Origin of the sequence: Vibrio sp. CDRSL-10 TSBA (genome assembly GCA_039696685.1) — a bacterium.
GTDB lineage: Bacteria > Pseudomonadota > Gammaproteobacteria > Enterobacterales > Vibrionaceae > Vibrio.
Map to the genome: position 1 here is coordinate 922,745 of CP155565.1, position 56,888 is coordinate 979,632.

General features: G+C 48.9%; 62 protein-coding genes, 2 pseudogenes and 1 riboswitch (2 of these 65 running past the window's edge). Of the genes and pseudogenes, 38 read left to right on the top strand and 26 right to left on the bottom strand.

Annotated features, from left to right (window positions below):
• Positions 1–28, bottom strand: partial view of a LysR family transcriptional regulator gene (locus tag ABDK09_04540; protein ID XAW87505.1) — the start only. Its footprint begins 809 nt before the window's first position; only the first 28 of its 837 coding nucleotides appear in the window; its start codon is at positions 26–28; its stop codon lies beyond the left edge, outside the window.
• Between the two features lie 236 nt (positions 29–264).
• Between ABDK09_04540 and ABDK09_04545 the strand changes: the two genes are divergently transcribed.
• Genes ABDK09_04545 through ABDK09_04555 form a run of 3 tightly spaced genes read left to right on the top strand, consistent with a single transcriptional unit; the run spans position 265 to position 1,716 of the window.
• Positions 265–723: a nuclear transport factor 2 family protein gene (locus tag ABDK09_04545; GenBank protein ID XAW87506.1), complete on the top strand. Its 459-nt coding sequence runs from the start codon at positions 265–267 to the stop codon at positions 721–723.
• A gap of 35 nt (positions 724–758) precedes the next feature.
• Positions 759–1,511, top strand: coding sequence for an LLM class flavin-dependent oxidoreductase (locus ABDK09_04550; protein ID XAW87507.1), 753 nt, complete (start codon positions 759–761; stop codon positions 1,509–1,511).
• Positions 1,495–1,716: a hypothetical protein gene (locus ABDK09_04555; GenBank protein ID XAW87508.1), complete on the top strand. Its 222-nt coding sequence runs from the start codon at positions 1,495–1,497 to the stop codon at positions 1,714–1,716. The genes ABDK09_04550 and ABDK09_04555 overlap by 17 nt, the downstream gene beginning before the upstream one ends.
• A gap of 143 nt (positions 1,717–1,859) precedes the next feature.
• On the opposite strand, the gene ABDK09_04560 is transcribed toward ABDK09_04555, so the two are convergent.
• The 3 genes from ABDK09_04560 to ABDK09_04570 all read right to left on the bottom strand — a co-directional run bounded on the left by ABDK09_04560 (position 1,860) and on the right by ABDK09_04570 (position 4,648).
• Complete coding sequence (locus ABDK09_04560; protein ID XAW87509.1) at positions 1,860–2,228, bottom strand: DOPA 4,5-dioxygenase family protein; 369 nt, start codon at positions 2,226–2,228, stop codon at positions 1,860–1,862.
• Between the two features lie 472 nt (positions 2,229–2,700).
• Positions 2,701–3,615, bottom strand: a complete 915-nt coding sequence (locus tag ABDK09_04565) for an EamA family transporter (GenBank protein XAW87510.1) — start codon at positions 3,613–3,615, stop codon at positions 2,701–2,703.
• 157 nt (positions 3,616–3,772) lie between these two features.
• Positions 3,773–4,648 carry a LysR family transcriptional regulator gene (locus tag ABDK09_04570; protein XAW87511.1) on the bottom strand — a complete coding sequence of 292 codons (876 nt, stop codon included), beginning with the start codon at positions 4,646–4,648 and terminating at the stop codon, positions 3,773–3,775.
• 99 nt (positions 4,649–4,747) lie between these two features.
• Between ABDK09_04570 and ABDK09_04575 the strand changes: the two genes are divergently transcribed.
• Genes ABDK09_04575 through ABDK09_04585 form a run of 3 tightly spaced genes read left to right on the top strand, consistent with a single transcriptional unit; the run spans position 4,748 to position 8,527 of the window.
• Positions 4,748–5,122, top strand: coding sequence for a hypothetical protein (locus tag ABDK09_04575; GenBank protein XAW87512.1), 375 nt, complete (start codon positions 4,748–4,750; stop codon positions 5,120–5,122).
• Positions 5,010–6,116 carry a proton-conducting transporter membrane subunit gene (locus ABDK09_04580; GenBank protein XAW87513.1) on the top strand — a complete coding sequence of 369 codons (1,107 nt, stop codon included), beginning with the start codon at positions 5,010–5,012 and terminating at the stop codon, positions 6,114–6,116. Before ABDK09_04575 ends, ABDK09_04580 begins: the two co-directional genes overlap by 113 nt.
• Complete coding sequence (locus ABDK09_04585; GenBank protein XAW87514.1) at positions 6,116–8,527, top strand: DUF2309 domain-containing protein; 2,412 nt, start codon at positions 6,116–6,118, stop codon at positions 8,525–8,527. The genes ABDK09_04580 and ABDK09_04585 overlap by 1 nt, the downstream gene beginning before the upstream one ends.
• A gap of 221 nt (positions 8,528–8,748) precedes the next feature.
• Here ABDK09_04585 and ABDK09_04590 read toward each other — a convergent pair whose 3' ends face one another.
• Positions 8,749–9,951 carry an MFS transporter gene (locus ABDK09_04590; GenBank protein XAW87515.1) on the bottom strand — a complete coding sequence of 401 codons (1,203 nt, stop codon included), beginning with the start codon at positions 9,949–9,951 and terminating at the stop codon, positions 8,749–8,751.
• A 171-nt stretch (positions 9,952–10,122) separates the two neighbouring features.
• Here ABDK09_04590 and ABDK09_04595 point away from each other — a divergent pair, with 171 nt between their 5' ends.
• Positions 10,123–11,001 (top strand): LysR family transcriptional regulator, encoded by an 879-nt coding sequence (locus ABDK09_04595; protein ID XAW87516.1) that lies wholly within the window; start codon positions 10,123–10,125, stop codon positions 10,999–11,001.
• 91 nt (positions 11,002–11,092) lie between these two features.
• On the opposite strand, the gene ABDK09_04600 is transcribed toward ABDK09_04595, so the two are convergent.
• A complete protein-coding gene (locus ABDK09_04600; GenBank protein XAW87517.1) occupies positions 11,093–11,389 on the bottom strand; it encodes a hypothetical protein in 297 nt (98 codons plus the stop codon).
• 7 nt (positions 11,390–11,396) lie between these two features.
• Positions 11,397–11,861, bottom strand: a complete 465-nt coding sequence (locus ABDK09_04605) for a DeoR/GlpR family DNA-binding transcription regulator (GenBank protein ID XAW87518.1) — start codon at positions 11,859–11,861, stop codon at positions 11,397–11,399.
• Positions 11,862–12,114: 253 nt separating this feature from the next.
• Here ABDK09_04605 and pdxA point away from each other — a divergent pair, with 253 nt between their 5' ends.
• From pdxA to ABDK09_04655, 10 genes are all read left to right on the top strand, one after another.
• Complete coding sequence (gene pdxA, locus ABDK09_04610; protein ID XAW87519.1) at positions 12,115–13,134, top strand: 4-hydroxythreonine-4-phosphate dehydrogenase PdxA; 1,020 nt, start codon at positions 12,115–12,117, stop codon at positions 13,132–13,134.
• A 1-nt stretch (position 13,135) separates the two neighbouring features.
• Positions 13,136–13,630, top strand: coding sequence for a four-carbon acid sugar kinase family protein (locus ABDK09_04615; protein XAW87520.1), 495 nt, complete (start codon positions 13,136–13,138; stop codon positions 13,628–13,630).
• 28 nt (positions 13,631–13,658) lie between these two features.
• A complete protein-coding gene (locus tag ABDK09_04620) occupies positions 13,659–14,498 on the top strand; it encodes a nucleotide-binding domain containing protein (protein ID XAW87521.1) in 840 nt (279 codons plus the stop codon).
• Positions 14,495–14,809, top strand: a complete 315-nt coding sequence (locus ABDK09_04625) for a triose-phosphate isomerase (protein ID XAW87522.1) — start codon at positions 14,495–14,497, stop codon at positions 14,807–14,809. The genes ABDK09_04620 and ABDK09_04625 overlap by 4 nt, the downstream gene beginning before the upstream one ends.
• A complete protein-coding gene (locus tag ABDK09_04630; GenBank protein ID XAW87523.1) occupies positions 14,766–15,266 on the top strand; it encodes a triose-phosphate isomerase family protein in 501 nt (166 codons plus the stop codon). Before ABDK09_04625 ends, ABDK09_04630 begins: the two co-directional genes overlap by 44 nt.
• Positions 15,267–15,278: 12 nt before the next feature.
• Positions 15,279–15,725, top strand: coding sequence for a ribose 5-phosphate isomerase B (gene rpiB / locus ABDK09_04635; GenBank protein ID XAW87524.1), 447 nt, complete (start codon positions 15,279–15,281; stop codon positions 15,723–15,725).
• 161 nt (positions 15,726–15,886) lie between these two features.
• Positions 15,887–16,804, top strand: a complete 918-nt coding sequence (locus ABDK09_04640) for a 2-keto-3-deoxygluconate permease (GenBank protein XAW87525.1) — start codon at positions 15,887–15,889, stop codon at positions 16,802–16,804.
• 26 nt (positions 16,805–16,830) lie between these two features.
• Positions 16,831–17,376 carry a fructose-bisphosphatase class II gene (locus ABDK09_04645; protein ID XAW87526.1) on the top strand — a complete coding sequence of 182 codons (546 nt, stop codon included), beginning with the start codon at positions 16,831–16,833 and terminating at the stop codon, positions 17,374–17,376.
• Positions 17,348–17,785 (top strand): fructose-bisphosphatase class II, encoded by a 438-nt coding sequence (locus tag ABDK09_04650; protein ID XAW87527.1) that lies wholly within the window; start codon positions 17,348–17,350, stop codon positions 17,783–17,785. Before ABDK09_04645 ends, ABDK09_04650 begins: the two co-directional genes overlap by 29 nt.
• A 144-nt stretch (positions 17,786–17,929) precedes the next feature.
• Positions 17,930–18,688 carry a metallophosphoesterase gene (locus ABDK09_04655; GenBank protein ID XAW87528.1) on the top strand — a complete coding sequence of 253 codons (759 nt, stop codon included), beginning with the start codon at positions 17,930–17,932 and terminating at the stop codon, positions 18,686–18,688.
• A gap of 28 nt (positions 18,689–18,716) precedes the next feature.
• Here ABDK09_04655 and ABDK09_04660 read toward each other — a convergent pair whose 3' ends face one another.
• On the bottom strand, positions 18,717–19,238 hold the full coding sequence (locus ABDK09_04660) for an AraC family transcriptional regulator (protein XAW87529.1): 522 nt from the start codon (positions 19,236–19,238) through the stop codon (positions 18,717–18,719).
• Between the two features lie 2 nt (positions 19,239–19,240).
• Here ABDK09_04660 and ABDK09_04665 point away from each other — a divergent pair, with 2 nt between their 5' ends.
• From ABDK09_04665 to ABDK09_04690, 6 genes are all read left to right on the top strand, one after another.
• A complete protein-coding gene (locus ABDK09_04665; GenBank protein XAW87530.1) occupies positions 19,241–19,897 on the top strand; it encodes an MFS transporter in 657 nt (218 codons plus the stop codon).
• Positions 19,898–19,922: 25 nt separating this feature from the next.
• A complete protein-coding gene (locus tag ABDK09_04670) occupies positions 19,923–20,462 on the top strand; it encodes an MFS transporter (protein XAW88458.1) in 540 nt (179 codons plus the stop codon).
• 523 nt (positions 20,463–20,985) lie between these two features.
• Entirely contained in the window at positions 20,986–21,468 is a 483-nt protein-coding gene (locus tag ABDK09_04675) for a CSS-motif domain-containing protein (GenBank protein XAW87531.1), read from the top strand.
• A 286-nt stretch (positions 21,469–21,754) separates the two neighbouring features.
• Positions 21,755–22,522 (top strand): EAL domain-containing protein, encoded by a 768-nt coding sequence (locus ABDK09_04680; GenBank protein ID XAW87532.1) that lies wholly within the window; start codon positions 21,755–21,757, stop codon positions 22,520–22,522.
• A gap of 103 nt (positions 22,523–22,625) precedes the next feature.
• Complete coding sequence (locus ABDK09_04685) at positions 22,626–23,213, top strand: AAA family ATPase (GenBank protein XAW87533.1); 588 nt, start codon at positions 22,626–22,628, stop codon at positions 23,211–23,213.
• A 92-nt stretch (positions 23,214–23,305) separates the two neighbouring features.
• Positions 23,306–23,791, top strand: coding sequence for a nucleoside deaminase (locus tag ABDK09_04690; GenBank protein ID XAW87534.1), 486 nt, complete (start codon positions 23,306–23,308; stop codon positions 23,789–23,791).
• Positions 23,792–23,810: 19 nt separating this feature from the next.
• On the opposite strand, the gene amrA is transcribed toward ABDK09_04690, so the two are convergent.
• Genes amrA through amrB (ABDK09_04705) form a run of 3 tightly spaced genes read right to left on the bottom strand, consistent with a single transcriptional unit; the run spans position 23,811 to position 25,195 of the window.
• A complete protein-coding gene (amrA, locus tag ABDK09_04695) occupies positions 23,811–24,401 on the bottom strand; it encodes an AmmeMemoRadiSam system protein A (GenBank protein ID XAW87535.1) in 591 nt (196 codons plus the stop codon).
• On the bottom strand, positions 24,379–24,972 hold the full coding sequence (amrB, locus tag ABDK09_04700; protein ID XAW87536.1) for an AmmeMemoRadiSam system protein B: 594 nt from the start codon (positions 24,970–24,972) through the stop codon (positions 24,379–24,381). Before amrB (ABDK09_04700) ends, amrA begins: the two co-directional genes overlap by 23 nt.
• On the bottom strand, positions 24,914–25,195 hold the full coding sequence (amrB, locus tag ABDK09_04705; GenBank protein XAW87537.1) for an AmmeMemoRadiSam system protein B: 282 nt from the start codon (positions 25,193–25,195) through the stop codon (positions 24,914–24,916). The genes amrB (ABDK09_04700) and amrB (ABDK09_04705) overlap by 59 nt, the downstream gene beginning before the upstream one ends.
• A 64-nt stretch (positions 25,196–25,259) precedes the next feature.
• On the opposite strand from amrB (ABDK09_04705), the gene amrS (ABDK09_04710) reads away from it, so the two are divergent.
• Together amrS (ABDK09_04710) and amrS (ABDK09_04715) are read left to right on the top strand one after the other, a co-directional pair.
• A complete protein-coding gene (gene amrS / locus ABDK09_04710; GenBank protein XAW87538.1) occupies positions 25,260–25,766 on the top strand; it encodes an AmmeMemoRadiSam system radical SAM enzyme in 507 nt (168 codons plus the stop codon).
• A 13-nt stretch (positions 25,767–25,779) separates the two neighbouring features.
• Positions 25,780–26,346 carry an AmmeMemoRadiSam system radical SAM enzyme gene (gene amrS, locus ABDK09_04715; GenBank protein ID XAW88459.1) on the top strand — a complete coding sequence of 189 codons (567 nt, stop codon included), beginning with the start codon at positions 25,780–25,782 and terminating at the stop codon, positions 26,344–26,346.
• Between the two features lie 40 nt (positions 26,347–26,386).
• On the opposite strand, the gene ABDK09_04720 is transcribed toward amrS (ABDK09_04715), so the two are convergent.
• Positions 26,387–27,772: an FAD-binding oxidoreductase gene (locus ABDK09_04720; protein XAW87539.1), complete on the bottom strand. Its 1,386-nt coding sequence runs from the start codon at positions 27,770–27,772 to the stop codon at positions 26,387–26,389.
• Between the two features lie 337 nt (positions 27,773–28,109).
• A riboswitch (cobalamin riboswitch) is annotated at positions 28,110–28,320 on the top strand.
• 99 nt (positions 28,321–28,419) lie between these two features.
• On the opposite strand from ABDK09_04720, the gene ABDK09_04725 reads away from it, so the two are divergent.
• The 7 genes from ABDK09_04725 to ABDK09_04755 all read left to right on the top strand — a co-directional run bounded on the left by ABDK09_04725 (position 28,420) and on the right by ABDK09_04755 (position 35,534).
• Positions 28,420–31,869 (top strand): cobaltochelatase subunit CobN, encoded by a 3,450-nt coding sequence (locus ABDK09_04725; protein ID XAW87540.1) that lies wholly within the window; start codon positions 28,420–28,422, stop codon positions 31,867–31,869.
• Entirely contained in the window at positions 31,751–32,737 is a 987-nt protein-coding gene (locus ABDK09_04730; GenBank protein XAW88460.1) for a cobaltochelatase subunit CobN, read from the top strand. The genes ABDK09_04725 and ABDK09_04730 overlap by 119 nt, the downstream gene beginning before the upstream one ends.
• Positions 32,734–33,204, top strand: coding sequence for a MotA/TolQ/ExbB proton channel family protein (locus ABDK09_04735; protein XAW87541.1), 471 nt, complete (start codon positions 32,734–32,736; stop codon positions 33,202–33,204). Before ABDK09_04730 ends, ABDK09_04735 begins: the two co-directional genes overlap by 4 nt.
• Complete coding sequence (locus ABDK09_04740) at positions 33,191–33,511, top strand: DUF2149 domain-containing protein (protein XAW87542.1); 321 nt, start codon at positions 33,191–33,193, stop codon at positions 33,509–33,511. Before ABDK09_04735 ends, ABDK09_04740 begins: the two co-directional genes overlap by 14 nt.
• A gap of 274 nt (positions 33,512–33,785) precedes the next feature.
• On the top strand, positions 33,786–34,454 hold the full coding sequence (locus tag ABDK09_04745) for a transcriptional regulator (GenBank protein XAW87543.1): 669 nt from the start codon (positions 33,786–33,788) through the stop codon (positions 34,452–34,454).
• A 188-nt stretch (positions 34,455–34,642) separates the two neighbouring features.
• Complete coding sequence (locus ABDK09_04750; GenBank protein XAW87544.1) at positions 34,643–34,837, top strand: LysR family transcriptional regulator; 195 nt, start codon at positions 34,643–34,645, stop codon at positions 34,835–34,837.
• A 7-nt stretch (positions 34,838–34,844) separates the two neighbouring features.
• Complete coding sequence (locus tag ABDK09_04755) at positions 34,845–35,534, top strand: LysR substrate-binding domain-containing protein (GenBank protein XAW87545.1); 690 nt, start codon at positions 34,845–34,847, stop codon at positions 35,532–35,534.
• 84 nt (positions 35,535–35,618) lie between these two features.
• Here the strand turns inward: ABDK09_04755 and ABDK09_04760 are convergent, their stop codons facing one another.
• The 6 genes from ABDK09_04760 to ABDK09_04785 form a co-directional block, all read right to left on the bottom strand.
• Positions 35,619–38,762, bottom strand: coding sequence for a multidrug efflux RND transporter permease subunit (locus tag ABDK09_04760; GenBank protein XAW87546.1), 3,144 nt, complete (start codon positions 38,760–38,762; stop codon positions 35,619–35,621).
• Between the two features lie 15 nt (positions 38,763–38,777).
• Positions 38,778–39,713 carry an efflux RND transporter periplasmic adaptor subunit gene (locus ABDK09_04765; protein ID XAW87547.1) on the bottom strand — a complete coding sequence of 312 codons (936 nt, stop codon included), beginning with the start codon at positions 39,711–39,713 and terminating at the stop codon, positions 38,778–38,780.
• A gap of 7 nt (positions 39,714–39,720) precedes the next feature.
• Positions 39,721–39,948, bottom strand: coding sequence for a hypothetical protein (locus ABDK09_04770; GenBank protein XAW87548.1), 228 nt, complete (start codon positions 39,946–39,948; stop codon positions 39,721–39,723).
• A 416-nt stretch (positions 39,949–40,364) separates the two neighbouring features.
• Complete coding sequence (locus tag ABDK09_04775; protein ID XAW88461.1) at positions 40,365–41,099, bottom strand: transporter substrate-binding domain-containing protein; 735 nt, start codon at positions 41,097–41,099, stop codon at positions 40,365–40,367.
• A gap of 446 nt (positions 41,100–41,545) precedes the next feature.
• The gene (locus ABDK09_04780) at positions 41,546–42,151 is read right to left on the bottom strand and encodes an aldo/keto reductase (protein XAW87549.1); all 606 of its coding nucleotides are present in this window, start codon (positions 42,149–42,151) and stop codon (positions 41,546–41,548) included.
• Positions 42,105–42,416, bottom strand: a complete 312-nt coding sequence (locus ABDK09_04785) for an aldo/keto reductase (GenBank protein XAW87550.1) — start codon at positions 42,414–42,416, stop codon at positions 42,105–42,107. Before ABDK09_04785 ends, ABDK09_04780 begins: the two co-directional genes overlap by 47 nt.
• A 117-nt stretch (positions 42,417–42,533) precedes the next feature.
• On the opposite strand from ABDK09_04785, the gene ABDK09_04790 reads away from it, so the two are divergent.
• The gene (locus ABDK09_04790) at positions 42,534–43,427 is read left to right on the top strand and encodes a LysR family transcriptional regulator (protein ID XAW87551.1); all 894 of its coding nucleotides are present in this window, start codon (positions 42,534–42,536) and stop codon (positions 43,425–43,427) included.
• Positions 43,428–43,528: 101 nt separating this feature from the next.
• Here the strand turns inward: ABDK09_04790 and ABDK09_04795 are convergent.
• Positions 43,529–44,951: pseudogene (locus ABDK09_04795) on the bottom strand (PLP-dependent aminotransferase family protein).
• Between the two features lie 149 nt (positions 44,952–45,100).
• Entirely contained in the window at positions 45,101–46,072 is a 972-nt protein-coding gene (locus tag ABDK09_04800; GenBank protein XAW87552.1) for a LysR family transcriptional regulator, read from the bottom strand.
• Between the two features lie 475 nt (positions 46,073–46,547).
• Here ABDK09_04800 and ABDK09_04805 point away from each other — a divergent pair, with 475 nt between their 5' ends.
• Positions 46,548–48,113, top strand: a complete 1,566-nt coding sequence (locus ABDK09_04805) for an alanine/glycine:cation symporter family protein (GenBank protein ID XAW87553.1) — start codon at positions 46,548–46,550, stop codon at positions 48,111–48,113.
• Between the two features lie 878 nt (positions 48,114–48,991).
• On the opposite strand, the gene ABDK09_04810 is transcribed toward ABDK09_04805, so the two are convergent.
• The 5 genes from ABDK09_04810 to ABDK09_04830 all read right to left on the bottom strand — a co-directional run bounded on the left by ABDK09_04810 (position 48,992) and on the right by ABDK09_04830 (position 52,883).
• Positions 48,992–50,146 carry an FAD-binding oxidoreductase gene (locus ABDK09_04810; GenBank protein ID XAW87554.1) on the bottom strand — a complete coding sequence of 385 codons (1,155 nt, stop codon included), beginning with the start codon at positions 50,144–50,146 and terminating at the stop codon, positions 48,992–48,994.
• Entirely contained in the window at positions 50,097–50,342 is a 246-nt protein-coding gene (locus ABDK09_04815; GenBank protein ID XAW87555.1) for a hypothetical protein, read from the bottom strand. Before ABDK09_04815 ends, ABDK09_04810 begins: the two co-directional genes overlap by 50 nt.
• 114 nt (positions 50,343–50,456) lie before the next feature.
• Positions 50,457–51,959, bottom strand: coding sequence for an aldehyde dehydrogenase (locus ABDK09_04820; protein XAW87556.1), 1,503 nt, complete (start codon positions 51,957–51,959; stop codon positions 50,457–50,459).
• 26 nt (positions 51,960–51,985) lie between these two features.
• Entirely contained in the window at positions 51,986–52,588 is a 603-nt protein-coding gene (locus tag ABDK09_04825; protein XAW87557.1) for a dihydrodipicolinate synthase family protein, read from the bottom strand.
• On the bottom strand, positions 52,509–52,883 hold the full coding sequence (locus ABDK09_04830) for a dihydrodipicolinate synthase family protein (GenBank protein XAW87558.1): 375 nt from the start codon (positions 52,881–52,883) through the stop codon (positions 52,509–52,511). The genes ABDK09_04825 and ABDK09_04830 overlap by 80 nt, the downstream gene beginning before the upstream one ends.
• Positions 52,884–53,311: 428 nt before the next feature.
• On the opposite strand from ABDK09_04830, the gene ABDK09_04835 reads away from it, so the two are divergent.
• The 4 genes and pseudogenes from ABDK09_04835 to ABDK09_04850 all read left to right on the top strand — a co-directional run bounded on the left by ABDK09_04835 (position 53,312) and on the right by ABDK09_04850 (position 55,715).
• Positions 53,312–53,776, top strand: coding sequence for an SMP-30/gluconolactonase/LRE family protein (locus ABDK09_04835; protein XAW87559.1), 465 nt, complete (start codon positions 53,312–53,314; stop codon positions 53,774–53,776).
• Positions 53,757–54,380: an SMP-30/gluconolactonase/LRE family protein gene (locus tag ABDK09_04840; protein ID XAW87560.1), complete on the top strand. Its 624-nt coding sequence runs from the start codon at positions 53,757–53,759 to the stop codon at positions 54,378–54,380. Before ABDK09_04835 ends, ABDK09_04840 begins: the two co-directional genes overlap by 20 nt.
• A gap of 506 nt (positions 54,381–54,886) precedes the next feature.
• On the top strand, positions 54,887–55,138 hold the full coding sequence (locus ABDK09_04845) for a hypothetical protein (GenBank protein XAW87561.1): 252 nt from the start codon (positions 54,887–54,889) through the stop codon (positions 55,136–55,138).
• Between the two features lie 409 nt (positions 55,139–55,547).
• Positions 55,548–55,715 (top strand): annotated as a pseudogene (locus ABDK09_04850) (transcriptional regulator).
• A 143-nt stretch (positions 55,716–55,858) separates the two neighbouring features.
• Here the strand turns inward: ABDK09_04850 and ABDK09_04855 are convergent.
• A protein-coding gene (locus ABDK09_04855; GenBank protein XAW87562.1) for a glycoside hydrolase family 1 protein crosses the window boundary here: on the bottom strand, positions 55,859–56,888 show its 3' portion. Its footprint extends 440 nt past the window's final position; only the last 1,030 of its 1,470 coding nucleotides appear in the window; its start codon lies off the right edge, out of view; its stop codon occupies positions 55,859–55,861.

Consider the following 56,888-nt stretch of genomic DNA (forward strand, 5'->3'; position numbering starts at 1 on the left):
TGCCGACCGCCGAGCCAGTCAGCCCCAACCGTTCACCTGCTGCAGTAAAAGAAACCGGTACGGAGGGTTTCTACATACTCAACCACACCGGAAAATTGAGTCTCATACAATTTCATTATGGAATCCTGGGACGAAATAAATGGAATATAAACTGTATTATCATTTTTAAACAAGTCAATACAATACTCCGTAATCACTCAATTCTCGTGCTGTGGTGAGAACTCGCTTTCACTATAGCGCAGCAAAGTAAGACCGGAGCCCCTTATGACAAACTCAATCGATATGACACGCATTCAAGCCCTGCTGGATCGTGAAGAAATTCGTGCATTGCGCCTGCGTTACAGCCAGCTTTTAGACGGCGGTCAGGCCGAGCGTATGGGTGAAGTATTTACCCAGGATGCAGAAGTTAAAGTGACCGTCGGTTCAATGCAGGGCCTGGATGAAATCAAGCGTAGCCTGGCTGATGCTTACACCCTGTTTGATACCAAGAAACGTGGCCACTTCCCGTTTATTCACGCAGTAACGAATCACGATATCACCCTGATCGACGACAATCATGCCAAGGGCAGCTGTTACTTACTGGATTTCGTTACTGATCGCGACACCGCGCAGCATCCGTTCCTGCTGCTTGGTCACTATGTTGATGACTATGTGCGCGTTAACGGTGAATGGCGTATTGCCCGTTCAGAACTTGATGTTCTGTGGCCTGACGATAATCAGTAAAACGTCCTTTAGAACAAGCCAAAGAGAAGATGATTATGACCGAGAAGCAACAGGCACTGACACCAAGCTTCAACCAGGTGTTCAGCGAAGATAAACTGACGATAGGCTTACTGACACCTCTGGAAGGTTATCCGAGCTTTCCCTTTCCGACTCTGAAAGATCACCAGAATATTGCACGTCAGGCAGAGCAGGCCGGATTTGCCAGCATCTGGCTGCGCGATGTGCCGTTTTACGATCCCAACTTCGGGGATGCGGCGCAAATGCTTGACCCCTTTGTGTATGCCGGCTATCTGGCTGCCGCTACTGAATCGATTACTTTAGGCACAGCAGGCATTGTACTGCCACTGCGTGACCCGATTTCAGTCGCGAAGCAGGCGGTTTCTGTGGATCATCTGACAGGCGGACGCTTTGTGCTTGGCCTTTCAACCGGTGACCGTCCGGTCGAATATCCGGCCTTCGGGGTTGATTTTGACCAGCGCGGTGAACTGTACCGCGAATCGGTTGAGATCATCCGGACCCTGCACAACGAATCATTTCCGCGTTTGCAGACCAATAACTTCGGCAAATTTTCCGGCAATCTTGATATGCATCCGAAACCGGTGCACAACAACCTGCCATTAATGGCGGTCGGCCGCTCACGTCAGCCTATCGATTGGTTGGCACGTAACGTCAATGCCTGGATTTGGTCTGTGGATGATGAACGGGCCATTCAGGAAATCGTTGCATCACTGCGCGTCGCCGCCGGTGAACAAACTGCGCCTCATTACGGCTATGCCACGTTTCTTTGATTTGGATGCGAACCCGGATGCGCCATACCAACGTTTTTATAACGTGGTACGTATTGGCCGCAACGCACTGATTGAGCGTCTGCGTCACCATAAACAGCTGGGCGTACGTCACGTCGCACTTAACCTCAAACCTTCGCGTCGCAAAGCGCAGGATGTGATTGAGGAAATGGGCCGCTTCGTGCTGCCGGTTCTCAATCAAGACTGAGTACCGCCGTAAATAGCCACTGATATACGCATCAGTACCATTAATCATCGTCTAAGGCGGTGGCTGGCAATGACATCAAAAAGAGCCGCAATGCGGCCCTTTATCTTTCTGACTCAGTGGCTTATGGTCCTAAGCGCTTTATATCAATCTTCCACAGAAGAACTGTCAAACACCGACAGGTCCAGCCTCAGGCTGTCACCCAGCCAATAGGCATACAGAGTATGGTCTTCGATTTCATCACCGGAAAGCGCATGAACCAGTACCGACAAACCATTACGATTTTCGTCCAGCCAAGGTACTAAGTGATCGAAATCGTGTGAAGTGAACTTAATCTGGCAACTCCATTTCGGGTGAGGGCCCACCAGTTTTTCGTGCACCCGGCCGATTTTCACCGGGAAACGCTCGCCTGCTTCATGAACCAGCCGCGAGGCAAACTCCAGCGTTTGTGCATCAAAGTACACATGGGCATGGTAAGCCCGATGGGAATTTACCGGTCGTTTAATCTCTTTCATTATTTTTGCTTCCACGTCTTAAAATAGTAAACAATTCATTAGGTTTCGTTATTGATTTGTGGGCAAGGATACTACTTCTGGCCGCAGTGTGACGACTTTTAATTGAAATATCAGTTTACGCTGTTCCACTTAAGCGTAATGCAAAATCAGGGGATTCTCTATTCGGTTCCTGTACGCTGCACGCAAGATCACGTGGCGATAATCGAACATTGGTCGTCAGAGGAACTTCTATCCCAGGGCGGAATGGCACCATTACCTTGTATCGTCAATCCTTGCAGCAATTGCTATCCGTCAGCCTTCAAATAAGCTCAGGCAGGTTAAATCCACTGCTGTCCTGACCTGAGCATGGCGGCTCACTCTGTCTTATTCACAGCGAGCACTGACTAAATAAGTGTCCAGCGTGGATTTGTGCCGGAGAAACGAGCCGCCTCCCCCTTTCTGTACCACGTTATCTCACCCGAATAGCGATGGATTACCTCGCCAGAGAAGAAACCGGCTCAGCTTGGCGGCCAAACCAACGCTGGCCAAAAACGTTAATCACCAGCCCGACCGCAATCACCACCACGCCTGCGATTTGATACAGAGTGAGGCTCTCACCCAGCAACAACCAAGCGCTCAGCAGTCCAAATACCGGAACCAGCAACGAAAGCGGAGCAACCAATGCGGTAGGATAACGGCTCAACAAATAGCTCCAGCCGCCATATCCGACGATCGTGGCAAGCAACGACAGGTAAACAACCGAGAACAGATTGTGCCACTGCATATTAAGCAACGAATCCGTAATGATCTGAGGTCCTTCAATCCAGAGCGAAGCAACAGCAAACGTGAACATCGGCACCAAAGCACTCCACACGATCAAAGACATGGTCGGAACGGCGTAGTTTTGCATGATCACCTTATTGGTGATGTTACCCAATGCCCAACAGGTCGCCGCACCGATAATCAACAGCAAGGTAGCGGCTGTCAGCGATGCCGTTCCCGCGCCTTGCGCCACCGCGAGCAGATAGATCCCCGCTCCCGCTGTGATGACCGCAATCACATTATGGCGACGAATTTTTTCTTTCAGCAGCACACAACCAAACGCCAGGGTAATAAAAGCCTGCGCCTGTAACAGTAACGAGGCTAATCCTGCAGCAAGGCCGATATTCAGCGCCCAGAACAATAAGGCAAACTGACCAAAACTGATGGTCAGTCCGTACGCCACCAGCCATTTGAGCGGCAATGCGGGACGCTTGATAAACAGCAGAGCAGGAAAGGCTACCAAAGCAAACCGCAAACCGGCCAGCAGCAGCGGTGGCATCCCCTGTAATCCGACTTTGATAACCACGAAGTTCACACCCCAGACCAGCACAATCGCCAGGGCGAGGAATCTGTCTCGTAATGACATCTTGTATCCTTACAAACGTCCGACAGTGTCAGGAAAGACGAGAGCAGACACCTGCTCAGCGCTTGCCTTTCAAGGGTAAGTTTGAAATTGAGTGAGAGAAAAAGAGTCCTCAGACTGCCCTATTCCCGTACATAAAACAAGCGCCGGACAGGGCGAGTCATAATAATGGCCTGAACAGGGTATCCAGCTTCGGATGCACCACACGCCGCTTGACCGTGACCGCGTAGAAGTTTTCGAATACGCTTGGCAGCACAAGGTAACTTTTCAGAATGCCGTTATCGAGTTCATCTTTTACTACCACGTCCGGCATTACCGCAAGTGCGCCGGTATCACGGGCCAAAAGACGCAGCATCGCCATGTCATCAGATTCGGCGATAATGTTGGGATGTAGCTGATATTGAGCGGCAAAAGCATCAAAAGCAGCGCGCAGCGGATTTTCTCCATACGGTAATACCCAACGACGGTTGCGATAACTGGCGCCGAGATCTTTGCCCAGATCTAACCCCGGAGGCCCGATGATCGACACCGCCTGACGTGCCAGAACCCGGCTTTGCCAGTTCTGTTTATTCGAACCTCTGACCGGAATGTTAGTTAATGCTATATCAAGCTGGTGTTCCCCCAGAGCGGTCAGCAAACCGGTCTGACTCATCGACTGCAGGGTGTAACGGCAGTCATCCTGATTGATAAGTGGCTGAATAAACTGCTCGATAAAGTTACGCGAGATAGTCGACAGGATACCAATCCGGATGGTCGCGCCAGGTAACGCTTTGCCACTGGTCAATAATTTTTCCAGCTCTTCGCCATTTTTGAAGATTTCTTCGGCATAGCTCAGCGCATGATATCCGCTCTCGGTCAGGGTCAGTGCACGCCCTTTTCTGGTGAACAACTGCACATCCAAAGTTTGCTCTAACTGTTTGATTTGTGAAGAGAGAGCAGACTGAGACACATGCAGTTTCTGCGCAGTCTGAGTCAGGTTACCCTGTTTGGCGACTTGCCAGAAATAGTACAGATGATGGTAGTTTAAACGACTCATAATTCTCTAAAACAGAACGATTTATAAATTATTATATATTTTACTTAACAATCAGACAGTTTCACAATAGCCGCGACTTTTGGAACTGTGAGGATAGTCATGTTTTCTCTGTTTTTAGTGACGCCCCTCAAACTGATGTTACTCGGTTTGGTGGCGATTTTAGGATTCACTATCGTACGTTATAGTTGGGTGGCCTTCAGTGGCGAAGCGGATCGCGCTCGCTTTCTTCGTTCCCTTATCATGACAATTTCAGCCGTCGTTGTAGTGATACTCAGCGACCACCTGCTGCTGTTCTGGGCGGCCTGGGTCAGTGTCAGTCTGTGTCTGCACCAACTGATTCTGTTTTATCCGCAGCGCCCGCGTGCTCAACTGGCTGCGCACAAGAAGTTTCTGCTGGCTCGTTTCAGCGAAACTGCTGCTGGCCGGTGCCTTCTTTGCGCTTTACCATCAGTTCCAGACACCTTATATCAGTGACATCGTCCGCCAGACTTCGTTTGCTCACAGCAGCCTGCACCTCAATATTGCTGCGGTACTTTTGGCATTGGTTGCGATGATCAAATGTGCTCAGCTGCCAGTACATGGCTGGCTGATGCAGGTTGTGGAAGCACCGACCCCGGTCTCAGCGCTGCTGCACGCCGGTATCGTAAACCTGGGCGGTATCCTGCTGCTGTTCTTCGCGCCAGTCTTAGCATCCAGCAGCATCGCTTGCTGGCTCATCATTATCTGTGCCGGTATCAGTACCGTCATTGCCGGCCTGGTCAGCACCACCCGCATCAGTATCAAAGTGAAACTGGCATGGTCAACCAGCTCGCAAATGGGTCTGATGCTGGTTGAAATTGCACTGGGTCTGTATGAGATGGCGCTGCTGCACCTGTTTGCCCACTCGTTTTACAAAGCTTACTCGTTCCTCAACAGTGGCAACACGGTTAACCACTACCTGGCCGCAAAGCTGGCCGGTGAAGTTAAACCTAAGGTGCGTAACTGGTGTGTCGCTTTGATGCTTTCGTCCCTGATGCTGGCCGTTGCTCAATGGCAGTTTGCTGTGATGACCAGCTTTGCCGCCACCATATTGGTGTGGTTCGCACTGAGCGCTTTGATTGTACCGAGCGTAACCGGTTGGGATAAAACCATGCTGCCACGCCTGATGATCACCTTGGCATTCGCGGCCGGCCTGTTGACCCTGTACACCACAGCCAAACATGCCCTGGCCCAAATTACCGGCTTGAACGTCCCGCTCAACCTGGCCGCTGATGGCCTGGTCGCGCTGATGTTTACCCTGCTGTTTGCTCTGTCACTGGCTCTGCAATACAGCCCGCATGTTGGCTGGGTGAAACGTCTGTTTATCTGGCTTAATGCCGGTGCGTATCTGGACGAATGGGCGACCCGCCTGACCCTGAAATGGTGGCCAAGCCAGTCACTGCTTGAACTGCAACAAGCTCAATTGCAAATGGAACCAGAGGCAAAATAATGATCGAACAAAAAAACGCGCTTCCATACGCAAAAATCGCCAAACAAGTTTCCGCTTCTATCGCACCGGCCTGGCCGCTGGATCAGTCCATTGCGGTCAACCCTTGGTGGCAACAACGTCACGACAGCGTTGAAAAGACCTTCGCCGAGCAGGCAGTTCTGACCGGCGAAACCAGCCTGATGGACAAAAGTTACTATCAGCAGCGCTGGAAAACCGAGATTCAGCCACATCATCTGGCTGCAGCAATTGAGCAGCTTGGCGTCGACATGACCATTGCTCAGTTGGAAGAAGATATTCAGCGCCCGCAAGCGCCGCTGACCCGCTGGAAAACCCTCGGCATGTTGATGGATGAAGAAATCCCATCCACTCAGGGCCACAGTTGGGTGCAGGAAATCGTTCAGCAGGTCAGCCAGTTCATTGCGCTGTACCACCAATATCCAGAACGTTTCGATTCTGAAGGTAAAAATGGTGAGCACCTGTACCAGAGCTGGCTTGAAGTCGTCGCACGCGACAAAGGGATCAAAACCCTACTGGGCGTCGATCTTTTGCCCTATTTCCGCACCTTGCCCGGCTCTGTCTATGACCTGCTTGATACCGTCGGACCGCTGTGGCAGGACATCTGGACCGATGAAGACGGCGCTTACGCATCGCTGCGTGCTCTGTTACATCAATTGTCCGGCTGGGCGGGCTGGCAATCGTGGCAAGACTGGCAGGCTAACCTTGCGAATAAGCAAGCCGATCTGCCCCATGCGCTGGGCCTGACCGCTATCCTGCTGGCCTGGAACAGCGTCCTGATGCAATGGCTACAGAAAAATCATCTGGAAACCGCGCTGAAAATCCGCCAGTTACTGCGCCATCAAGCGACCAATGTTCGCCAGATGTACAAGTTAGCTGAACAGCAGCTGGCACCTATCTGGGTATGGCAACGCGCCCTTGAACTGAGTGTACAGAAAGAGTGGATCACTCAAGTGCAGAAGGTCACCACTCAGCAAGATCCGAATCGTCCTGAGCTGCAGGCTATTTTCTGTATTGATGTGCGTTCGGAACGCATGCGTCGTGCGCTGGAAGCGCAAGGCAGCCACATCGAGACACTGGGTTTTGCCGGTTTCTTTGGTATCCCGATCGCCTATCAGACTCAGGACGGCAATATTCATCGTCCTCAGTTACCAGGCCTGCTGGCTCCTACTCTGGTTGCGCAGCAGACCCAACTGCAACCGGATCGCTGGCTACGGGTGACTAAACTGGGCTGGCAGAACAGTCTGGAAAAACCATCCTCCAATCTGGGCATGGTCGAAGCCGGTGGTTTATTGAAATTGGTCAGCCTGTTTAAACGTGTGGTGATGCAGGATGGCACTGAAAACCCGATTAACCGCGATGCACGTAATAACGAAGAGTGGCAACTGAAACGTAACCAGATCACGCTCAGCGTGCGTGAGAAGGCCGAACTTGGCGCCGGGATTCTAAAAGCAATGGGGATCAGCCAGCGCCTGGCGAAAGTTGTGCTATTAACCGGTCACGGTAGTCAGACCTGCAACAACCATACGTCATCAGGTCTCGACTGCGGTGCGTGTGGCGGTCAAACCGGCGAAGTCAACGTGAAAGTCCTGGCGAGTCTGCTTAACGACTCCGCAGTGCGTCTGGTGATGTCGGAGTTCGGTGTCAATATTCCGAAAGACACCCACTTCTTTGCCGCGCTGCACAACACCACGACCGATGAGTATCAGGTATTTGAGGCACCCGGAGCTCCGCTGGCCTGGAAACAGGATCTCAGCGCTGCCAGTGACCTCGCGCGCCGTGAACGCGCCAAACTGTTCGATGGCGCCAAAGCAGACGATAACGCGCATTTAAGCCGCTTCTTTAAGCAGCGTGCTACCAACTGGGCTCAGATGCGTCCGGAATGGGGGTTGTGTAACAACGCCGGCGTGTTTATCGCACCACGTCATCTGACCCGCGGACTCAATTTTGACGGCCGGGCCTTCTTACATGAATACCATGTCAGTCAGGATCCGGAATTCAGCCAACTGGAAAAGATCATGACTGCGCCGCTGCTGGTGATGAACTGGATTAATCTGCAATACTACGCGTCCGTCACAACGCCGGAAAAATACGGCAGTGGTAACAAACTGCTGCATAACGTGGTCGGCGGCCATATTGGCGTGTTTGAAGGTAACGGCGGTGACCTGCGTATCGGGTTATCTCAGCAATCCGTGCACGACGGCAAAGAGTATCGCCACCAACCTGTGCGTCTGAGTGCCTTTATTCAGGCTCCGCAACACGCGATTGAAGCGATTATGGCCCGTCATCAGGATGTCGCGTCTCTGGTGGATAATGGCTGGCTGTTCCTGTATCAGATTGATGACAACAACCAGGTTTGGCAATATCACAACAAACAGTGGGTCGCCGCAGCCTGATTGGTTCAATAGATTGCTTAAACGCAGAAAGCTTGAACGCAGGAAGCTGTTGTTCATCAGAAACTGAAGTTCAACATATGAGGCTTCTCATAATGCCCTGACGAAAAGAGCCGCTGACGCGGCTCTTTTGCTTGCGGAGCACTTCATTGTTCGCCCCGTTCAGTAACCAGGCAGCGACACTTTTGCCGGATACGTTGAGCCGGAAGCCACCAGCACATACATTACGACATGGCGTGAGAATGGTTGTCTTTGTGAGCACTGACACATTGGTAGATGATCACCAACAAGATACACACTGCCAGCGCAATACGTGTCGCCCCCAGAATGCCCTGCCAACCCCAGGCCTGATAAAAAGGCTCAAGGAAAAACACCCCTATGCTGGCACCAGAGTAATAGAACAAACTATACAGTGCCTGAGCGCTGCCTTTTGATTTGGTCACTTTGCGGCCAATCAGAGTGCTGGCCTGCGCGTGACAGAAGAAGAAACCGACCGACACCATCACCATACCAATGACCATGGTATAGATGTTTGCCCAGCTCATCAGGAAGTTGGCCATCAGCATGATGATGGCGCCAAATGCGACGCCCGCGATCTGGCTGTGCTTCTTGGCAAATTTACCGGCCAGCGAAGAGCTGGTCGTTCCGCCCAGCAAAGTCAGGAACATCAGACTGCGCACATCACTTGGCAGGTTATACGGAAACTCACTCAGCACCAGCATCAGGTAATTAGACAGGTTAACGAAAGTGCCGAATGCCAGGCCAATCAACAGATAAAGGATCACTAACTGCGGGTTTTTAAGATGATAGCCATAGGCTTTCAAACATTTACCTACTTTAAGTGGTGCCGGCTTAAAGTGGCGTTGCGCAGGCAAAAGAGAATAGATGATGGCATACAAAACCAGACTGAGACCGGCAATCACATAACCGGCATAGCTCCAGTTACCCAGATATTCGGTACTCAGACCACCCAGTAAGCGGCTGCAAATCCCGCCCAGCGTGTTCGATGCCACGTAAAAGCCAACCGCACCCGCCAGCCAGCTTTTTCTCAGCTCTTCGCCCATCAGTGGCACCGCCAGCGCCGGCGTCACCGCCAGAAACACACCCTGTAAAAAGCGCAGCGCAAGAAACAGCTGGTAGTTGTGCACTAACGGCAAAACCACAGACACCAATAAGCCAATCGCCGTCCCGACCAGCAGCACTTTACAACGGCCTATTGCATCCGACACGCTGGCAAAAATAAGCAGTCCTAATCCCATACCCAGCAAAGGTGCAGACATAGCCAAGTTAGCGGCCAAAGAGCTTACCTCAAATTCTTTCTGAATCACGGGCAACAACGGCTGCAACCAATAGATATTGGCAAAGGTGACTATTGAAAATAGGCAAACACAAATAACGACTCGGCTGTAATGGGCTGTTTTTTTCACTGCTGACGACTTACTCAGGTTACGGAACAAGGGAACGGGTTACAGCGTTAGGGTATCGGGCCATCAGCAATAAAAAAAATATTTTGTGTTTATCTAATCCATAGATAAAATTTATACCCTAAGAAAAAACAATGACATCGGCATTCGGTTCAGGTAAGGGATTAAACACATATGGAACTCAGACAGTTAAAGCACTTTGTCACTGCCGTGGAGCAAGGGTCGATTTCAGCCGCGGCCCGGGTACTCAACCTGGCTCAGCCGGCCATCAGCAGCAGCATCAAAAAGCTCGAACAAGAGCTGAAAACGCCGCTGTTCAACCGCCGTGATCGCGGCATCGCGCTGACCAAAGCGGGCAGCGAATTCGTATTGCATGCACGGCAGATATTACGCCAGGCAGACGACGCGAAACTGGCGATGCAGGCCATGGAAGGGTTGGATCAGGGGCAAGTTGATATTGCCGTACCGAGCATGCTGGGTTCCTATTACTTTCCGCCTCTGCTGATGGCGTTTCGCCATCAATATCCCAATATCGATATGAGCATTCAGGATACCGGGACGCGTAATATCCGCCGTATGCTGCTCGATGGTGAGGTTGAACTCGGTGTGGTGGCAAGTAAAGATCTCACTCCGGAACTGGAAAGCGGCCCGTTAATTCGCGAAGAGATGGTGGTCTGCATGTCGGTCGATCACCCGTTGGCTGAAAAAGAAGTGATCGAATATGCCGACTTTCTCTCCCATGATTTGGTACTGTTCCGCAAAGGCTACTACCACCACATTCTGCTCGACCGTATCTGCCGCAAAGAGAACATCAAGCCACGGGTGGCATTCATCAGTAACCTGTTACCACTGATCAAATCCGTTATTCGCCAGGGCTACGCCATTTCTCCGATGTGGCAGGTTGCCATCCGCGAAGATGACCAGATAGTCACCCGCCCGTTTGCCGAAACCTTTGAAATTGATCTGAGCCTGGCCTGGCGCAAAGACAGTTATCTATCCCGCGCCAACCAAGTGTTTCGTGATTTCATTTTAGCTGAGGTGAATGGGCAGTAGGGCCAGATGCATATGAGATAGTTAATACCAACCACAAATCATGTGTGACTTAGTATCGCCAGAGGAAATACCATCGGCACACGAAGTGCCGCTATACGATATCAACGTTCAGTCCATTATTCTTAAACTGGTTTACTATATCTATATCGGCATCTTTATCAGTGATAAGCAAATCAATATCATTAAAATCGCAAAATGATGCCACCGAGGTATTACCGAGTTTGGAAGAATCAAGCAACGCAATTTTTCTTTTCGCGCGACTAAGCATCAAAGTTTTTAAAGACACTTCATAAATATTGAAATCCGTAGCCCCTTCTTCTGATGAAAAACCATGAGCCGAAAAAAACACAGAATCTGCTGATATCTTCTTAAGCAGTTCTTCCCCCAACAGACCTTCAATAGAAACCAGAGCCTTTAGTGACGACCCCACCAATGAAAATGATATTAATATTAGGCATGTCTTTTAAAACCAGCATATTGTAAATGCCGTTCGTCACTACGGTTAACCGCGAAAAACGATCCAGTTTTTTTGATAGTACCAGAGAAGTTGAGCTTGCATCCAATATGATGCACTGCCCATCTGAAATATGGCTTAGAGCTGCATCAGAGATAACATCCTTTTCATGGTTGTTTACATTTTCACGATTCGAAAAGATAAGATCGTTGATTGACTCATTCTTTTTGACTAGAGCCGCTCCACCATGGAACTTCCTGACTAAATTAAGGCTCTCAAGATAATTCAGATCACTGCGGATAGTCGTTGGTGATGAATTCATTAACTCACTCAACTCTTTCGTCGTCATACGCTCATTTTGTTCAAATAAACGAAGGATATCGTTGTGTCTTTTAGAGGTCAGCACCTACAGGACTCCTATCGTTAGGATCAGGTCAAAGATTTCCGTCAGAACATTATCACAAAAAATCACTCAATCAAGTGATCAATCTTCAAAAAACAAAAATAAACCAATAAACATCAGTAAAAATCAAACAACGAAAGCAAAAAACCAATAAACACCAGTTTATATCGCTTATTTAGGTTAATATTAAATCAAAGTTGCAATGCATAATATTGCACAATAAGTACTAACAAAACGTGAATAAACAGAGGTCAATATGAACAACTTTAAACCAGTAACAGCTGTAACAATGGGCGATCCAGCGGGCGTAGGTCCGGAAATTGTGTTGAAAATGATGATGGAAGAGACACTCTATGAAGAATGTAAACCATTCATTATAGGCAGCGTCCCTATCCTTCAGCGCGCTGAAAAAGTTATCGGCTTGACAGCGCCGGTGGAGTACCACCGAATCAGTGAGCCAAGTGACGCAAAATTTCAACATGGCATCATCGACGTCCTGGAAACCGGGGACTATGACTGCAATGCGATTGAATATGGAAAAATCCAGGAACTTGCTGGCAAGATGAGCATTGACTACGTCATGAAATCCATTGAGTTGGGAATGGCTGGACAAATTGATGCCGTGTCTACAGCACCAATTCATAAGACAGCCATTAAACTGGCCGGTGTTACTCAACCTGGGCATACCGAAATATACGAAGAAGAAACCAATTCTAAATATGCACTGACCATGTTCTCCACTCACAAACTACGTGTGTTCTTTGTTAGCCGCCACAAAGCACTAAAAGAGGCTTGTGATTTTGCATCGAAAGAAGTGGTATTGGACTACATTAAAAATATTGATCGTGAACTCAAACTCATCAACTTTGAAAATCCTCTGATCGCCGTTGCTGCTTTGAACCCTCATGCTGGTGATAACGGACTCTTTGGTCGCGAGGAAATTGAACAGTTAATTCCCGCTTGTGAAGAAGCCAAAACACTGGGGATTAACGTGGTAGGCCCGCTGCCTGCTGATTCCATTTTCTACCAAGGTAAAGATGGACGCTTTGACGCCATCCTATCTCTTTATCATGACCAAGGGCACATCGCCTGTAAGACCTATGACTTTGAAAAGTCTATTACCATCACATTTGGCCTGCCCTTCATGCGCAGTTCAGTCGATCATGGTACAGCATTCGATATAGCAGGAAAAGGTATTGCCCAGTCAATCAGTATGCTGGAATCGACCGTTAAAGTAGCACAGTACTCCCGAATGAAGAAGTTTGGGGGTCAGTAAGATGCCGATCATTGGAGCCGTTGCAGATGATTTGACAGGGGCTACAACCGTCGGAGTGCTTTTGTCAAAATCCGGAGTAAAAACTGCCGCCATATTTAGTAATACAGAATTATGCGATACCGATAATCTTAAGAAATATGATGGCTTAATCATTAGCAGTGATAGCAGAGCATTACCTAAAGAAGCAGCTTACCGACGAGTGCTTAACGCCACTAAAGGACTCAAAGCTATCGGGATAGAGCAATTTTCCAAACGAACGGATACGACATTGCGAGGTAAAATTGGCGTCGAAATTGACGCCATGCTCGATGAGCTGGGACCAGACTATATCGCAATTATGGTTCCAGCTATGCCTAAGTCAAAACGTATTATGGTCGGCGGATTTTCGATTATCGAAGGAGTTCCATTAACAAGAACTCAAGTTTTTTACGATGTAAAAACACCGGTAAAGGAGAATTACATCCCTAAACTTATCCAAGAAACAATCGAGCCATAAGGTTGACTTAATTAAAATCGACACAGTTTTGGAAGGCAAAAGCTCACTAAAGCTCGAACTAGTCAAGTCACGAAAGGAAGGTAACAAGATCATACTCATTGATGCAATTAGCGATGATGATATTGATGTTATCGCTGAAAGTATCATCGAGCTGGATTGGAAAACTTTAGCAGTTGATCCAGGTGCGTTGACCGAGAGACTAGCAGTTTATAAAAAGGATGCCACGGCTCAAAGTCCAACTGACACCGATACTATCAAGCACAGCAGCGCCAAGCATGAGGAAAAGATAGTCATCATTGCTGCGGGTAGTGCAACGGAAGTGACTAAAAAACAAATGGAGCTCCTTTGTGTCGATAAGCAACATCAAAGGATTCATATCAATCCGATGGACTTAATACTGAATGGCGATGATGGAATTAAATGTGCGCTTAGAAATGTATTAGAGCGTATTAAATCTACCCCCAAAATTAAGTCGATCCTGATTGAAACAGCTTTACAGGGTGAAAGACTCGATCTTGCTGAAACAGATAAACAGTATCACTTCCCATTAGGCGAAAGCTCAAAGCGCATAAATAAGTCCCTTGGTATTATTGTGGGCCTATTAATACAGGATCTTGGTAATAATCGTGTGGCCGGACTATATATGACCGGAGGTGAAACCATGGTCAATGTCTGTTCCGTGCTAAATGTGAATAGTATTGAACTGATTGACTATGTTATTCCTCAGACAGATATAGGTCGTTTTATTGATGGTGAATATCGTGATATGCCTTTTATCTGTAAAGGAGGGATGACGGGGCACGATAGAATCGTTAGCGATATTATTGATCGTCTTCTCAACGAATCCAAAAAGGAACTTGTAGGATGAGAAAGAAAATTGTAGGTGCTAGTTGGAAAATGCACATCAATTCTATTTCAGAAGGTATTTCCCTTGCTAAAGAACTTCATAAAGAAGTGGGCAATATCGATAACGTTGATATTTTTATTTTACCCGCATTTCCACTCATAAGTGAAATCGCATCTATTTTCAAAGATGGGAACATTACTTGGGGGGGACAGAACATGTGTTTTGACGCTAAAGGGGCATATACCGGTGAAGTTCCTGGCTTAATGCTGAAAGAACTCGACTGTAAATATGTCGAAACTTGGCCATGCAGAACGAAAAGCACTGTTCAATGAGACCGATCAGCAAGTCAATCAAAAATTACATCTTTGCCAAACTCTAGGTTTAACCCCAGTGCTTTGTATCGGAGAAACCGATGATGACATTCGTAACGGCAGAGAATTAAGAGAAATCCAATCCCAGGTACTCACCATGCTTAACGGGTTAGATAATGAGTTTATTAAGACCGTCATTCTGGCTTATGAACCTGTCTGGGCAATAGGAAAGGAACAGACCGCAACCTTAGATTATATCGAGCATATACATGCATTTATTCGAAACCTAATTGAAAAGCACTTTGGCCACTCTGTCGCTGATATAGTCAGAATAATCTATGGTGGTTCGGTTAATCCCGATACATCTGACGAATTATTTAAATTACCAAACGTTGATGGTGCATTCATTGGTAGGTTTGGACTGAACCCAAAAAACTTCAATCGAATTACACAAAGTGCTACAAACTTAATTAAATAAAAGGAATTGATTATGAATATCGCTATTGGATGTGATGAAGCTGCATTTGAATTGAAAGAAACACTCAAAAACCATCTCATAAATAAAGGCTTTGAAGTTTTCGACTTTGGCACTAAGTCAAAAGATGAAACTGTCTTATATCCCACCGTAGCTTTGGATGTGGCCAACGTCGTTAAAGATGGAAAGTGTCAACGTGGCGTACTTCTGTGTGGGACTGGAATAGGAATGGCAATTACCGCCAATAAAGTTAAAGGAATCAGAGCTGCAGTTTGTCATGATCCATACTCTACCGAAAGATCAAGGAAGAGCAATGACGCCCAAATAATCTCAATGGGAGCTCGAATTATCGCTCCTGAATTAGCTGAGTATTTGTTAGATATCTGGCTAGATTGCGATTTTTCTGGAGCAGGATCTTATGAGAAAGTACAGAAGATTACTGAATATGAATTAAGTCATTAATAAATATTACAGCCTAATCCTATCTATCCAAAATTAATATAAATAAAACACAATAATCATTGGATCATAAGCCTAATTAAATTAGGCTTATAAGGAGCACAACGTGAAAATATTAAATAAATTAGAAAAAATCCCAGGAGGACTCGTTATCGTTTCCCCTGGTGCTTGCTGTCGCCATAAAAAGTATCTTTCCCGATTTTTTCGAAATTGGTGGTTTTACCTCAGGCTTATTTAAAGATGGTCAACCCGCGATGATGGGACTGTTCCTGATATTATGTGGTTCGGCTATTGATGTGAGACAAGTCGGTATGCCGCTGTACAAAGGAACCGTGTTAACAGGAATGAAGTTTGTGTTAGGGGTTTTGTTAGGACTAGCCGTCGCAAAATTCTTCGGGCCATCCGGCTGGATGGGTCTGACGCCAATGGTCATTATTGCAGCTATCACAAACTCCAACAGCTCGCTTTACATTTCTCTTTCGTCTCAGTTTGGTAAGCCTACGGATACAGGTGCAATTTCAATTCTGTCCTTAAATGACGGTCCATTTTTCTCACTGGTCGCGCTCGGAGCAACTGGCTTGGCAACCATTCCTCTACAGTCCTTGGTTGCCACAGTCATTCCACTGATGATCGGATTTGCGTGGGGCAACCTGGATCCCGGATTCAGAGAAACTTGTAAGAAAGCCCAACCGATCGTCACCTTTTTTATGACAATAGCGATTGGTTCAGGAACAGATTTGGGGACTCTGCTCACCGCAGGTGCTTCAGGCATCCTACTAGGCCTTATTTCTGCAGCAACCGGCTTCTTGTTCTTCTATCTATACAACCTGATGTTGAAAAAAGAAGAGAGAAGTGCAATGGGTGCTGCGGTAGGTACAACTGCACTAAATTCAGCGATGACGCCAGCTGCGATTGCAGATGCGGATCCAACTCTGGAACCATTTGTGCCCATGGCCACAGCGCAATGTGCAACAGCGTCAATCATTACTTTATTCTTGTGCCCATTTATCGTGGCCTTCCTTGACCGACGGATGAAACGTAAGCAGTCCAACCAGAGTCAACAAGAAGAAGCTCAAGCATAGCATTCACAGCACAACAAGGAATAACCATGAGAGATGTTATTTTGAATTTTCTCGAGGCGACTGAAAGCGCCGCCATTAATTCAGCTAGCTTCGTCGCCAAAGGAAACAAAAATCAACTCGATGCCGTTGCGGTACGATCGTTACGAGATACGATTAACATACTTCCCGTATCAGTTAACGTGGTGACCGGTGAAGGCACCATAGACAACGCTCCACTGTTGAGTATGGGCGAAATCCTGGGATACGGTGGCAGAGCACTAGATATGGCTGTCGACCCTGTAGATGGAACAAGTTTAGCTGCAAACGGACAAGCAAACAGCGTGGTATCACTGTCAATTGCGCCGCAAGGTAGTCTGCAACCACTACCTGACATGTACATGGAAAAAATGGTCTGCCCGGTCCCCTACTTGCTGGATATGGAATGTTCATTGGAATACAACGTGAGAAATGTTGCCAATGCACTACATAAACCCACATCAGAACTTCGAGTAGCCGTTTCTCAACAAACCACGGCACGAAACGGCAATTCGTACGCTAAGAGAAATGAACGTCAAAGTCTATCTCATCAATGATGGAGATATTCTGGCTAGCCTGGATGTGATGCAAAACAAATATGATTTTCTCTATTCGATTGGCGGAGCACCGGAAGGTTTAATTTCAGCGTGTATCGTCGCAGCCTTAAACGGTGATATGGCGACCCGTCTTGTTTCATCTGCACAGTTTAAACAGACCAGCGAGGAATACAAAAAGTACGAAGCCGAATGTTGTAAGAATCTCAATTTGCAGATGGGGGAAATTCTACCTCTCTCCCGCTTAGTTAAGGCAAAAGATATATTCACCATTCTGACATGTTTGACCGACTGTGGTGACGCGACTGGTCCAGAGATAAATGAGAGCCGGATTAGTGTAAACAGCATTATCGTAGAAGGTAAACACTCATGTGTGACTTATATGGCCAAAACCAAATTTAACGTTAACTAGCACCTAAGGCGAAATCCATTCATTTTGCATCACAAAAATAGGATAAGCATCTCTGCGGATATTTATCCTATTTTACTCAGATAAATCTAAACCAACCCACCTCTGCTAAGCTTATGTAAGAGATAAAGTTGGGTAGCAGGAACAATGAACGCGCTGGAAAAACTGCCATTACATCGCTGTATCAGCGTCAATACCTCGGGGCGGGATCTGTTTATCGGGGATGTGCACGGTGACTTCACTTTGCTGATCCATGCACTGAAAATGGTTCATTTTGACAAGTACCACGACCGGGTGTTTTCAGTCGGCGATCTGACAGACCGGGGCAATGACTCCTGGCAGTGTTTGACCCTCGCAAGAGAGAAATGGTTTTATCCGGTATTGGGTAACCATGAAAGCTTCATTGTGCAGCGCTACGATGAATCGCCCGACCGGCACAGTAACTGGCTGCTCAATGGCGGCGATTGGTGGCTACAACTCAACCCGGCGCAGCAAAACCTTGCGCGTGAAATCATAGCCAGCCAATACAGCCTGACGCTCAGTGTCACTGTGGGCAATAAGTTGATCGGTGTTTTGCATGCCGAGTACCCGTATTTCAGTTGGCCACCGCAGGCTGAGTTTATCGATGAGGAATTGCGCCACCGAATGCTGTGGGGAAGAGACGATATTCTGAGAAGCAGCGCGCAGTTAATTGATAACGTGGATTTTGTGGTGTGCGGACACACCCCTATCGATTGTCCTAAGATCAGGAAAAACAAACTGTTTATCGATACAGGAGCCGGCTACGAACCCAATAATTTTATTCCTGATCCTCGGCTGAGCGTCTGTGAGTTCCATCCGGACGCCATTGAAATACGTTCCTTTAACTTACACGATGAGAAACGCACGGAAATCGAGTTGTTCTAGCACGCAGACTGCAAAGCTTAGTCATGCATTAAGGCTTATTCTGTCTGTGTTCGGAAGCTGAATGTCCAAACACCCGACTAAATGCGCTGCTAAACGCACTTTCTGAGCCATAGCCCAAATCAAAGCCGATGTGCTTGATCGACTGGTTACTGGTTCGTAATGCTTTACTGGCTAACCGCATACGCCACTGTGTCAGGTATTTCAGCGGCGTGGTGCCGGTTACGTCACTAAAACGCCTGACAAAACCGGCCCGTGACATCCCCGCCAACTCGGCTAATTCAGTCAGTTGCCAGTGTTTCTGCGGGTTTGAATGCAGGGCGCTTAATACCCGCATGATGCGATGATCGCGACCGGCGTTCATCCACCCCTGACTGGCATTACCCGGCTGATGACTCCATTTACGCAGCGTTTCTACCATCAAAATATGCATCAGGTGATCGGTAATCGATTCACTGCCTGGCTGAGGATATAATTTTTCACTTTGCAGATACTTCATCAGGAAGTTGAGATTGGCGGTCTCTTCGGCCTGAGTGGAAAAATGCTTACTCACTGGTGTTTGCCGCTTTGCTTCTCTCTTCCGGCGCTCTGACCGGCCGCTTTGGCGCCAAAAATGTATTTATTTTCGGCGTGTCGGTATTTATCTGCGCCTCTGTCGCCTGTGCTTTTGCACCTTCAATCACCATGCTGATCGCCATGCGTGCCATCCAGGGCATTGGTGCCGCTTTTCTGGTTCCCGGCTCACTGACCATTTTGCGCATCTATAACGATGACGAACGAATTCGTTCCGGAGCGATAGCCACCTGGGCCGCTGCCGGTGCAATGGCTCTGGTCGCCGGTCCTGTCGTTGGCGGTTGGTTAGTGGAACATTTTGGTTGGAAAAGTATCTTTCTGATTAACTTTCCGCTCGGACTTGTGTGTATTCTGGTAATCGCGCTGCTGGCCGCGGCAAAACCACGCCAGGCGCAGCGTATCAATGTTCCCAGCCAGTTCTTTCTGGCTCTGACACTGGCGTTATTCACCTTTCTGATGACAGAAGCCGGGCGTTACGGCTGGACCAGCACAATTTCACTAAGCGTATTGGTCGCAACCATTTTTGCGTTTGTTGTATTTCAACGTCTGGAGCAACGCAGTGCACAACGGGTGATTGATTGTGAAATAAGCACGAACCCAGTAATAAAATCGGCAGTTTCTGGTCGGATTTTTATGTAACCTGGTTTTTTACGGTGCCGTATTTATTTTCAGTCTCTTTTTCCAGAGCCAACTCCACTTGTCCGCGCTTGAAACCGGCATCGCCTTCATTCCAATGATGGCGTGTACAGCGCTGATCAATTTCAGTTCCAAATGGTTTGGTGAATGGTTTTCAATCCGCACTCTCTCGCTATTCGGCAGTCTGGTCTCTGTAGTGGGCTTTGCCAGTTTGCTGTTTATCACGGATTCCTGGGGCCCGGCACAGTTGTTTGTGCCGATGATGCTACTGGGCGGAGGCACGTCATTTGCCATGCCAATTATGACGAATCTGATTTTGTCTGAATCCAGCAGCCGTGCTGCCGGTTCTGCCTCAGCCCTGTTTAACTGTGCCAGACAGATGGGCGGAGTCACCGGAGTCGCGGTGTTTGGTTTCATTCTCACCTATCAGGGAGAGAATACCTGGTTCGACGGGCTGAGAATGGTTGCACTATGTGCGGCTGTCCTGGCAGTAATTTGGGTATACATCGGCTTTACAAGACTACCTAAGAGACGCTTGAGTGAGAAAACGCCGACAATCAAAGTCTAATCAAGCTAGAGCAGAGGTAGCATTGCCTATTCACTCGGCATAACCGAATGTGCCACTTAAACCTCATATTTCCACCATAGATAAACCCAGAGTAACTTACCTTTTCTAGTACTTTACTCACCAATTGCGCCAAGCAGTTGGTGAGTAAAGTGACTCTTTTGTCTGTTTACCCAAAAAATAGTATGTCATTAATCTCACTTACCCTTAAGCAAATACAATTACATATCATTTATATTCTCACCTTTATCAGATTGTGCATAGAGATATAAAAACTAAATTAGCTTTGACTTATTAAAACCCATGTCAATTATATGTCTTTATTTCGACAAATTACTGACGCTCACTGATAAAAATAAGCAAGATTAAATTAACTCACATCTTAAAGTGCAAAAAATATACAAACATAATTTTCCTCTTGCATATTATTGAATTTAGTGATTAATAGTATATACAAAGGGAAGTTTATGTGACTTGTTTAAGTTGATTGCATATGGTGAAGTGCTTTTATAAATGTTCGGTTTTTTTGATTATCACACTCATTACAGTCTTAGTCGTTGATTATATTACTTATCATATTCAGAAAGACGAACAACTGAGATTTAATCAACTTGCCTATGAAGAAGCGGTGCAAGTCACCGAGCAAATTATCGCGGTACTGAATACAGCGCAGACCCTGCCGCAACCTCAATGCACCCAAGAAACCTTAGATTCTCTAAGAGTACTTACTCACCACAACAGCAAAATTTATGATCTTGGCATCATCGATGGTGATACGGTGCTGTGCTCCGCTAACTGGGGCAGACTGGGTCCGGTTAAAATAGCTTCCAAGGATGAAACATCATTTCTTGGCTACGATTTTTACTCAAACGTCATTAACCTGTTTCCAACCGATCAAGCCTATAATCTGGTGCAAAAAGGGCGTTTTTTCTCTGTCGAACAATCCGCCCCCTACGCGTCTTTGATCAGGCAGCAACCTCATTTCTGGTTTCAAATAAGAAACTATTGATAGCCAGCACGTGTTTTATCGTTATCAACCAAGCACGCCCAAGAAACTACTCTTTCCGCCATTAGCGATACATACCAAGTTATGTCATGATGATTACAATTTTTGTGTCTATATTGATAATTACACGGCAGGGTTAGCACATTATCCTGCTGGAATATTTTTTGTATTATTAGTCATCTCTGGGTTATTTGGCCTCATTGCCACTTATGCATGGTTCAGTTATTTCCACAAACGAAACTCAATCGAAAGCCGATTTCGTAACGCACTGAAAGATAAAAGCTTAACTTTGGAGTATCAGCCCGTCATCGCGGTGAATGACCAACACATTATTGGCGTTGAAAGCTTAGTACGCTGGCATGACAGCAAGTTTGGCCGTGTATCTCCTGAAGTATTTATTACCATCGCTGAAAAACTGCATCTTTATCCGGAATTATCTTATTTTATCGCTGAGCGCGCGGTTACAGATATAGCGCCGATATTACAAAAGTATCCGACCTTTGCATTGGGCATTAATATTGATACTTATGAAATCCAGGATCAGCAATATCTGTCGCACCTGTTTGCTCTGGTGCAACACCACAATATTAATCCGGATCAGATCAAAATCGAAATCACCGAGCGCATTTCTCTGCCACTCACTGAATTGTCGGATTTTTCCCAACGGGCAAAATCGTTCGGTTTTAACGTGGTACTGGATGATTTCGGCACCGGTGTCGCCAACCTGGTGTGGCTGACCGAGCTGGATTTTGACTTTATCAAAGTAGACCGGATTTTTGTCAATGCGTTGAACTATGACGTGAAACGCAAGATGGTTGGGCCGATCATGGATCTGCTCACCAGTTTAAACCGACCGGTGGTATTTGAAGGGGTTGAAACCGAGCGCGAACACGACATCATCAAGCAAAACTGCCATTGGGGCTATATTCAGGGCTGGTACTTTTACCGTTCGATGCCGAAAGCCGAACTGGAGCAATTACTGGCTGAGCAAGCGTTAACGCCCGGAATACACAATGGCCCGCAGACACCAAATCTGGCGCAACTCAAAGCGATTTAATAACCGACGATTTTTCGCTCACTTTGAGTAATCTAACTTTACCACCATACCAGAGTGCTCTTGGCTATGCTTAAAACAACACAAAAAAGCAACCGAGGCAGTGATGAAAAAGCCATTACAAGTGGTGGTAACCGGAGGCCCAGGCGGCGGTAAAACCACCGCATTGGATCTGTTTCGCCGCGAACTGGGGGAGCAAATTGTGGTGGTCCCTGAAGCGGCAACATTACTCTTCTCGGGCGGCGTAACCCGCTGTGATAACGAGCAGGCGATAAAAATGGTGCAGAAAACCATTTTTCAGCTGCAGAGAAACCTGGAAGATATTCATAAGCTGCAGTACCCAGACCGTTTATTAGTCTGTGACCGTGGCTCTCTCGATGGCCTCGCCTATTGGCCCAATTCGGAAAGTGACTTTTTCAAACAGGTCAACTCCAGCTTCGATAAAGAGATCGCCCGCTACGACGCCGTGATCTTTTTTGAGTCAGCCGCGGCCTCCGGCAAAGACATCAGCAGCAACAATCCAACCCGTAATGAATCTTTGGCTCAGGCGGCCAAGCTGGATAAAAAGTTACAGCGTATCTGGTCACGCCATCCGCATTTTTATTTTGTCGGCAGCTCCGAATCCTTTGTCCGAAAAATCATGTTCGGCATTATGACGCTGGAGAATGTGATTAATCGCTACCCGGCACCTTAATCGGCTTCAATTGGATTTGTGCCAACGCATTTAGAACGATATTCTATGTAGTTCGTTATCTTCACTTTCCTTCATAACTGCGGAACATCATTATGTGTCAAACGCTGCCAACCGATATCGATCAATACTTTCAGCTCGCCTGCGATACCACCATCGAAGGTTTGAGAAAAGGCACCGGCGGCCCCTTTGGCGCCACATTAGTACGCAATGGCGAAGTCATTTGTGCGGTCGGCAACACAGTATTGGAACAGACCGATATTTCCGGCCATGCCGAAATGGTCGCAGTACGACTGGGGTGTAAAAAACTCGATACCCTGGATTTGTCAGATTGTGTGATGTACGCCACCTGTGAGCCGTGCCCGATGTGTGTCGCGGTGATGATGTGGGCTGGCATCAAAACCTGTTATTACGCGTCGTCACACCATGATGCAGCCGCGCATGGCTTTTCCGACCAACACCTGCGTGATTACCTTGATGGCTCTGACAAATCGGCTTTCAACATGATTCATGTCTCTCAGGGAAGAGACGACTGCCAGGCCATCTGGGACGAGTTCACCCGGCTGAGTGCTGAGCAATAAAGTTTTAACACAAGCGAATTTATACCGAGCCCGCGTTGTCACTGATAACCGTGGTCGAAAATAAATGGATGTCGATGTCTTTGCTCCAGTAGCCCGGCGGCCAGCCACCTTTGGCTTTCAACGCGGCCACAAACTGGTCCGGCTCGGGCAAGGCTTGCCATACCGAGGGCAGGAAAACGGCGCGATGTCGCTCATCTTCAAGCAATAAGCCATCGATATCTGGTCTGAGTCGCTGCAACAATTCAGCCTCACCCTGATTTTCGACGGGAGTTAAAGCAGACAACACCGAAATCTCAACACTTAATCCGGCCTTGTCTTGCGCTGTCAGCGGCGCAAAACGCGCGTCTTTAAATCCACTGGCGTAAGCATTGTGACAGACGTTTTTCCATAACGCTTCATCGGCTGACAACGAACCAATACAGCCGCGCAGTTGCCCGTTGTGATGCAGAGTAACGAAGCTGGCGGCAGGTTGGCGCAGGGTTTCACTGCGTGGCGCATTCGGCAGCTGAAAGCCCTGACCTGCGAGAGCCTGTTCCAGTACCTGCCACACAAAATCTAGCAGTGCCCGGCGCTCGTCATCGCTGAGCTTAATACAAGACAAAACTGGCATAGCCCACCACTTCCTCATCGGCCTTCACTGGGCGATGCTTGCGTTTTGCCATCACCTCGCCTGAATTGGTCTGAGCCAGACACTCAATGTGCCAGGCCTGATCTCGGGCCAATTCCATTAAGCCGTTAATGGCATAGCAGCCGCAAGCCTGGTGAGAATGAATGTCCGTGCTCAGGGCAGACACCCGCGCAACAGTGTCAGTGTCAATACGCTGCGCCTCCTGATAAGGGTGATAATGACTCAGATCGCTGCTCACCACGATCAACGTCTGGCCTCCTGACGATGATAACGTCAGTATCTGTTTGAGCTTAGACGGCTCACTCGGGCCGACTACCAGCGGCAGGACAGTAAAGTTGGCAAGGCAATGCTGCAAAAACGGCAGTTGCACTTCCAGCGCATGTTCCCAATGATGAGCGCGCTCAGATTGAATCACCAGTTGCCGCTGCAGCAACATCTCAACACCTGCCTTATCAATCTTTACCTCACCTAAAGGCGTGATAAACACATCACTGTCAGGAAACTGCCGAGCCCTGTAAGGCGACATGATGACTGGGGCCGAGCAACACAACATGAGTAATCACCGAACGAAACGGTGCCAGACACTGATACGCCTTTGCGGCCACCTCACCGGAATAAAAGTAGCCGGCGTGAGGAACAATCAGCGCTTTAGGCTGGTTGTATTCACGATGTACAGAGGCAGAGCCATGGCCCAGATAGAGCGTCATTTGACGCTTCAGTTCATTCGGGGTGCCCGGATAAAACTTTCCGGTCACGGCGGCTTCACGATACTTCATTAGCTTTGTGCCCACATCCCATCAACTATACTTTCAGTGTAGGTCATGACACAGCAGGTTTACTATGCAAGGCTCTCCACCCGACTATTTCCCGACCCGTTACTGGCATAAACTGGCCGATGGCCGGGTATGCTGCGATGTCTGCCCGCGCAAATGTACCCTTCGTGAAGGCAAACGCGGCGCCTGCTTTGTGCGCATGCATCACCAGGGCGAGATCGTTCTGACCAGTTATGGCCGCTCATCCGGATTCTGTATTGATCCGATCGAAAAGAAGCCGCTCAACCATTTTTATCCCGGCTCCAGCGTGCTGAGTTTTGGGACCGCCGGTTGTAACCTCAGCTGTCAGTTTTGTCAGAACTGGGATATCAGCAAGTCGCGCCAGTTTGATACTCTGTGTGATACCGCGATGCCTGAGGAGCTGGCGCAAACCGCGCTCAAATACGGCTGCAAAAGTCTGGCGTTTACTTACAACGATCCGGTGGTGTTTATGGAGTACGCCATGGATACTGCACTCGCCGCGCACGAAACTCGGGCTGAAAAGTGTGGCAGTCAGTGCCGGATATATCTGTGACCAACCAAGAGAGGTGTTCTATCGCTGTATGGACGCCGCTAATATTGATTTAAAAGGCTTCAGTGAACATTTCTACCACAAGATCTGCCATGGCCACCTGCAACCGGTGCTTGATACGCTGCTCTATCTGAAACAAGAAACGGATGTGTGGCTGGAAATCACCACCTTGCTGATCCCGGATGAAAACGACAGCGATCAGGAGCTGCATGCGATGTGTCAGTGGATTGCCGACCATCTCGGCCCGGATGTTCCCTTGCATTTCAGCGCCTTTCATCCTGACTTTAAAATGCGCGATAAGCCAAGAACACCGCTCGATACTTTGCTGCGCGCCCGCGCTATCGCCCTTGCTCACGGCCTGCACTTTGTCTATTGCGGCAACGTGCATGATCCGGCCTCGGATGCCACCTATTGCCCGGCTTGCCATCAACGGGTGATTGAACGTGACTGGTATCAGCTTGGTGATTATGCCCTGGACGACACCGGGCACTGCCTTCATTGCGGATATTCGCTGCCCGGCCGTTTTGCCGGGCCACGCGAAAATTTCGGACCGCGCCGCATCCCGGTCGCGATCCATCGTTAGCGTGGTATAACCCGAAAGCGTGGCATAACCCGATCCGCCGTCAGGCGGGCTTGATATTCTGGTTCATACGGAACAAATTATCCGGGTCATATTTTTTCTTGATCGCCTGCAGCCGCTTGAAGGTCGGCCCGTAAGCGGATTCGGTACGATCCGCTTCATCCTGAGTGAGGAAATTGATGTAGGCCCCGCCACTGGCAAACGGTTTGCTTTTTCTGAAAAATTCACGCGCCCACTCGATACAGGCTTCATCATCTTCTTTCGCATCCCAGCGACCGTGAACATTGAGTACATAATTAGCATCACGGCTGGAATATGCCATCGCATCCGGCTCGGGACGTCCGGTGGCACAGCCCAGTGAGGCAATAAAGATTTCGCACTGTGGCGATGGCAGGCTGGCCGCATACTCAATCGCGCAATCAATCGCACCTTCACTCAGTTCAGTAAAGTTATGTGATTTCCAATAATTGCGAGCCCCCGGCGTCAACAAAGGATCAAACGCCTGTTGCCAGTCACAGAATGGCTGCACGCCAATATGTTCTCCATGCGCGTCACCAAACTGACGTAACGGCGCAATCAGTTTTTCGCCTTCCTCCGGATCGCCGACGTAGCACATCGCCAGCGCGATGATTTCCTTACCATGCACATCTTCGGACAGAAACGGCAATGGCGGTGCTTTACGGGCGACCATCCACACGCTCAGTTCATCCGGCGCGGTTTGGGTAAAGCTGGCAAACTGAGTCAGAATCGATTTGGCCTGCGCAAAAGGGAACACCATCAAGCCGCTCAGTACCTCCGGCCCCACCGGATGCAGTTTGAATTCAAACTGGGTCACGATGCCAAAGTTACCGCCGCCACCACGCAGCCCCCAAAACAGGTCGCTGTTTTCTGTTTCACTGGCGAGGATCTGACGCCCGTCCGCAGTCACCACGTGAGCACTGACCAAACTATCGATGGTCATACCATATTTGCGGCTCAGCCAGCCGAATCCCCCACCCAGAGTTAAACCGGCAATTCCGGTAGTGGAATTAATGCCGACCGGCAGTGCCAGCCCATGCTTCTGGGTCACCCCGTCCACATCAGCCAGGGTGCAGCCCGGACCGACTCGCGCCAGGCGCACATCAGGATCAACTTCAACCTGATTCAATAGCGACAGATCAATCATCAGACCTTCATCGCACACAGCATTACCCGCAATATTGTGGCCACCACCGCGTACGGACAATAACAGTTGGTGCTCACGGGCCAGGTTAACCGCCAACACCACATCGTCCGCACACGTGCAGCGTGCGATGATACCGGGTTTACGGTCTATCATGGCATTCCAGATTTGACGAACGTTTTCATAGGCGGGATCGGTCGGCAAAATAACTTCACCACCAAATTGATTTTTAAAAGCCTCAATTTCTGAGTTTTGTAAGTTTTTCATACGATTTACCTCTCATGTTTTCCATGAGTCATCGCAACAGTGAAACCAAGCTAATTCGAACTGCGTCCAGCATACTATTTATCAGACTTTGAGTTAGCGTACCTGTGTCGTGCTTAATCGCGACAGCGCCCGAAATGATGCAGGCACTTTATGAGTTAAAAGCCTAGCAGAAAGAAACCTCTTTATTTAAGTGGATAAAGAAATTAGTCCCCATAGATAATCCAGAATAAATGAAAATCATAGCCTTATAACAATAATATAAAGTGATAAAAATATTAATTAATCAATAAAATCCATTCACAAAACCAGGCCGTGTTGACCTTTCAATCAGAACTCTCTATAACTACGCGTTTCGAGCTGGATGCAAAATTCTCATCCGCATCAAGGAAGATGGTGTAATTCCGTCACTGTACCCGCAACTGTAAATAGCCAGCCAATTGAGCGTTATTCATTTTTAGCAGCCGCTTGTTCTAAACAGTCACTTTGCTTTTGAAAATGCGTTCCTGGTTACAAGTCAGATACTTGAAGCTCAAATTTTACCAAGCAACACCGGGCGGGAAGACCTGGTACTGGTTTATGATTGGCTTCGCCCATAATGTCAGTAGTCAGTTTTCTTTGCCTTAAGGTTTATTCTCCTTGAGGTAACAATGCGTTTTCTATTTGTGTTATTTTTCGGGTTGTTCACGGCTCAGGCCGTAGCGTCCCCCACTCTGTTTCTGCTGGTGTCACAGCGTAATGCTGAGACGATTGCCCAGGCAGCGCAGCAATTTTCCTCCGCGCACGATAACCCGATTATCGCCCGCTCAGATACTCAATGGCTGGAAATGTCCCCGGACGACAGACAGCGGCTCCTTAAACAAGCCGATGCTATGGTCGGTATTGGTCTGTTTGGTGCCTCCGTCAGTGAAGTCGCCAGTGACCTCAAACGCCACTCGCCATCGCAGGTGATGATTTTCAGCAGCGATCACCGTCTGATCCAGCTCAGTCACAGTAAGCGGGCGCGTCCGTTTGCAAATAGCGATGAAGTGACCGAGATTGCCGCCACGCGTCCGGGTGATGATCTGTCACACTGGCTGAAGCGCTTAAAACAGCAATATCCCAAACAGCGCGACTGGCTCGACGCGCGCGCCTACTGGCAGGCCGGCGGAGTCAATAATACGGTTGAGCTGATGCGCTGGATGAGTCATCAGGTCGACGGAAACATCACCCTTCACCCGCCGCAACCGCAGCCACGCCTGCAATGGTGGTATCAGGGTCAGTATGTAGAAACGCTGCCGGAGCTGAGTCCGGACAAAGCCGTGGTCACGCTTATCGATCACTCAGGCTCGGACCGTCCGGGCGATCGTCTGGTCTTTCAGGATCTGTGTGACACTATCAGCCGTTACGATGACGTGCATTGTCTGGTTGCTCTGGCCAGTTGGGGGGCACCGAGCCTTGAGGCAGTGCAAAGCCTGAAAACGCTCAGCGCGCCGCTGGCCGCGATTGTGATGTTACAAGACTTCGTTATCGGCGGCGGTGAAGGACGTGAGCAGGCAACCCGGGTATTATCTGAACTGAATGTACCTGTGCTGAAAGCCCTCAAGCTGCGTGACCGCACTGAGCAGGAATGGCTTAACTCGTCAGACGGTCTCGCCTCAGATAAAGTCTACTATCAGGTTTCCATGCCGGAAATTCAGGGAGTCAGCCAGCCGATCGTGGTCGCAACGGCGGGCGATATTCAGGATGACGCCATCAGCGGCATTCGGATTCAACCGATCAGCAGCGCGCAGGATGGCATTGATCTCATCAGTCAACGGGTCCATCGCTGGCATCAGTTGCAGGTTAAAAAGAATCGCGATAAGAAGATCGCGATCATCTACTATAACCACCCACCGGGTCGCCACAATATCGGCGCCGATAACCTCGATGTCCCGGCCAGTTTGTGGCAAATCCTGCAATCGTTACAAACCCAGGGTTACGATGTCGGCACCTTGCCAGAGAGCCAGGAAGCGCTGCTGGACCAGATTCAGCAACGCGGGGTCAATTTACCCAATGACCGTGCGGCACTGGATGCGATGAGCGGCGATATTTTATCCATGACAGCTCAGCAGTATCAGCCTTACTTTGCTTCTCTGCCGGGTGAGGTTCAGCAAGAGATCATCTACGGACCGATGGGACGCCTGCATGCCCAGCTCAAATTTAACCTTGAGCACAAACAAACCGACTTTGCGCGTCAGCTACTTAACTCAACGATTGAAGAGATGTTCCATCTGATTGAAGGGGTTGATCATCCGGGCCGCGCCCGCGCTCTGGCGCTGCTCAATCAACTGCGTGATACTTATCAGCAGGAGCTGGAATCCTATTCCGAACAAGGCTGGCAACAGGCACAAACTATCATTAATGCGTTAGGCAAAATCGGCATCGAAGCTTTGGGTGGCTGGGGCGAAGCACCGGGCAACGTGATGGTGCATAACGGCAAAATGCTGCTGCCGGGCCTGCAGTTTGGCAACATCTTTATCGGACCACAGCCGCCGCGTGGCTGGGAAGTGAACGAAGAGCTGCTGCATGCCAACCTGGCTTTCCCGCCGCCGCATCAGTACCTGGCCTTTTACCACTACCTGCGCGATATTTTTAAAGCCGATGCCATGGTGCATCTTGGCCGCCACTCGACCTATGAATTTCTGCCGCACCGCTCAGTCGGTCTGGCCGGAGACGACTACTCGCGCCTTATCGCAGCCGATATTCCCGGTGTCTACCCTTATATCGTAGATGGAGTGGGTGAAGGCATCCAGGCTAAACGCCGTGGCCTGGCTGTGATGGTTGATCACCTGACGCCGCCACTGGAAAGCACGCCGTTATATGATGAACTGCTACAACTACGCCAGCTGATCGAAAGTTACGAGGCCAACCGCGATAACCAGAACCAGTCACTGCCGAAAACCCTCATCAAACGCATTCGCGATAAAGTCGACACACTGGATCTGCGCGATGAACTGGCGCAGTCGATGTCAGCCGAGCTGGCGGTGATGGGCATCAGTTTTGAGGAAGTAGACGATGCGATGCTGGTGCATGAAATCGGCCACTACCTGACCAGCCTGCAGGAAAAATTCATGCCTTACGGTTTACATATCTTTGGTAAGCCGTGGCAAGACAACGCCATTGACATGATGCTGGCCTCAATGTCATCTAAAGATGGTCAGCCGCATCAGGAGTGGCGCGATAATCTGACTGACTCGCCAAAGCAGGAGATGATCAGCCTGCTGGCCGGTCTCAATGGCCAGTTTATTAAACCGGGTAAAGGTAACGACCCTATCCGCAGTCCGGAAAGTCTGCCGACCGGGCGTAACTTCTACGCTCTGGACAACAGCCTGATCCCAAGTAAAGTCGCCTGGCAGATTGGCCAGAGCATGGCGCAGGATGCGCGCCGGTCGAACCCGTTTCAGGCTGACAAGCGTGAAGCTCAGGTGTTGTGGGCATCAGACGTGGTGCGCGACGAAGGGGTGATGGTGGCCTTTGCGCTCGATATGCTGGGATTTGAACCGGTATGGAACAGCCGCGGCCTTGTCACCGGTCTGCGCTCACAAGCGCTGCAGCCAGGACGACATCGCCGTGACATGGTGTTTACTACCTCCGGCTTGTTCCGCGATCTATATGCCAAGCAGTTGCACCTGTTAGATCAGGCTGTGCTTCTGGCTCTGGATGCCTCAGCCGATGAGATCATCGCCAAATACCCGGCGCTGACGGAAGCACTCAACAGCGCCTTATTACCGCTTGGTAAGCTGCAGCGCGGTGGCAACGAGTCACTGCAGGTCAACCAGGTTGCCGCCCATTGGGTGGAAGATACCCGCGCGCAAATCAGCCAGGGGATTACGGCCAAACAAGCAGCCAAACTCAGCACGCTGCGTATTTTTGGCGACGCGCCGGGCAGTTATGGTGCCGGAGTCAACCGTCTGGTCGAACGTTCCGGAGCCTGGCAGCAACGTGAAGAAACTGGCGGATGTGTACCTGCGTCGTCTCGGCCACGCCTACACCTCAGATTCATACGGTCTGGCGGCACAAGAGACGTTTCAACACGTGCTGTCCAATGTGCAAAATACCTATTTTGGCCGCTCCAGTAACTTGTACGGTTTGATTGATAACAACGATGCGTTTGACTACCTCGGTGGTTTGAGCCTGGCGGTTGAAAGCCTCTCCGGGCAGGCGCCGAATAACTTTGTGCTCAACCACGCCGACCCTGAAAACATCATCACTCAACCGCTTAGTCTGGCGTTACGCCAGGAATTACGTGGCCGCTTCCTTAATCCGGAATGGCTGGAAGGGCTGATGAAACATGGCTATGCGGGCGCACGTACTATGGGTTCTGAGTTTCTCGAATACCTGTGGGGCTGGCAGGTCACCAACCCGTCGCTGGTTGGTGACTGGGCCTGGGAAGAAGTGAAAGATGTCTATCTCGATGACCGCTATGACATCGGCATCGATGAATTCCTCAAGCAAGGTCACAACGCCCAGGTGCGTACCAACATGCTGGCGATTATGCTGGTCGCGATTAACAAAGGCTTCTGGGATGCAGCGCCGGAAACCATTCGCGACATCGCGACCGATTTTGCCCGGTCAGTCGCTGAGCACGGTTTGCCGGGCAGCGGACACACCAAACCGGATCATCCGATGATGCCGTGGCTGGAACAATACCTGCAGCCCAAAGACTGGCAGGCACTCAAATCTGTCCTCGCCCAGGCATTACAACCTGAGCAGGAGCAGCAGGAACAACACTCAATTAAAGAGCTGACCATCAGCCAGGACAATCAGCCCAATGAGACGCCAACCGATCCTCAGCAATCCGGCGACGCCGAGCAGCAAGAAAGCCAGGGCGAAACCGAGATTCCGGACTGGTACTGGCTGATTGCGCTACTGGCCGTACTGACTCTGGTGGTTGCCTGGAGACGCAATCGTCACATTACACTGAAAATGAAAGGAAAAACGTCATGATTCATGGTCTGACAATCGGCATACTTCATCACGTTGTCGAATGGTTACTGTACCCGGTATTGCTCGCGCTCGGCATCGCTTTACTGGCGGTGATCTGGGAGATCGGCACCTTCGTCAGCGAGGGCTTAGGCAGCCTGCGTAATCTTTCTCCGGCCAATATCGCACTGTTTGCTGACTACGCGGAAAAACGCCTCGAGCGGGTGGATCTGCTGTCACGTACCGGCCCGATTCTTGGCCTGATGGGCACCCTGATCCCGCTGGGGCCGGGACTGGCGGCACTGTCAAACGGTGACCTCTCTCAACTCGCCACTGCGATGATGGTGGCGTTTGATACCACAGTACTTGGCCTCGGCATCGGCCTGGTCGGCTACACGCTTGGTCGGGTCAGACGCCGCTGGTACGAGCAAACCTTCCAGCAACTGGAATCGGGACAGTCAAACGCGGAGGCTGCCCATGAACCAGCCTAATCATCATCCGCGTCCGTGGGAGCGCAAGCGCTTTGCCGAACAGGATATCGATCCGTTATCCGGCTTTGCCAACCTGATGGACGTAATGCTGGTGTTTGCGCTCGGACTGATGATCGCTCTGATCAGCCAGAGCCAGTCGCTGCAGCAGCATTTTGGCCTGGAAACCGTCTCGGTAACCACCAGCGAAGAACTGATTGAAATGCCGGAGAGTATGCAGGGAAGCGGCACCGATCAAAACGGGATGGAGTCGGTCGGCAAAGTCTACCGGGATGCCCGCACCGGTAAGCTGATCTTAATCGGTAATTAACCGCGGCGATCAATCCGCATCAGGCATAGGAACAGATAAAGAAACAGGGGCAGGATGGCAAACATCCTGCCCCTTGCTTGTTGTGAGTTCAGCTCTGGCGATCACATCCCGCCAAGGCACGTTCGCGCAACCAATATCCATAAGCATTAAGTGGTTAAAGGTTTTTATTAATTAGCTGGCCTAATAATGCCATTCAGATAAAACCACTAATTATCATTTTTCATTCGTTTATAATCACAGCAAATTCAATAACTATCATAATTATTTTACTGCAATGATGTTGGGCACGTTTCAAACCGAAATCAGCCAGGTAAAGGCTGTCATTAACAGTGATCTGATTTTTAACTCAGAAATCAATACATTAACGATTTCCGGGCGAGATTACATCCTGGGTGAAAATGAAAGCCGTTTACTACACTTTTTTATTCTTAATCCACATCGCAGTATCAGTCGCGATGAGCTTTATGATTACGTCTGGAAAGCAAGAGGCTTTGAGGTCGATGATTCCAGCCTGACTCAGGCAGTATCGACGCTGCGTAAAAACCTGCGTGATTCCGCCAGAAGCCCGAAATGTATCCGTACCGAACCTAAAATAGGTTATCGATTTATCGCGGACGTAACTATTGTCGAACCTGAGTCCCCTTCACAGGCAGAAGATGACGCAGGTCAGCCGTTGTCAGATGTCATTGCGCCGCCGATGAGCGACCAGCCACTGGCCACAAACCCAGCTCAACAGGATGACAGCGGCGTCACCCCGCCGGCACCCGAATACCAGCTAGCGCCGGGCACAGCAGAGGAGAGCACCATCGCCGGGAATAACAAATTTGCCCGTCTGTCTTTTCTGTCTCTGATAACCTTGCTGTTGCTGATCTCGACGCTGATTTCGATGAACGTCAATAACTCACGCTATGTGCTGTTTTACCTGCTCGATCTGCTGCAATAACTGACAGGTATTGATCACACTCAGTAACGGTGGCCAACAACTTCAATCTTATCCATTGCCGTTTCAAGACGAGACTAAACATCGGTGGCCCAGAGTCCCGGTTCAATCGGAATAACGCAATTTTAAATGGTCTTCGCTACCTTGATTAGATAGGATAATCAGGATGAGTTAATAAGAAATATTAATAAATGATTCGCGAAAACTTTAATGATCTGTACGCCTTTGTCATCGTGGCGCAGGAAAGAAGCTTTACCAAGGCGGCAGCTAAACTCGGAGTGACCCAGTCAGCCTTAAGCCAGACCATTCGTTCACTGGAAGAAACGCCTCAATATTCGTTTACTGGCCCGCACCACGCGCAGCGTATCACCGACCGCAGCGGGTGAAAAGCTGATGGGCTCTTTAGAGCAGCATTTCAGCGACATATCTTCTCATGTGTCTGAGCTATCTATTTTCAAAGATACGCCGGTCGGTAACATTCGCCTCACTTGCGGAGAACATGCCTTCGACAGCGTGATCTACGCTAAGCTGGCCAAATTTATTGCCCAATATCCGGACATTCATGTCGAAGTGCACATGGACAACACCCTGACCAACATTGTTGACCAACGCTTTGATGCCGGTATCCGATTGGGTGACATGGTTGAAAAAGATATGATCGCCATTCCGGTCGGCCCGCCGATTCGCATGGCCGTGGTTGGTTCCCCCGATTACTTCAGCCGTTTTGCTAAACCGGCTCAGCCGAAAGACATTCTAGACCATTCCTGCCTCAATCTGCGCCTGCCAACCTCAGGCGGTAACCTGATTTGGGAATTCGACCATAACGGACAAACGATCAACATTCGCCCTAAAGGTCAACTGACGTTTAATACTTATATGCCGATTCTGCGCTCAGCCGTATCCGGTCTGGGTCTGGCGTATTTAACCGAAGACATCGTCGATGAATACGTCGAACGCGGCGAACTGGTCAAAGTGCTGCAAGACTGGTGCGATCCGTTTCCCGGCTATTATCTCTATTATCCAAGCCGTAAACAGCCGCTGCATGCCTTCAAGCTGTTGATTGAGGCATTACGCCACGACTAAAACCGTGACCGGAACAATGAAAAAAGGCCCTCAACTCGTAGGAATTGAGGGCCTTTTTATTCGCTTACGCGAGTTTAACTGAGTTTAAGACTCGGCTTTCTGTTTACGCTTTGCCGTCATCATCATGTAGAACAGCGGGGTAAACAGCAAACCAAATAAGGTCACACCGATCATGCCGGAGAACACGGCAATGCCCATCACGTGGCGCATCTCAGCGCCGGCACCGGTTGCGGTAATCAGTGGCACGACACCCGCGGTAAAGGCGATCGACGTCATCAGTATAGGACGCAGACGCAGACGACATGCAGCCAGAATCGAATCCAGGCGCGAGCTGCCACTCATTTGCGTATCCCGGGCAAACTCTACCATCAGGATGGAGTTCTTACACGCCAGTGCGACCAACACAATCAGGGCAATACCGGTGAAAATGTTGTTATCACCACCGGTCAGCCACACGCCGGTCAAGGCCGACAAGATGGTCATCGGTACAATCAGAATAATTGACAGCGGCAGACGCAGGCTCTCGTACTGAGCAGCCAGAATCATGTACACCAGCAGTACCACCAGCGGGAATACATACACCATGGTGTTACCCGCCAGGATCTGCTGATAGGTCACTTCGGTCCACTCGAACGTCATGCCATCTTCCAGCTCACTGTTAAGCACACGCTCAATCGCCGCCTGAGCCTGATCCGAACTGTAACCCGGTGCCGGGCTGCCATTCAGCTCAGCGGTCGGGAAACCGTTGTAGTGCATCACACGATCCGGACCTGTGGTTGGTGTCACGCGAACCACAGAACCCAGCGGTACCATATCGCCATTAGCGTTACGCACTTTCAGACGCAGAATCTGTTGTGGGTCAACACGATAGCTGGCGTCCGCCTGTGCATTTACCTGATAAGTTTTACCCAGCATGTTGAAGTCATTGACATACATTGAGCCAAGGTAAACCTGCAGCGTATCAAACACTTCATCCAGCGGGATGCCCTGAATCAGCGCCTGTTCACGGTCCACATCGATGTCCATCTGTGGTACCTGAATACGGAAACTAGAGAACAGACCCACCAGTTCAGGCTGTTGCTGCGCTTTGGTAATCACACGTTGCAGATTATTAAACAGCGCCTCAAAACCCAGATTACCGCGGTCTTCAATTTGCAGTTTGAAACCGCCGGTACTGCCCAGACCAAGAATCGGCGGCGGCGGGAATACCGCCACAAAGGCTTCATCAATCGCTGAGTACTGTTGGTTGAGTGACGCTACGATCGCGTTAGCCGATTTATCCGCACTTTCTCGCTGGTCAAAATCATCCAGCATCACAAACACAATGCCGCTGTTGGTACTGTTGGTGAAACCATTCACTGACAGACCAGGGAACGACAAGGTATCGGCCACTCCCGGCGTGTTCAGCGCCATCTGTTCCATGCGTGCAACCACGTCCTGTGAACGATCCAGACTGGACGCATCCGGCAACTGAGCCACTGCAACCAGGTACTGCTTATCCTGCATCGGGATGAAACCACCCGGAACAGAATCAAACAATTTCGCCGTAGTCAGCAACAAACCAAGATAGATGATCCCGATCACCGCACCCAAACGGATAATGCGTTTCACACCTTGTTCGTATTTGCTCGCACCCGCGTCAAACACGCGGTTAAACGGCTTGAACAACCAGCGGCCAAACAGACGATCCATACCGCGCGTCAGCAGATCCGGCTTGTCGTGATGACCTTTCAGCAACAGGGCTGACAGCGCCGGAGACAGAGTCAGCGAGTTGAAAGCAGAGATCACGGTTGAAACGGTAATCGTCAGCGCGAACTGCTTGTAAAATTGTCCGCTCAGACCCTGAATAAATGCGGTCGGAATAAATACCGCACACAGCACCAGCGCAATCGCAATAATCGGGCCGGTGACCTCTTCCATCGCCTTTTTGGTCGCTTCGAGCGGATTCAGGCCAAGCCCGATATTGCGCTCAACGTTTTCCACCACCACGATGGCGTCATCGACCACGATACCGATAGCCAGTACCAGACCGAACAAAGACAGGGTGTTAATCGAAACCCCGAGCCAGTTCATCACTGCAAAAGTACCAATCAGAGAAACCGGCACCGCGATCAGAGGAATAATCGATGCACGCCAGGTCTGCAGGAACAGGATCACCACCAGCACCACCAGGACAATAGCTTCGACCAGTGTGTGCACTACCCCTTCAATCGACCCACGTACGAAAACAGTCGGATCATAAGCGATACGGTACTGCACACCGCTCGGGAACGATTTTTCCATCTCATCCATGGTCGCGCGGACCTGATTAGACAGCTCAATCGCGTTCGAGCCCGGACGCTGGAAAATACCCAGACCGACCGCCGATTTACCGTTCAGCATCGCGCGCAGCGCATAGCTGTCTTCACCCAGTTCAACCCGGGCCACATCTTTGAGACGGGTAATCGCACCACTGTCGTCCACACGGACCACAATGTTTTCAAACTCTTCCGGCGACTGCAGGCGACCTTTCACATTGAGCAGATACTGGAACTGGTTATCCAGCGGCACAGGTTGCGCGCCCAGCGTACCGGCTGCTACCTGACGGTTTTGCTGCTGCACAGCATGAACCACATCCATTGCCGTCATCTGGCGCGACGCAAGCTGATCCGGGTTAAGCCACAGACGCATTGAGTATTCGCCGGCGCCAAACATTTGCACCTGTCCGACACCTGGCAGACGCAGCAGGTTATCCTGTACGTTCAGGCTGGCGTAGTTCGACAGATAATTGGCCGGACGCGAGCCGTCTTCTGACACCAGGTGTACCACCATCACCAGGTTGGGTGATGATTTCTCAGCGACTACACCCAGTCGCTGCACTTCTTGCGGCAAACGAGGCAAAGCACTGCTGACCCGGTTTTGCACCGCAACCTGCGCTTTATCCAGATCAGTGCCGAGAGAAAACGTAATGGTCAGGGTCATGGTGCCATCAGAGGTTGCCTGGGATGACATGTACAACATGTTTTCCAGGCCGTTCATTTCATCTTCTAACGGTCCGGAGACGGTTTCACCGATAACCTTAGGGTTAGCACCGGGATAGTTAGCGGTGACCACCACGGTCGGCGGTACCACCTCTGGATATTCACTGATTGGCAGGTTAAACAGTGATATTGCACCGCCTACCAGAATCAGCAGAGACAGCATGGCCGCAAAGATCGGCCGCTGTATAAAAAAGTGACTAAATTTCATCCGAAATAACCTATATTACTGTGCTTGCTGCGCCACAACCTGTTGCAGTTGTGAATCAATGTCGACCACTTGTGGCGTCACTGGCATACCCGTCTGTACTTTGGCCGGGCCGTTCAATACCACCAGCTCATCAGGCTTAAGACCCTTGGTGACGATACGCAGCGAACCAACACGATCACCCAGTTCCACCAGGCGGTACTCAATCACACCATCACTGTTGACCACATAAACAAAGCGGTTAGCAAGGTCAGTACCGATGGATTTATCCGGCACCATCAGTTTTAGTGCGTCAGCCTGAGTATCGTTTAAGCGAATACGTACGAATGAGCCCGGACGCAACGCCTGATCAGCATTGTCGAAACGGGCACGGATACGCAGAGTACCGGTTGCGCTATTCACCTGGTTGTCAATAAAGTCGACCTTACCCGGATAGCTGTGGCTGGTATCACCATTCAGTACCGCGGCAACCGGGGTATGGCTGTTGGCAGTCACATTGGCAAAATGCGCATTCCAGGTACGCTCATCGACATCAAAGTAGGCTTGCAGAACATCGGTCGAAACCAGTGAAGTCAGAATAGTACTGCCCGCCTGAACATAGTTGCCCTCGGTGACATAGGCGCTGGAAATACGGCCGCTGATCGGGGCTTTGATCTGGGTATAGCTCAGGTTTAACTTCGCGGTTTCCAGTTGCGCTTTCACCGACGCGAGTTCAGCCTGACGCTGGGTAGCCAGATACATGCGCTGCTCTGCCTGTTCAATTGGCATCGCTTTGGTCGAGCTAAGACGCTTGGCACGCTCAGCCTCAGATTGAGCCTGGGTCATTGCAACACGTGCCGCCAGGTATTCAGATTCCAGACGCTGCATTTCAGCCAGAAATGGTTTGTCGTCGATTTGGAACAACAGATCGCCGGCTTGCACGCTGCTGCCTTCAGTAAAGACGACTTTATCCATCACGCCGTTAACGCGAGGACGGAGCTCTACGTTTCTGTGGGGTTTCCAGACGAGTGGTGTACAGAAATGGTTGCTGATAAGAAATCTGGTGTACTGCCACAACATCTGTTGCCATCGGTGCAACGGCCTGAGCACTGTTACCTTGCGAAGAGTCACCGGGTGAAGAGTCAGCCTGTGCGTAACAACCAGCCAAAGTCGCCGCGATTAACGCGGTTGAGACCAGACGATAGGACATATGAGTATTCTCCGATTTTGAGCTGAACTTTGATTTTTATGTGACACAGTTCTCACTGTGCCATTTAGGACGGAGCACTATACAGGCTTCAAACTTTTTTATTAGTCCTCTATTTGTGATTGGCTTTATTAGAAAAACTTATTAATAAACCTCAACTATTGAGCAAAATTACATCAAATAGCTAAAATAATAATCAAACCACTGATTTAAAAGAATGTTTCTCCGTTTTAGGTGCGGAAAACAACGTTATAGGAAGGGAATAGACTCGGGCGGACAACATCAGCACAGAGTACTCAATGCCAGCCTGAGAATTGAAGAAAGTAAAACGAGGATTGAAGAAAATAAAAACACCGCAAGCCAGAGCTGAAAACAAAAAAGCCACTCAAATGAGTGGCTTAAAAAATATTAACCGCAGATTACTGGATGCTGTCCAGCCATTTATCCGACTTAAACCATTTGTCGTAAATACGCTGATAAGTACCGTCACCTTTGATTTGCTGCAGGTAGTTGTTGAGGAAGTTAAGGAAATCCGGATCGCCCTTACGTACCGCCCAGCCCAGCGGTTCAAATGTAAATGACTCATCGAGGTGAATCACTTTGCCCTTATGCTGCGCTTCATACAGCGCGTTGTAAGGCAGATCGTACACAAATGCATCCGCTTTACCGTTCGCGACCTGCAGAGCCGCATCAGCCGAGGTATCGTAAAGATCAATCTTAGCTGCTGACAGATACTTTTTGGCCGCTTCTGCGCCTGTGGTACCTAATTGAGTCGATACAGTGTATTTACCGTTGTTTAAATCACGGTAAGAATTTACTTTACCTGCCAACTCGGGCGAGATCAGCACCGTTTGTCCAACCTGAGTATAAGGGTTAGCAAAGTTGACACTCAGGTTACGCTCAGCAGTAATGGTCATGCCACCGATAAAATCACACTTACCGGTTTTCAGCGCAGGTACAATCCCGTCCCACGCGGTATTGACCGGCACAAACTTCACATTCATTGAACGCGCCATATGCTTGGCCAGATCAAGGTCAAAGCCGACATAACGACCATTTTTGTCTGTCATTTCAAACGGGATATAACCCGATTCAAAACAAAACTTCAGTTCGCCTGATTTTAAAATGCCTTCCAACGCCGGCTCATTCGCCATCGCATTGGCAGAAGAAAAAAGAGTAACAATCGTCACCGCTGACGCCAGTGCGCCGCGAACTCCCTGCTTAATAAATTGTAACTTCATCAATATACATCCACGTCTTTGTTATTTTAAGTGACTTACAGTCGCAACGGCTGTTAACTGTAAGAAATAGGGATAATGAAGAGTTATACACATTTATCAAAGGATAATTCTTTATAACATATTCCAAGCATTGAATAATGGCGATTATTTAGCCGCAGGTTAGTCACTTTATCTGCCCGTTCGGTCGCGATTCAGAATAAGCTGAACCATTTAGAGCGAATACAGATAATAAACGCACTGAGTGGCTAGCTGGGCTTTGGATACAAAAAAGCCACCCACTTCCGAATCCGGTTCGGGTGGATGGCTTTCGATGTGATAAATCGCTTAGAGCAGCAATTTCGTTTAGAACAATAAAGTGCTTAGTCGTGAATCTTCACGCCCAGACACCCGCGTACAAACGCAGGGTTGAAGTGTTTCACCGCTTCACCGACATAACCTAAGTCCAGTGAGGTGATTTTCTCCATCTCTTCGTCAGTCAGAGTGAAATCCCAGATATCGAAGTTCTGTTCAATGCGCTCTGCGTGAACCGATTTAGGGATAACAGTGACGCCACGTTGTACGTTCCAGCGCAGGATCACTTGCGCCACAGATTTACCGTGTGCGGCAGCAATACCTTGCAGCATCTCATCTTCGAATGGCTTATGACGGCCGCCGCCCAGTGGTGCCCAGGCTTCTGGCTGCACGTTGTAATGCTTCATCGTTTCCAGCGCTTCAGTCTGAGCGAAGTATGGGTGCAGTTCAATCTGGTTCACCATTGGAGTGATACGTACGGTTTCGCAGAAGTTTGCCAGTACATGCGCGTAGAAGTTAGAGACACCAATCGCTTTCAGTTTACCTTCTTCGTAAGCATCTTCCATCGCACGCCACGCGCTAAAGAAATCGCCCAGTGCCTGGTGCAGCAGGTAAAGGTCAAAGTATTCAAGACCTGATTTTTGCAATGACGCTTCGATACCCGCTTTCGCCATATCGTAGTTTCGCCATGTCCTGTACCCACAGTTTAGAGGTAATGAACAACTCTTCACGAGTACACAGACCTTCTGCAATCGCTTCGCGCACCGCGTCACCCACAGCATCTTCGTTACCGTATACAGCGGCTGTATCAATCAGACGGTAGCCCGCACGGATAGCACTGAGCACTGACTGCTTACATTCTTCTTTATCTGTTACCTGAAAAACCCCGAAGCCAGCCATAGGCATTTTAAGGTTGTTGCTTAATGCTGTGTATTCCACTTTGGAAAATCTCCGTCGTGATGAAAGGTTTCATTCTATAAGAAAGACAACCATTAAATTAGTATGTAAAATCAAAACAGACTCATGCACCAAATTCAGCAATAAGGCTCTCCTTTCATGTTAGAAGAAAACATCAACCGCTTCGTTCTTTTTGTGGTGTTAGCCCAGGAAAAAAGCTTCACTAAAGCCGCCGCCAGGCTCGGGATGTCGCCATCGGCATTGAGTCATTCGATTAAAACCCTCGAAGACAACATGAATCTGCGCATGTTCAACCGTACCACGCGCAGCGTGTCTCTCACCGATGCCGGTGAAAAGCTGCTGCAGATCCTCGAGCCGCGTTTCAAGCAAATTGAGTATGAACTGCAGGTGCTCAATGAGGAGTACCATCAGGCGAGCGGTAAAATTCGCCTCTCCGCGTCAGATTACGCCACCGAGGTGGTTTTGTGGCCTAAGTTACACGAATTTGCGCGCAAGTATCCCGATATTCAGCTGGAAGTGAACATCGAGAACCGTTTGACCGATGTGGTCAACGAACGGTTTGACGCCGGAGTCAGGGCCGGCGATCAGGTCGCCAAAGACATGATTGCGGTGCGTATCTCGCCGGATGTGCGCTTTTTAGTGGTCTGTTCGAGGGAATATCTCAGGGATAAAAGCGTGCCGCTACACCCGAACGACTTGCTGACGCACCAGTGCATTAACATGCGCCTCAATGGCAGCGGTACCCTGTATGCCTGGGAGCTGGAGAACGAACAGGAATCATTAAGGCTCAAAGTCGACGGTCAGTTTGCCTTTAACTCATCGACGCAAATTTTTGAAGCGGCCCTGGCAGGATTCGGCTTCGCTTATCTGCCGGAAGATCTGGTCCAGAGCCAACTGGAATCGGGCCAGCTGGTTGCGGTACTTGAAGACTGGTGCCCGCCAAGTCCGGGGCTGCATCTTTACTACCCTAACCGCCGCCAGCACAAAAAAGCATTTCAGCTGCTGCTTGATGAATTGAAGTGCGCCAAGTAAACCAGTGTAAGACGCTCCCTTTTGCGGGGGCATACTGTTGCGAGGCATACTTTTACGAGGCCTAACCGGCGTGAGATAGTAATGCCCGAGTAAATTGCGCATCACGTGCAGGTTTTAATCTGCGCCGCAATACGCTCGCACAGAATATGCAAAGCCTGTGTGCGTGGGTTATCAAGCTCAAACGAAGCGTTGAGCCGAATGCAGTGATTATAGTCATCCGTCAGGGCGAACATTTTACCCGGCGCGATACTGACATTGTCACTCAGCAGCGCCTGATAGATAACCATCGTATCGATGTGTTTGGGCAGATCCAGCCACAGAAAATACCCGCCGCTCTGATTAAGCACTTTCACCTCATCCGGCAATAGCGAGCTCAGCAGTTGCGCCATTTTTGCTTTGCGATCATGCAGCTTTTTACGCAGTTGCCGGAGGTGCGATTCATAATTGCGGCTGGTCAGGTAATGCACCAGCGTTTCTCTGGATTGGCGCACTGGTTGCCAGCGTACTCATCAGTTGCAACTTTTGAATCTCAACAGCACGCTTGCCGGCTGCGACCCAGCCGATGCGCAGACCTGCCACCAGCGATTTAGAAAATGATGAGCACAACATGGTGTTACCGCTGTTGTCGAACGTACGCATCGCGGTGAGCGGCTCATTGCCCTGATACAACTCGCTATACACATCATCTTCAATCAACGCGACCTGATAGCGCTGCAGCAGCTCAACAATACGCTGCTTTTTTTCATTACTCAGGGTAAAACCGAGTGGGTTGTGATGATTCGACATCAGCCAGCACGCTTTCACATCATGCGATTGCAGCGCCTTTTCCAGCGAATCCAGGTCGATACCGGTTTGCGGGTCCGTGCGGACCGACAGCGCTTTCAGGCCAAGGCGCTGCATTGACTGCAGCGCGCCGTAAAAGGTCGGCGATTCCACCACCACCCAGTCGCCGGGCCGGGTGCAGGCCTGCAGGCTAAGGTTGAGCGCTTCCAGCGCGCCCGCGGTGATCACAATTTCATCCGGTGCCACGGCAATACCTTTAGCCGCATAGCGCTTAGCAATCAGCGTACGCAGCTCTTCATTACCCGGCGGCAGATTATCAAAAGAGTTAGACACCGGCATACTGCGCGCCGCCGCAGCCAAAGCGCGAGTGACGTGGTAACGCGGATATAAGCCGGGATCAGGGTAGGCAAAACCAAAATTAACCATGTGCGGATTTTTACCCGCCTGCAGCACATCAAAAATAAACTCGTTGATATCGACCTGTTCAGTGCCAGACACCGCGGCAGGCACGGGATGAACCTCACTAGTCACCAAACGCGGCGCGACTTTATACCCCGACCGCGCCTGAGAAATGAGCCAGCCCTGAGATTCAAGCAACTGATAAGCGTGCAACACCGTCATCAGGCTCAGACCACTGTGTTCGACCTGCTTACGCAGTGACGGCAGCTTATCACCCGCCCGCCACACACCCGATTGGATCTGCCGTTTGATCTGCTCTACTAAATCCTGATACTTCGCCAATGCTGCCACCTGATAGGTTAAAACAGCAAAAACAATAACACACTAGCTTTAAAACTGTTATGGGGTAATCGCCCTGTTCAATAGCTGCCTGCATGATCGCACGCGGCGACACCATCATCGCTATCTTGGCTTATACCCTGCTCGCGGTATTAACTTGGAATGATCGATGTGTCTTCTGCAGCCAGCTTATCAAGCAGCCAATGTTTAAACTGTTCAAATATAGGATCGGACATCTTGGCGTCGGCACAAAACAGGTAATGGCACTTCTCTTTATACGTTGCCTGATGCTCAGTAATTTTTACCAGCTTGCCTTCATCGATAAGATGGTGCACTAAATGGTGCCAGCCCAAACAGATCCCCTGGTGCTGCGTAGCCAACTGTATCAGCAGGTTGTAGTCATTCGAAGTAAAGGAATAGCCATTACTTAACACCAGATCGTGCTGAACTTCTGCCATCCATACTTCCCAGTCGACATGTTCCGCTAACTGAGCACGTCCATGCGGGCTGAGATTCAGTAACTTGGACTCATCAATACCATCCAGCTGTTCAATTTGCGGATGATGACGCAGATATTCAGGCGAGCAGACCGGATAAATAACATCATAAAACAGCGGCGTTGCGGTATAACCCGTGATCGGTGCTGACGTTTTACTGATATAGATATCGGGATTAGTTCCGGGTTCGAGATTAAGTAAACTGTTGGTGGTAATAATATTAACGTTGATATCAGGATGAAGTTTTAAAAATTGCGGCAGAGAATAAGACAGCCAACATCCAGAAAATGCCGGAGAGCAACAAACGGTGATTTCCTTGCGTTTAGCAGCATGATTATCAATCCGCTGCGCCGCCTGGGCAATATTTACAAAGGACAAATAGGCAGCATCGTAGAAAATATTACCTTCATCGGTCAGCTCCACTGAACGGCCGACCCGATGAAATAACTTCACCCCCAGAGTGGCTTCTAATTCACGGATTTGTCTGCTGATCGCAGCTTGAGTCACACATAATGATTCCGCTGCGGCAGTAAAACTTTGATGTTTGGCTGCAGCGACAAAAGATTTGATCGCTCTTAATGAGGGCATCGCCATCAATAACTTATCCGGATCGGTATGTTTCACCATACGGCTAACCTCTATTTCCATATATGCAACAAGGCAGTTAATATTTTTATTACCATACTTTTAACAAAATATACGCCTTTAAATCCTAATGCAATCTTTGAGTTCTAGCTCCACCTTCTTGCAACTCAAAACTCGAATATCATTTAAATCAAATACTTTTCTCACATCAACTCATCACAGTATCCCTGCCGGAAACGATTACCTAAAGTTATGAATAGCACAGACTAAATGTTGCTAGTCCGTTTTTAAACAATCCATTAACATACGTAACCAGTCGAAAACATTGCACAAGAGCATGCAATCTAGACGCCTTAAAATAATGCTTACCGAGTAATATAAACTCGAAAGTATTTATATATTTCCAATAACGTAGAAACATTAAAAACAACCATCCCTACTTAGCACGAATAATATTTTTACGGAGAACAGAATAGCAAGAACATAAGGGACTAATTTAATATTACAGGAGTAAACAATGAATAATATAGAAACATATATTAACGAAATTAATAGCGCTATATGGGCTATGCCTGTCATTCTGTTGCTATTATTTGTCAGTATTGCCTATATGGTTGCGATGCGCTTTGGTACCCTCACCAAACCTCGCTTACAGTTTCGCCTGCTACGCAAAGGTTCAGGGTCATCGGACGGGATATCCCCGTTTGAAACCTTTTGTTCCGTTGCGGCATATCGTATCGCAGTTGGTAACATCGGCGGGGTTTGTGTTGCGGTGATGTATGGCGGGCCAGGTGCCGTGTTATGGATGCTGCTTACCTCGCTGATAACTTCTGCGCTTGCCTTTGCCGAAAACAGCCTCGGCCAGGTTTATAAAGTTCGTCAGGACGGCCAATATCGTGGCGGCCCTTATAACTATATTGAGAGCGGTTTAGGCTGGAAACCAGTCTCAATACTGTTCGCACTACTGGCGTTAATCGGCGTGCCCCTGTTTGTCAGTGGTGCTGGTGCGAATAATATCGGCATGGCATTCCAAAGTAGCCTCGATATCAGCCCTGTTGTTTCGGGTATCATTGTTTCCACCCTTCTGTTTGCGGTCATTTCCGGTGGTATCCGCCGCATTGCAAAATTCTCGACTCTGATTGTCCCTGTGATGGCAGGCTTCTATTTGGTCGTGACCGTTGTGGTGCTTACTGCCAATATTCAGGCTATCCCTGACGTGGTCAACCTGATCCTAACCAGTGCGATAGGACAAGATGCCGCCTTTGGTGGCCTGTTCGGCAGTGCCCTGGTCTACGGGGTAAAACGTGCGGTCAACTCCAGTGGTGCGGGCATGGGTGAAACGCCGGCAACGGCTGCGGCGGCGGAGTGTAAGCACCCTGCCGAACAAGGCATGATCAACGCATTTACCGTCTATATTGATGTCGCGGTTTGTCTGTGTACTGCGTTCCTGATATTGATCACCGATTGTTTTAACGTCGTCGCGGCTGACGGTTCTTATCTCTATGTCGGTCAGGGCTCACAAATCATGGCCGAGCAAGCTGCGGCGAACAGTGTTGGCGTGGTGTGGGTTCAGGAAGCCGTCAACTCGGTGATCCCTGGTTTCGGCAGTATCATCGTTGCCCTGTCATTACTGTTCTTCGTGTTTTCAACTACCATTGCCTATTACTACGAAGGTGAATCCGGTCTTGCCTATCTGGCACGCAACTGCAGTGACTCGCTGCGCAGCAAGCTGATTTGGAGCCTGCGAGTCCTAATGTGCGTGATGTTTTTCGCTTGGTTCAACGTCACATCCGCTCTCGCCTGGGCAGTGAGTGAAATTGGCTTGGGCGCCATGATTTGGGTAAATGGCTTTGTGCTTATCTTCTTGTTCCCGCAAGTAATCAAGGTCTACAACGACTACATCGCTCAATTGAAGGCAGGCAAAGATCCGGTGTTCAACCCAGAGAAACTGGGTATCAAAAACGCCGGCTTATGGCTGGAAATCAACAAAGACCATATCGTTGCTGACAACAAGGCGCATCCCAAAAAGCAGAGTACGCTGCGAAGAGCGTCAGATTCGCTGCTCCACAATACCGGAAAATAAAACGACCGGAAAATAAAACGGATAAGCTAAAGCCCAACGGGCGACCATAACCCCATGTTGAAAAGGCTTTAGCCTGTTACTTGCTGCTGATTAATTCTGACCCGCCTGTATCTCCCCCTCAGGCGGGTTTTCTTTTGCCGCTTACCCGCTCCGGAATATCGCTCCGGCACTATGCTGCGCACATCAGCACGGCTAATCTCTGGTTTCGCATACCCCAAATCAGCCGACAGCGGTTATCGCCGTCCTCATTAACGCGCAGTATTTCCTGCCCCACACTACGTGTAATGCTGCGCGCAATTGCTTGCCCGTTTCTGCAGCGTACAGCGCGCCGCAAACATCAGCCGTTGATACCACAAACAGTTTTGCCCTGGTCGGTCAGCATTGGGGCAGCATTGATGCTCCCGACCGGTCACTTACTGGTGTCTGGTGTCTGGTGTCCTGCGTCTAACAGCGCATGCTGCCCTTAAGACATTTTTACTTTGGTCGCAATACGATTTATTGCAGCAAAAGCGGAGTAACGTTTCCTGCCGTAATAACATGATGATGTGAAGGATGAACTCTGTAAGGCTGGGATGTTTCTATGTTTCTATGTTTCTATGTTTCTATGTTTCTATGTTGCTATACCCAAACAACTTGGAGTTGCAGGTAGGCGGCAAATGAGTGAATCCCCATGAGCATAGAGACACTATGTGATTGGGGTGAACGAATGCAGCCAACACCGCTGCAGCTTCAAGTAGGAAGGGTATATATTGCTTGCTAACAGAGTGAAGTGCGACGGAACGTCATGACCGGAGTTGATAGCAAGACATAAAAAAACAGGGCTTTCGCCCTGTCAAAAATGCCCGTGAGAACACTAAAGAAGATACTACCCAAATTAACTACAGCTCTATACCTGCCTGCCACTCTTTCCAGCGCATCGTTGTATTCGCGCCAAGGGAGAGAAAAGGTTCCGGCGGCAACTGCTTCGGAGCTTGTTGCAGCCTATATTCATCCAGGGTTGGGGAATGTTTTAGCACGGCTAGTTCCGCAGCCATCATCCCGGACAAGGTGCCCTGCACGGTTCCTAACCCGTTTTGGCAGGCCGCGGCATACACTCTGTTTTCCACTTCACCAAAGGCAGGGACGGAGTTGATAGACAAACACAAGCGGCCGCCCCAACGGTATTCCATATCCACGCCTTTCAGCATCGGGAAACGATTTTCAAATGAGCGATCCTGCAGCAACTTGGCCCGTTTCATGTTGCTGTCGGATGCCACTATCGACTGATTCAAGGTCGCTTGGTTACGAATGATGATGCGATCGCCTGATCCTTGGTAATCTGAAATGCGGCGTACCGTGGTTCCTAATGGATCGGCGGGCAGAATTCCCCAGTCCGACACACCGCCGAGGCGAAAGACTTCACGCGACGTCAGCTTGCGGGTCATCGAAGCATAGGTAAACACATGCAGTAGCTGACGCGGGAAAAAGCCGAATGACTGAATATGGCCGTTAACCGCCAGTATCACTCGTTTAGCAGACACTATGCCTTTCGGTGTCTTGAGGCGATGCACATCGCCGAGATCCATCTCGATCACCGGACTGTTTTCATAGATATCGACCTTACCCTGCAAAGCGGCCGCACTGTTACGAATAAACGCCGCCGGTTGAATCATCACCGCACCCGGTGTAAATAAACCCTGGCGGTAGAAATCAGTCCCGGTCCATTCTTTCAGATAAGAATCACTCAACAGGTTGTAGTTTTCCCCCAGCGCAGCAAGATGTTTAGCGTAGGAATGAATATGTTTGCGCGCTTTTTCGGTGCATGCCGCCGTGACCTTACCACACGGATCAAACACCTTCTTGCCAAACTCATACTCTTGCGCCAAATCGCGTGCGAAATTAATCGCGATACGATTGAGCTTGATTTTGCGTCGATCGTCTTCCATTCCGCCGGAATAGGTTTCAGACGTTAACTCATGCGGCAGATCGATCATAAACCCGCTGTTACGTCCGGCCGGACCGTGCGCGAGCTGCCGTGCTTCGAGAAACCGCAATACGCTCCCCTGCACCCACTAACTGCGTCAGTCGCCGCGCCGCTGCCAGGCCGGCAAATCCACCACCTACAATAACCCAGTCATAGCTGGTATTGCAGTCCACCTGCGGATAAGAGACTTGTTTACCCAGAATCGCATTCCAGGCCGCTTCACCTCTGTCCGTTGGTAACTTGCTTACATTAATCATGTTTCGCATACGTTTTTCCTTGCTCGCATGCCTACTCATCCGGCGTTGGTTGCGGTGAGCGTTAAACCGCTTCACCGCGACACCGTAATCACCGGACTTCAGTCGTTAAACAGCCTCAGACGGTTATAAGTCGTGTGTCATGTCGACCCAAATCGTTTTGAGCTCGGTATATTGGTCATGGGCATGAACCGAATTATCACGCCCGCCGAATCCGGATTGCTTATACCCGCCGAATGGTGTGGTGATATCTCCTTCACCAAAGCAGTTAACCGTGACCGTACCGGCTTTGATGGCACGGGCTGCGCGCAATGCTGCGCCGTTACTGGTCGTAAACAGTGAAGCCGCTAAGCCATAACTGGTCTCATTGGCAACCCGCAACGCTTCTTCAACCGAATCGACAGTAATCACAGACAGTACAGGGCCGAAGATCTCTTCTTGCGCAATTTGATCCTGATTATCCACACCATCAAAAATGGTCGGTTCAATGTAGACGCCGTCGCGGCTCTCACCACCGGCTAAGAGGGTATAACCCTTTTCTTTACCTAGCTGGATGTAACTCATGACCTTGTCATAGTGACGGCGGTCAATCATGGCACCCAACTGGTTGTCCGGATTAAGCGGGCACCCCATCTGCCACTCTTTAAGCGCTGTTAAGATATGCGCCATCAGTTGCGGCTTGATGCCTGACTGCACGATAAGACGTGACGCAGCAGAGCAGTTCTCACCCATATTCCAAAAGGCTGCAGAACAGATATGCTGGGCAATTTTATCTAAATGCTCAGCATCGTTGAGCACAACGCAAGGGTTTTTACCGCCAAGCTCAAGCACCACTTTTTTCAGGTTAGATTCGGCAGAATAGTTAAGGAACCGACGCCCGGTGACCGTTGAACCGGTAAAGGTCACCATATCGACATCGGCATGGCGGCCAAGCGGCTCACCCACTTCTGCACCACTGCCCGTGACCACACTGAACACGCCATCCGGGATACCCGCGGCAGAGGCCAGTTCAGCCAGGCGCAAAGCCGTTAATGACGTCTGTTCCGCTGGTTTCACCACCACGGAACAGCCCGCCGCTAATGCCGGTGCGATTTTCCAGCCCAGCATCAGCATCGGGAAATTCCACGGCAATACAGCGCCTACCACACCAACCGGCTCTCTGACGATCATCGCCATCGCCTCATTACCAACCGGGGCGGTTTGATCGTAAATCTTATCGATCGCTTCAGCGTGCCAGTTCACGGTATGCACAAACTCAGGTACATCAATCGTGACACAGTCACTGATTGGCTTACCTGAATCGAGACATTCCATCACCGCCAGTTCGTTTGCGTGTTGCGACACCAGCTGTCCGAACGCCTGCAAAATACGTTTGCGCTCATTCGGATGCAGTTGGCTCCAGCCGCCGTTTTCAAACGCCTGCTTTGCTGCTGCAACCGCCTTATCGACATCCTGCGCATCACAGGCAGAAACCAGCGCTAGTTGCTCTCCGGTCGCCGGGTTCGTCGTCGGGTAGGTTCTGCCGGATATGGCGTCACAGTACTGACCATTGATGAAGCTTTGAGTCGGAACCTTAAGCTGCTCAGCAATAGCCATGTAGTCTTGATGTGTAAGTAGCTCTGACATCATTCATCCTCCGTGATGTGTGTATCGGATTACAGTGCGGCAATAACACTCTTGAGTGTGCTGACCACATCCGTCATCTGGCTTTTTTCCTGATCCGTCAGACCATACAATGGCTTGCGAACTTCACCGGCAAAACGACCATCGATTTCAACGCCGTGTTTAACACTCTGAATGAACTTTCCGCCCTGTTCGAGCACACTCATCAGCGGCATCATTGCTGCCATAACCGCACGGCCTTTGACAAAGTCGTTGTCGATCACACAAGCCTGATGCAGCGCTAAATGCTCTTGTGGTAAGAAGTTGGAACCGGCACATACCCAGCTCTGGCATCCCCAGGCGAAGAACTCTAATGCCTGATCATCCATGCCGCACGACACCTGCAATTGCGGATAGTCGTTGACCAGCATATGTAAACGGTTAATGTCGCCGGAGCTCTCTTTGATAGAAATAAAATTCGCAGACTCGGACAAGACGATGTCAAAAAACTCTTTTTCCATGTTCACGCCCATACGATCAGGATAGTTGTACAACATGACAGGCAGGTTAGCCGCTTTATCGACCGCAAGAGCGTGTGCCGCCAGTTTCCTGCTGGGTTGGCAGCGAATAAGGTGGAGTGGCAACCAAAATCGCATCAGCTTTATATTGCGCCGCGGCTTGTGCCAGCTTAATCGAATCTTCCGGGTTGACCGAACCAGTCCCGAACACAACATGCACCTGGTCAGCAACCTGTTCCTTCGCCAGTTGCAGGAGCTGAATGCGCTCTTCCAGTGTCTCGACATAGTACTCACCCGTCGTGCCACCGATCACAATACCCTGCACACCTGATTTTACCAGGTAAGATACGTGTTCAATGTAGGCCTCAACGTTGATGCTGCCGTCTTGGTTGAATGGGGTAATAACCGGGGTATATATTCCGTTAAATTTCATGAATCCGCCTTGATTAAAGAGTTAAACATGAGTTCGGACATAGCTCGCCCGCCTCAGAACGTTAACAAACATTAACCAAACGGTAACAATCAAACAAACGACGTTTTCGGCAGAAAATTAATAACCTCAGGTTATGGGCTGGGGCTGACGCGTTGATGCCCTTAGCGGCTCTTAAACAATCGTATGAGGGATAAAAATGGCACATCTCAGCGAGTTTTATCACAACCAAAGGAATATACGACCATCCACTTAGAACCTATCCTTAAAGTGATTTGTATTTACCTATTTGTAATTTCAAACAAAAATTCGCTCTTTTCATCCGAGATATTTAATCGATATTCATAACACTTGTTATTCAGTTAGATTCTAGAATTCTAAAGCACATAAATAAAACATTAATAAGCACTTACCAATAGCAAGGAAATAAAATGAAAGGAAAATATCTGCTAGGATTGTTAATTTCATCTGTCACTATGAGCAACGCGATATCCGCTGAAGAGTTTTCTAATATGCCGATTGATGTTCAGGCACGCGCATCGAATTGGAAACCTTCATTACGATATCCCGACCCTGCGATTGAAGTTCTGGATGAATCATTCCTAAAGTACAGACTTTTCAATGCGAGTCTGGAACAAATCGCGACGGGTTTCCGATGGGCTGAAGGTCCCGCGTACAACAAAAAGGGCAATTACCTGGTGTTTAGTGATCTTCCCAATAACAGGCTGGTAAAATGGGACGAGAAAACCGGTGAGGTAACCGCTTTAAAAGCTCAATCAAATAATTCCAATGGTAATGTGTTCGATTTACAAGGAAGATTGATCACCGCCGAACACTTGGGCCGGAGAGTCATTCGTACAGAAGAAGACGGTTTCTGTGACTGTTTTAGCGGATAACTATCAAGGCAAGAAACTCAACTCACCAAATGACTTAGCGATTGAAACTGATGGTTCAATCTGGTTTACCGATCCGCCATTTGGTATTGGTGGTTACTATGAGGGAGAAAAGGCCACGCCGGATTTGGACTTCCAGGGCGTTTACCGAATTGATGCAAAATCAGGGGAACTCAAACTGGTTTTAAAAGACCTCAAAAGCCCAAATGGCTTAGCGTTTTCATCTGATGGAAAACATCTGTTTATTGTTGAAGGTCGCGCAAAGCCAAATCGATTGATTTGGAAATATGACGTCAGTAAAGATGGGTCACTCACTAATAAAACCAAGTATTTCGAAGCTCTGAATAATGGCGCACTTGACGGTATAAAAGTTGACGAAGACGGTAATATTTGGGCTGGTTGGGGAAGTACCGGAGCACCGGATGTAGACCCTGCCCCGCTGGATGGAATTATCGTCATTAATCCAGGCGGTAAAATTATCGGACATATTCACGCTCCTGAACGATGTGCAAATCTTGCTTTTGGCGGAAAACACAACAACAGAATATTTATGACATGCAGTCACTCTATTTATTCTCTGTATGTTAATACACGTGGTGCCTACTAAATTCTAGCGTAAAGATTAAGTAGAACGGCATAAATAAAATGATATTTACGCCTTTACATTAGTTACCGTTCACAACACCTAAAAGAGCCGCAAACGCGGCTCTTATTTGCTAATACGCCAACCTCAGATAAATGACTCTTTGCCGTGCTCATTGTCTTCTGCTCTTGTACGTAAATAAATGCAGTACACTTGCTGAGTTTCTCCAGTTCTAATGCACATACCATAGGCACTCGGTAGAGGAGCTGGCAAAACCACCGTATATGGCAGTTCTCATTGCTGTCTCTCAAACCTCATGTCTCTACCATCTTGTTGATAAACAGTTGAATCCAACAACTGTTATGTGTTTACAGTGCCCTTCTGTATCTATACCAAGGCGGAAAAACCTCTTAGCATGGTGGAAAAATAGCAAAATAGAACAAGATTACACCTTGATGGGTATGAGGCGAGATAATCATGAGCCTCTGATTTTTACCGTAAATAGATATTGAATTTGATGGAGATAGATAATGAGCAACGGTTGGTTTAACTTCTTTCCATACTTTGCAGGCGCACTTAAGATTATTGTCACAGCGATTGGCGCCTACTTTGCGATTAAATGGCATTTCGATGAAGATCGCCGAGTAAAGGAAGCAGAAGGCGTGGTATTTGAACCACAGAGCTTCAAGAAAAAGCTGGCAAAGATGCTCGCTATTCCCGTCATTCTGACCGTTCTGATCATTATCACTGTATATGCAACTAACTGGGTACTTGACGCTTAACTGACTGGTTGTGTTGAGACAATCGTTCAGATCCATGGTCATACTCAGGAACAACCTAATCACAGAAGTTCGGCTTGTTCGGGTTCAAATTGTTTCTGAGTATGGTCCGGGTAATACCCAATACCTAGACAGTTTTTAAACTCCGTCGCATTCATGACCTTGCAAATGCACGACACGCTTCGGGGGTTGCACCATCAAACAACGCAATCAAATTGATCAATGGCGTTTCTTTATTTTTGATATGAATATTACCCTAAGATGGCCAATCCATGATGATGAGTTTTGGCATTCCAGAGTACTGGAAATACTGTTCATACGTCATAAAAGGCATATTAATGACCACTTTATATGCAAGCAGGATGTTATCCTTTAAAGTCATTGATTGTTTGATAGGACGATAGAGTTGCAGCTCGCATTTGATAAGGATTACTTCAACAAACTGGGCGTCTTAAACGTTATGGCGGTAGAAAACGATGGAACTACATACATCGTGGATAAAAAAGTACGCCAAGCGGTAAGCGGAACCTACCTGGTTGATATGGACGGCCTACTCTCTCTGAATGAGATTCAGCGCCTGTGAAGTGGCAAGGTTAGATGTCGGGCTATTTCTATAATGTGAAAGAACCTACCGCCTTCTATAAAAGAGTAGCTTAATAAGTTCAAAAGCAAAGCTGCAAACGTACCAAGAGCAAATACGTTGCAGCTTTGTTTTAGGGGGGATTAACTTAAATCGCTACCGTTAGATGCGATAACTTTTTTGTACCAGAAGAAGCTTTTCTTGCGTTTTCTGTCACGAGTACCGTTACCATTATCATCCTGATCGATATAGATAAAGCCATAACGTTTTGACACTTGGTTTGTACTCGCGCTAACGATGTCCAACGGTCCCCACCATGTATAACCAAACAGGTTAACACCATCGTTAATCGCTTCGCGCATTTGCTCAATGTGCTGACGAAGATAATCAATACGATAGTCGTCCTGAATTGAGCCGTCTTCTGACACTTTATCTGACGTACCTAAGCCATTTTCTGCGATAAAAATAGGCTTTTGGTAACGGTCATGGAGTTGATTTAGAGCCAAACGTAAGCCTTTCGGATCGATTTGCCATCCCCATTCACTACTTGGTAAATAAGGGTTTTTAATACCACCCGTGATGAGGTTACCTTGAGCACCTTCTAGCTGCTCTGGATTAGCACTGACCGTACTCGACATGTAATAGCTAAATGAAATGAAATCGACAGTATATGCAGCAAGAATTTCATCGTCACCAACATGTTTTTTAAGTGTCACGCCTTTGTCTTTCAGCATGCGTTCTGCGTATGGAGGGTATGCACCACGGGCTAATACATCAGAGAAGAACAACGATACTCGTTGTTGCTCTTCACAAGCCTGCACGTCTTCCGGGCGACAAGTGTTTGGATACAACATTTGATAACTAATCATGCAGCCAATCTGAACCCCAGAAATAGTTTCTCGACACGCTTTAGCCGCTAATGCACTTGCTACAAACTGATGGTGGGCACCTTGGTATTTCGCTTGTTCAATATTTGGATGACCTTCTTCAATTATTCCCACGCTCACATAAGGGTGATGTTTGACACAGTTTATCTCATTAAACATCATCCAGTGCTTAACTTTATCTTTGTATCGCTCGAATACTGTGGTTGCAAACTTTAGATAAAGATCAATTACTTCGCGATTAGTCCAGCCTTCGTGGTTTACGGCCAAATTTAGCGGCATTTCATAA

What these genes read in the sequence shown, in the direction of transcription:
- ABDK09_04835 (XAW87559.1), top strand. Translation starts at nt 53,312, where the DNA reads ATGAAAGGAAAATATCTGCTAGGATTGTTAATTTCATCTGTCACTATG.
- ABDK09_04595 (XAW87516.1), top strand. Translation starts at nt 10,123, where the DNA reads ATGGAACTCAGACAGTTAAAGCACTTTGTCACTGCCGTGGAGCAAGGG.
- ABDK09_04765 (XAW87547.1), bottom strand. Translation starts at nt 39,713, where the DNA reads ATGGATAAAGTCGTCTTTACTGAAGGCAGCAGCGTGCAAGCCGGCGAT.
- ABDK09_04630 (XAW87523.1), top strand. Translation starts at nt 14,766, where the DNA reads ATGTCGAAACTTGGCCATGCAGAACGAAAAGCACTGTTCAATGAGACC.
- ABDK09_04780 (XAW87549.1), bottom strand. Translation starts at nt 42,151, where the DNA reads ATGGCGAAAGCGGGTATCGAAGCGTCATTGCAAAAATCAGGTCTTGAA.
- ABDK09_04755 (XAW87545.1), top strand. Translation starts at nt 34,845, where the DNA reads ATGGGCTCTTTAGAGCAGCATTTCAGCGACATATCTTCTCATGTGTCT.
- rpiB (XAW87524.1), top strand. Translation starts at nt 15,279, where the DNA reads ATGAATATCGCTATTGGATGTGATGAAGCTGCATTTGAATTGAAAGAA.
- ABDK09_04825 (XAW87557.1), bottom strand. Translation starts at nt 52,588, where the DNA reads ATGCGATTTTGGTTGCCACTCCACCTTATTCGCTGCCAACCCAGCAGG.
- ABDK09_04560 (XAW87509.1), bottom strand. Translation starts at nt 2,228, where the DNA reads ATGAAAGAGATTAAACGACCGGTAAATTCCCATCGGGCTTACCATGCC.
- amrS (XAW87538.1), top strand. Translation starts at nt 25,260, where the DNA reads ATGCAAGGCTCTCCACCCGACTATTTCCCGACCCGTTACTGGCATAAA.
- ABDK09_04685 (XAW87533.1), top strand. Translation starts at nt 22,626, where the DNA reads ATGAAAAAGCCATTACAAGTGGTGGTAACCGGAGGCCCAGGCGGCGGT.
- ABDK09_04615 (XAW87520.1), top strand. Translation starts at nt 13,136, where the DNA reads ATGCCGATCATTGGAGCCGTTGCAGATGATTTGACAGGGGCTACAACC.
- ABDK09_04770 (XAW87548.1), bottom strand. Translation starts at nt 39,948, where the DNA reads ATGTCCTATCGTCTGGTCTCAACCGCGTTAATCGCGGCGACTTTGGCT.
- ABDK09_04845 (XAW87561.1), top strand. Translation starts at nt 54,887, where the DNA reads ATGAGCAACGGTTGGTTTAACTTCTTTCCATACTTTGCAGGCGCACTT.
- amrB (XAW87536.1), bottom strand. Translation starts at nt 24,972, where the DNA reads ATGTTGTGTTGCTCGGCCCCAGTCATCATGTCGCCTTACAGGGCTCGG.
- ABDK09_04550 (XAW87507.1), top strand. Translation starts at nt 759, where the DNA reads ATGACCGAGAAGCAACAGGCACTGACACCAAGCTTCAACCAGGTGTTC.
- ABDK09_04625 (XAW87522.1), top strand. Translation starts at nt 14,495, where the DNA reads ATGAGAAAGAAAATTGTAGGTGCTAGTTGGAAAATGCACATCAATTCT.
- ABDK09_04830 (XAW87558.1), bottom strand. Translation starts at nt 52,883, where the DNA reads ATGAAATTTAACGGAATATATACCCCGGTTATTACCCCATTCAACCAA.
- ABDK09_04735 (XAW87541.1), top strand. Translation starts at nt 32,734, where the DNA reads ATGATTCATGGTCTGACAATCGGCATACTTCATCACGTTGTCGAATGG.
- ABDK09_04775 (XAW88461.1), bottom strand. Translation starts at nt 41,099, where the DNA reads ATGGCGAATGAGCCGGCGTTGGAAGGCATTTTAAAATCAGGCGAACTG.
- ABDK09_04655 (XAW87528.1), top strand. Translation starts at nt 17,930, where the DNA reads ATGAACGCGCTGGAAAAACTGCCATTACATCGCTGTATCAGCGTCAAT.
- ABDK09_04805 (XAW87553.1), top strand. Translation starts at nt 46,548, where the DNA reads ATGAATAATATAGAAACATATATTAACGAAATTAATAGCGCTATATGG.
- ABDK09_04575 (XAW87512.1), top strand. Translation starts at nt 4,748, where the DNA reads ATGTTTTCTCTGTTTTTAGTGACGCCCCTCAAACTGATGTTACTCGGT.
- amrA (XAW87535.1), bottom strand. Translation starts at nt 24,401, where the DNA reads ATGCCAGTTTTGTCTTGTATTAAGCTCAGCGATGACGAGCGCCGGGCA.
- pdxA (XAW87519.1), top strand. Translation starts at nt 12,115, where the DNA reads ATGAACAACTTTAAACCAGTAACAGCTGTAACAATGGGCGATCCAGCG.
- ABDK09_04740 (XAW87542.1), top strand. Translation starts at nt 33,191, where the DNA reads ATGAACCAGCCTAATCATCATCCGCGTCCGTGGGAGCGCAAGCGCTTT.
- ABDK09_04650 (XAW87527.1), top strand. Translation starts at nt 17,348, where the DNA reads ATGAACGTCAAAGTCTATCTCATCAATGATGGAGATATTCTGGCTAGC.
- ABDK09_04645 (XAW87526.1), top strand. Translation starts at nt 16,831, where the DNA reads ATGAGAGATGTTATTTTGAATTTTCTCGAGGCGACTGAAAGCGCCGCC.
- ABDK09_04690 (XAW87534.1), top strand. Translation starts at nt 23,306, where the DNA reads ATGTGTCAAACGCTGCCAACCGATATCGATCAATACTTTCAGCTCGCC.
- ABDK09_04760 (XAW87546.1), bottom strand. Translation starts at nt 38,762, where the DNA reads ATGAAATTTAGTCACTTTTTTATACAGCGGCCGATCTTTGCGGCCATG.
- ABDK09_04555 (XAW87508.1), top strand. Translation starts at nt 1,495, where the DNA reads ATGCCACGTTTCTTTGATTTGGATGCGAACCCGGATGCGCCATACCAA.
- ABDK09_04790 (XAW87551.1), top strand. Translation starts at nt 42,534, where the DNA reads ATGTTAGAAGAAAACATCAACCGCTTCGTTCTTTTTGTGGTGTTAGCC.
- amrB (XAW87537.1), bottom strand. Translation starts at nt 25,195, where the DNA reads ATGAAGTATCGTGAAGCCGCCGTGACCGGAAAGTTTTATCCGGGCACC.
- ABDK09_04720 (XAW87539.1), bottom strand. Translation starts at nt 27,772, where the DNA reads ATGAAAAACTTACAAAACTCAGAAATTGAGGCTTTTAAAAATCAATTT.
- ABDK09_04545 (XAW87506.1), top strand. Translation starts at nt 265, where the DNA reads ATGACAAACTCAATCGATATGACACGCATTCAAGCCCTGCTGGATCGT.
- ABDK09_04745 (XAW87543.1), top strand. Translation starts at nt 33,786, where the DNA reads ATGATGTTGGGCACGTTTCAAACCGAAATCAGCCAGGTAAAGGCTGTC.
- ABDK09_04800 (XAW87552.1), bottom strand. Translation starts at nt 46,072, where the DNA reads ATGGTGAAACATACCGATCCGGATAAGTTATTGATGGCGATGCCCTCA.
- ABDK09_04585 (XAW87514.1), top strand. Translation starts at nt 6,116, where the DNA reads ATGATCGAACAAAAAAACGCGCTTCCATACGCAAAAATCGCCAAACAA.
- ABDK09_04750 (XAW87544.1), top strand. Translation starts at nt 34,643, where the DNA reads ATGATTCGCGAAAACTTTAATGATCTGTACGCCTTTGTCATCGTGGCG.
- ABDK09_04570 (XAW87511.1), bottom strand. Translation starts at nt 4,648, where the DNA reads ATGAGTCGTTTAAACTACCATCATCTGTACTATTTCTGGCAAGTCGCC.
- ABDK09_04725 (XAW87540.1), top strand. Translation starts at nt 28,420, where the DNA reads ATGCGTTTTCTATTTGTGTTATTTTTCGGGTTGTTCACGGCTCAGGCC.
- ABDK09_04565 (XAW87510.1), bottom strand. Translation starts at nt 3,615, where the DNA reads ATGTCATTACGAGACAGATTCCTCGCCCTGGCGATTGTGCTGGTCTGG.
- ABDK09_04815 (XAW87555.1), bottom strand. Translation starts at nt 50,342, where the DNA reads ATGCGAAACATGATTAATGTAAGCAAGTTACCAACGGACAGAGGTGAA.
- ABDK09_04820 (XAW87556.1), bottom strand. Translation starts at nt 51,959, where the DNA reads ATGATGTCAGAGCTACTTACACATCAAGACTACATGGCTATTGCTGAG.